Below are 49,836 nucleotides of genomic sequence, written 5' to 3' on the forward strand. Positions count from 1 at the left end.
GGTCTTGGGGTTGACCAGTTGCAGGCTGGCGGCACCGGTGAGGCCCAGGCGTTTTCCGGGCGCATCGGGATGGATCGCATGGGCCGGTGCGGTGAAGATCTGCCAGGCGAGGTAACTCAACCACGCGACGCCCGCCCATTGCATCGCGGTTTGTACTTTCGGCAGGTGTGCCAGGGACTGTCCAAACCCCGAGCCCACCATCAATACAATTGCGGCCGCCCCCGCGCAGGCGCCGAGAATAATTGGCACGGCCGCCTTGAAGCCGTAACGGGCGCTGTTGCTCAGCACCAGGATATTGGTCGGGCCGGGGGTGATGGAGGCTACGAATGCAAACAGCAAAAACGGCAGCAAGGTAGGGAACATGACAGCGCGACTCCAGTGAGCAGATCAATGGCGTCGATCTTCACAAAGGCGTGGTTATCTGTCTGGAAGATTTGAGCAGCGCTTGCGGTAGGCCGCCGGTGTAAGGCCATAGGCCCGCACGAACCAGCGGCCCAGATGGCTTTGGTCGGCAAACCCCAGGGCGGTCGCCACTTCGGCGGGTTGTTCGCCCTTGGCCAGCAGGTTGCGGGCGCGGGCCAGGCGCAGTTGCACCAGGTAAGCGTGGGGCGGCAGGCCGAAGGCACTCTTGAAGGCGCGGGTCAGGCGGAAGCGATCGACACCGGTGGCCAGCGCCAACTCGTCCATGCCGATGTCTTGATGCAGGTGGGCGTGCAGGTATTCCCGGGCCTTGTGGGCTACCAGCGGCAAACGAGGGTCTTCGTGATAGCGCTGGCGCCACTGCAACTGGCCGGTCAGGCGCTCCAGCAGTTGATCGAGGGTGCTTTGGCGTACGATGCGCAGTTCGCCGTGGTGCAGGCTGTGGAAGGCGTGACTGGTGGCCTGTGCCAGGCGCGGATCAGTGGTCAAGGTGCTTGCAAAGCTCAGTTGGCTGTTGGCCGGCGCTTCCTCGAACACGGCCGATACTTCGCGCTCCAGCCAATGCGGGTCGAGGTACAGCATGCGGTAGGTGAAGCCCTCGGCGGTGGGGGCGTTGCCGTCATGGATTTCTCCCGGTTCCAGCAAAAACACTTGCCCCGGGGTGCTGTGATGGCGGGTGCGGCGGCAGTTGAATTGCTGCACCCCTTGTTCGGTAACGCCCACCAGGAAACTGTCGTGCCAGTGGGGGTCATAGGCATGCCCCTCGAAATGCGCACGCAAGGTCTCGATGCCGGTGTCGGCGTCCTGAGCCAGGTCGATCCAGTTGTGGGCGGTCATAAAGCACCGATGACGGGTGGTTGTCGCCAGTTAGCGCCGGGGCGCGGGCTGGCGTCTAGAAGTTTTGTGCAACTTCAACCGAACAGCCCGGCGGCAATGTTGATCGAGAAGCCGAGAATGGCGGTATTGAACAGGAACCCGATCAACGACTGCCCCAGCACCACCTTGCGCAGGCCGCGGGTGGCAACGCCGACGTCCGCGGTTTGTACCGCCACCCCGATGGTGAACGAGAAGTACAGAAAGTCCCAGTAATTGGGCGTGCGTAAATCCTCGGCAAAACGCAACGCCGGCTCGGGGCCGTCCCAGGTGTAATACAGGCGCGCGTAATGCACGCTGAAAATCACCCCGATCAGCAACCACGAACCGATCACCGTCAGGCCGGTAAACCCGTAGTGCAGCAGGCGCTCGGTACTGCTCAGGTCCTTGCTGCCCACCAGTTCAAAGGTAATGGTCGCCAGGCTGGCAATCGCCGCGATGCACACCATGAACAGCACCAGGCTGGCGTTCTCGTCTTCGATCTCGGCGATGCGCTTTACGTCGTCGGCCCGGGAATGGCTGGTCAGCCACAGCATCAGCACCAGGTAGGTCCAGACCCCGGCGTTCCAGCCAATAAGGATTTTGCTGATGATCGTGTCGGCCGGAGCCAGGAGGCCCACCGCCAGGCCCAATACGGCGGCGGAGGACAGGCGAGGGTGGGTGCGGGCGAGGAAGGGCATGGGAGCTCGATGGGCCAGGGTTTGCATTACCTTAGCCCACCTGAGTCCTTTGTTCAGCTGTCTTTGTGGCGCTTCTTCACCAGCTTCATCACCACCACGAAGAACACCGGCACAAACACCACCGCCAGCGTCGCGGTGATCATCCCGCCGATCACCCCGGTACCGATAGCCTGTTGGCTCGCCGAGCTGGCACCCGTGGCAATCGCCAACGGTACCACGCCGAGGATGAACGCCAGGGACGTCATGATGATCGGCCGCAGACGCAGGCGTGCGGCTTTCAACGTGGCATCGATCAGGTCTTCACCCTGGTCATACAGGTCCTTGGCAAACTCGATGATCAGGATCGCGTTCTTCGCCGACAGGCCAATAATCGTAATCAGGCCGACCTTGAAGAACACATCGTTGGGCATCCCGCGCAAGCTCACGGCCAATACCGCGCCGAGTACGCCGAGGGGCACCACCAGCAGCACCGAAGTCGGGATCGACCAGCTTTCATACAGCGCCGCCAGGCACAGGAACACAATCAACAGCGACAAGCCGAGCAGCAGCGGTGCCTGGGAGCCCGACAAGCGCTCCTGCAGCGACAGGCCAGTCCATTCCTGGCCCAGGCCGGCGGGCAGTTGGCTGACCAGCCGCTGGATTTCCTCCATCGCCTCACCGGTACTGTGGCCCGGCGCAGACTCACCGGAAATCGCGATGGCCGGGTAACCGTTGTAACGCGTCAACTGGGCCGGGCCCTGGATCCAGCGCGCTTCGACGAAGGCCGACAGCGGCACCATCTTCCCGGCGTTGTTGCGCACATGGATCTTCATCAGGTCGGCCACCTGGCTGCGCTGATCGCCTTCGGCCTGAACGACCACCCGCTGCATGCGGCCCTGGTTGGGGAAGTCGTTGATATAAGCCGAACCGATGGCCGAGGACAGTACATTGCCGATATCGGCAAAGGAAATGCCCAGGGCATTGGCTTGCTTGCGGTCCACTTCCAGTTGCACCTGAGGCGCCTCGGCCAAAGCGCTCTCCCGCACGTTGGCCAGGATCGGGCTTTTCTCGGCGGCGGCCAGCAGTTCGGTTCGGGCTTCCATCAGCGCGGCATGGCCGACGCCACCACGGTCCTGCAGACGGAACTCGAAGCCACTGGAGGTGCCCAGGCCATCCACCGGCGGCGGCAGGATTGCATAGGCGATCGCATCCTTCAGTTCGCTGAAGGCTGCGTTGGCGCGGTCTGCAATCGCGGCGGCGGAATCCTTGCTGCTGCGTTCCGACCAGTCCTTGAGGGTGGTAAACGCCAGCGCCGCGTTCTGCCCCGAACCGGAGAAGCTGAAGCCCATGATCATCGTGGTATCGCCCACGCCCGGCTCGCCGGCGTTATGCGCCTCGATCTGCTCGGCCACCTGCACCGTGCGGTTCTTGCTCGCACCCGGCGGCAGCTGGATATCGGTGATGGTGTAACCCTGGTCTTCCACCGGCAGGAACGAGGAGGGCAGGCGGCTGAACAACACCCCAAGGCCCACCACCAGCACCAGATAGATCACCAGATAGCGCCCGCTGCGCTTGAGGGCATAGGCCACCCAGCCTTCATAGCGGTCGGTGAACTGCTCGAAGCGCCGGTTGAACCAGCCGAAGAACCCGCCTTTCTCATGGTGCTCGCCCTTGGCAATCGGCTTGAGCAGGGTCGCGCACAGGGCCGGGGTCAAGGTCAGGGCGAGGAACGCCGAGAACAGGATCGAGGTGGCCATCGACAACGAGAACTGCTGGTAGATCACCCCCACCGAACCCGGCATGAACGCCATCGGCAGGAACACCGCCACCAGCACCAGGGTGATGCCGACAATCGCCCCGGTGATCTGGCCCATGGCCTTGCGCGTGGCTTCCTTGGGCGACAGGCCCTCGGTAACCATGATCCGCTCGACGTTCTCCACCACCACAATCGCATCGTCCACCAGAATGCCGATCGCCAGCACCATGCCAAACATGGTCAGCACGTTGATCGAGAAGCCGAGCAACAGCATCGTCGCAAAGGTGCCCATCAACGCAATCGGCACCACCAGCGTCGGGATCAGCGTGTAGCGGATGTTCTGCAGGAACAGGAACATCACCGCAAACACCAGCAACATCGCCTCGCCCAGGGTGTACACCACCTTGGTGATCGAGACCTTCACGAATGGCGAGGTGTCGTAAGGGATCTTGTATTCGACGTTGGCCGGGAAGTAGCGCGCCAGTTCGTCCATCTTCGCCCGCACCAGGGTCGCAGTGCTCAAGGCGTTGGCACCGGGGGACAGCTGCACGCTGACGGCGGTGGACGGCTTGCCGTTCAGGCGGGTGGAAAACTGGTATTCCTGGCTGCCGATTTCCACCCGCGCCACGTCACCGACGCGCACGGTGGAGCCGTCCGGGTTGGCCTTGAGCACGATGTCGGCAAACTCGGCCGGGGTCGACAGTTGGCCTTTCACCAGGATCGATGCAGTGATTTCCTGAGTCTTGGTGCCCGGCAAGTCACCGATGCTGCCCGCTGAAACCTGAGCGTTCTGCGCAGCGATGGCGGCGTTGACGTCGGCCGGGGTCAGGTTGAAACCGATCAGCTTCTGCGGGTCGATCCAGATCCGCATCGCGCGCTCGGCGCCGTACAGCTGGGCCTTGCCCACACCGTCCAGGCGCTTGAGCTCGTTCATTACGTTGCGCGCCAGGTAATCGCTGAGCGCCACATCATCGAGCTTGCCGTCGCTGGAGGTCAGCGTGACCAGCAGCAGGAAGCCGGCGGAGACTTTCTCTACCTGCAAGCCTTGCTGGGTCACCGCTTGCGGCAGGCGCGGCTCCACGGCCTTGAGGCGGTTTTGCACGTCGACCTGAGCCATCTCCGGGTCGGTGCCCGGCTGGAAGGTCGCGGTGATAGTGGCCGAACCCAGGCTGCTCTGGGATTCGAAATACAGCAGGTGATCGGCGCCGTTAAGCTCCTGCTCGATCAGGCTGACCACGCTTTCGTCCAGGGTCTGCGCCGAGGCGCCCGGGTACACCGCGTAGATCTCGACTTTCGGCGGGGCGACGTTGGGGTACTGCGCCACCGGCAACTGCGGGATGGCGAGAGCGCCGGCCAGCAGGATAAAGAGTGCGACCACCCAGGCGAAGATCGGGCGGTCGATAAAGAATTGCGGCATGGAAAACGATCCTTATTGGCCGGATGCCTGGGCGATTGGCGCGGGGCTGTCGTCAACCTGGACTTTCTCGCCAGGGCGGGCGTGTTGCAGGCCTTCGACGACGATGCGGTCACCGGCCTTCAGGCCGCTGGTGACAACCCAGCGGTCATTGACCACCGAACCCAGTTCCACCGGCTGCTGGCTTACGGTTTGCTCGGCGTCCAGCAGCAACACCATCGGGATCCCGGCGCTGTCGCGGGTGATTGCCCGTTGCGGCACGCTGATGCCTTGCTGGTCGACGGCTTGCTCCAGGCGTACGCGGATAAAGCTGCCGGGCAGCAGGTCGAGGTCCGGGTTGGGGAACTCGCTGCGCAGGATGATCTGGCCGGTGCCCGGGTCGACGCTGATCTCGGCGAACAGCAACTTGCCCGGCAACGGATACAGGCTGCCGTCATCCTGGATCAGCGTGGCCTTGGCCTGGTCCTGGCCGACCTGCTTCAAGTGCCCGGCGCGGAAGGCCCGGCGCAGGTCATTCAGCTCGCGGGTGGATTGGGTCAGGTCGGCGTGGATCGGGTCCAGTTGCTGGATCAGCGCCATCGGCGTGGCTTCGTTCTGGCCCACCAGTGCGCCTTCGGTCACCAGCGCGCGACCGATGCGCCCGGAAATCGGCGCGGTGACGGTGGCATAACCCAGGTTCAACTTGGCGCGCTGCACCGCGGCCTGGTTGGCGGCCACATCGGCGGCGGTCTGCCGGGCGGCGGCGCGGGCGTTGTCGTATTCCTGGCCGCTGATGGCGTTGCCTTCCACCAACTGGCTGTAGCGCTGCTCTTGCAGGCGCGCCTGGAAGGCATTGGCCTCGGCCTTGCGCAGGCTGGCCTGGGCGCTGTCGAGGTCGGCCTTGAACGGCGCCGGGTCAATCCGGAACAGCACATCGCCCTGTTTCACGTCGTGACCTTCCTTGAACACCCGCTGCAACACCACGCCGGCGACCCGGGCGCGCACTTCGGCGATGCGCGGCGCAGCAATCCGCCCGCTCAGCTCGCTGGTGATGGACAGGGGCTTGGCTTCAAGGGTTTCGATCCGCACCTTGGCCAGTGGTGCCTCGGCGGTCTCACTTGCGGACTTGCCACACGCGCTCAGCGCCAGTGTCAGGGCCAACAGGCAAGACGGCGCAAACAGATTCTTCGACATGCTCATATCCCAATATTGACTGGCGCATCCTACGGGCGCCCCCGCCACAGTGCTGTGAAGCTCTGTAGGTGGTGTGTGAAGAAATGTAAGGTGCGGCCCACAGGTGCGCGGGGGCGTATATCCTTCATATCCGCCGAACCTTACACGATGTTCCAGGCACCGAAGATCTAATGTGTGGGGCTTGTGTGAGAGCTGGGCTTTTGTGGGAGCTGGCTTGCCTGCGATGCAGACGCCTCGGTTTATTCAGTAAAACCGAGGAGATGCCATCGCAGGCAAGCCCGCTCCCACACAAGCCCGCTCCCACATTGGATCTGCGTACGACTTAGAAATTGTATTATTTGGAAATACCATGCCCAACATTCTCCTGGTGGAAGACGACGCCGCGCTCTCCGAATTGATTGCCAGTTATCTGGAACGCAACGGCTATCACGTCAGTGTGCTCAGCCGGGGCGACCACGTGCGTGAGCGTGCACGGCTCAACCCGCCGGATCTGGTGATCCTCGACCTGATGCTGCCGGGCCTCGACGGCCTGCAAGTCTGCCGCTTGCTGCGGGCCGATTCGGCCACGCTGCCGATCCTGATGCTCACCGCCCGCGACGACAGCCACGACCAGGTACTGGGCCTGGAAATGGGCGCCGACGACTACGTCACCAAACCTTGTGAGCCCCGGGTATTGCTGGCCCGCGTACGGACCTTGCTGCGCCGCAGCAGCCTTACCGAACCCCAGGTGGCCAACGACCAGATCCTGATGGGCAACCTGTGCATCGACCTCTCGGAGCGCACCGTGACCTGGCGCGACCAGGCGGTGGAGCTGTCCAGCGGTGAATACAACCTGCTGGTGGTACTGGCCCGGCATGCCGGCGAAGTGCTCAGCCGCGACCAGATCCTGCAACGCCTGCGGGGCATTGAATTCAACGGCACCGACCGCTCGGTGGATGTGGCGATTTCCAAGCTGCGGCGCAAGTTCGACGACCACGCCGGTGAAGCGCGCAAGATCAAGACGGTGTGGGGCAAGGGCTACCTGTTCAGCCGATCCGAGTGGGAATGCTGAGCCATGTTTCGCGTCCTGATTCGCCTGTACCTGATTACCATCGTCACCTTCGCCGCCGCGATCTACCTGGTGCCGCGGGCGGTGATCCAGCTGTTTGAACACCGTTACATGAGCTACAACATCGAGCAGTCCCGAGGGATGCAGAGCCTGATCGTCAAGGAATACCAGCGGGTGCCGGTTGAGCAGTGGGCCAATGTCACCGTGCGCCTGGCGGCGGATTTTGCGCCGCTGAAGGTGCAACTGCTGCGTATCCAGGACGCCAGCTACACCCCGGAAGAACAGCGCCTGCTGGAAAAGGACCAGATGGTGATTCGCCTGGGCGAGTGGGGCTGGGCGGACGACGTCAGTTCGGCCCTCGACGACCAACTGGTGGTCAAGGTCTCGGTACCGCCGGACCCGCTGGACATGAACCTGCTGTACTGGAGCATGAACGTGCTGATCGGCGCGGCGCTGCTGGCGTGCCTGCTGTTCTGGTTGAGGCCCCACTGGCGCGACCTGGAGCGCCTGAAAAGCACAGCGGCGCAGCTCGGCCAGGGCGACCTTGCGGCACGCACGAAGATTCCCCCCAGTTCCAACATCGGCAGCCTGGCGGCGGTGTTCGACACCATGGCCAACGACATCGAGCAACTGCTCAACCAGCAGCGCGACCTGCTCAACGCGGTCTCCCATGAACTGCGCACGCCACTCACGCGCCTGGATTTCGGCCTGGCCCTGGCGCTGTCCGACGAGCTGCCGGCCGCCAGCCGCGAACGCCTGCAAGGCCTGGTGGCGCACATTCGTGAACTGGACGAACTGGTGCTGGAGCTGCTGTCCTATAGCCGCCTGCAGAACCCGGCACAAACCCCGGAGCGGGTGGAAGTGGTGCTGGATGAGTTTATCGACAGCATCCTGGGCAGCGTCGACGACGAACTGGAAAACCCCGACATCGTGATGGACGTGGTGCTGGACTGCGCGGTGGAGCGCTTCACCCTGGACCCGCGCCTGACTGCCCGAGCCCTGCAGAACCTGCTGCGCAACGCCATGCGTTATTGCGAGCGAAGGATTCAGGTGGGGGTGAAGGTGTGTCCCAAGGGGTGTGAGATCTGGGTGGATGATGACGGCATCGGCATTCCGGCGGATCAGCGCGAGCGGATTTTCGAGCCGTTTTATAGGCTGGATCGCAGTCGTGACCGCGCTACTGGCGGTTTTGGCTTGGGGTTGGCTATCAGTCGGCGGGCGCTGGAGGCCCAAGGCGGAACGTTGACGGCCCAGGCTTCGCCGTTGGGCGGCGCACGCTTCCGCCTCTGGCTACCGAGTTAAAGAACACCACAAAACCATTGTGGGAGCTGGCTTGCCTGCGATAGCGGTGGGTCAGCTTGCATCTTTGTTAACTGATACACCGCCATCGCAGGCAAGCCAGCTCCCACATTTGATCTTCGCTGTTCTTCAGTCCTGTTTTTGGCGCATGCACAGCCTTACCCGCCATCACGCACCCTTGATATAGTTCGGCCCTTACCCCAGCCGCCAGTCAAGGATCACTGCCATGTCCGAATACCAAGCCTTTGTCGTCGAACTCAGCGGCAACGTCGCCCATGTGCAGCTCAACCGCCCGGAAAAGATCAACGCCATGAACGCCGCGTTCTGGACCGAGATCATCGACATCTTCCAATGGATCGAAGACACCGACGCCGTACGGGCCGTGGTCATCAGCGGCGCCGGCAAGCATTTCTCCTCCGGCATCGACCTGATGATGCTGGCCTCGGTAGCCAACGAGTTCGGCAAGGACGTCGGCCGCAATGCGCGGCTGCTGCGGCGCAAGATCTTCGAACTGCAAGCCTCGTTCAACGCCGTCGACAACTGCCGCAAGCCGGTACTCGCGGCGATCCACGGCTACTGCATCGGCGGCGCCATCGACCTGATCAGCGCCTGTGACATGCGCTACGCCGCCGAAGACGCGCAATTCTCCATCAAGGAAATCGACATCGGCATGGCCGCCGACGTCGGCACCCTGCAACGCCTGCCCCGAATCGTCGGCGACGGCATGCTGCGCGAGCTGGCCTACACCGGCCGCCAGTTCGGTGCCATCGAGGCGCGCAGCATCGGCCTGGTGAATCGGGTGTACAGCGATCACGAGAGCCTGCTGGCCGGCGTGATGGAAATCGCCCGGGAAATCGCCGCCAAATCACCTATAGCAGTCACCGGCACCAAGGCGATGATCAGCTACATGCGTGACCACAGCATCAATGATGGTCTGGAATACGTTGCCACCTGGAACTCAGCTATGTTGCAATCCAACGACCTGCGCGTGGCCATCGCGGCCCATATGAGCAAGCAGAAACCCGAATTCGTGGATTGACTGAACATGACCCCAGGCTGGATTACCACAACGCTGCTGGACAACGACGCCCCGGGCGGCTGGGCTGTGGCCCGCAGTCGCGAAGGCTTTTTACACGACCAGAACGGCCCGCTGTTCCCCCGGGAATGGCTCAAGCGCCAGGACCTGTCGGTGTTTGCCGAACATGGCATCGGCCATCTGGACGGCGAACCGGTGTACCTGCTGGAGCTCAACAGCCCCGCCGATGTGCCGGGCTGCGGCTGGCAGGGCCTGCGCGGCTTCATGCTGCAAGGCGACCACACCCTGTACAAAGTCCTGGGCTACGCCGCGCAAATCGGCACCTGGGCGCGTGAGCATCGTTTCTGTGGAAGCTGTGGCCAGGCGATGGTGCAGGTGCCACGGGAGCGGGCGATGTTCTGCCAGGCCTGTGACCTGCGCAGCTACCCGCGTATCTCGCCGAGCATGATCGTGCTGGTGACCCGTGGCGATGAGATCCTGCTGGCCCGTTCGCCGCGCTTTGTCACGGGGGTCTACAGCACCCTGGCAGGTTTTGCCGAGCCGGGTGAGTCGGCCGAAGACTGCCTGATTCGCGAAGTGCGTGAAGAAGTGCAGGTAGAGGTCAAGAATATCCAGTACATGGGCAGCCAGTGCTGGCCGTTCCCGCACTCGATGATGCTGGGCTTTCACGCCGAGTACGCCGGCGGCGATATCGTGCCCCAGGCCGACGAGATCGAAGACGCGCAGTGGTTCAACGTCCATGAGCTGCCGCCGTTGCCGGCGTCCCGCTCGATTGCGCGCTACCTGATCGACCTCTACCTGGCCCGTCGTTTAGGCCACGCTGAACCAGTGCTGCCAGGCTAGGCGCACCGTCAGGCCGAGCACCACGGTGATGAACACCGGGCGAATGAATTTGGCGCCGCCGCTGATGGCGCTGCGTGCGCCAAAGAACGCACCGCACATCACCGACACGCCCATCGCCAGGCCGACAATCCAGTCCACCGAGCCATTGAAAATGAACACCGTCAGCGCCGCCGCGTTGCTGACGAAGTTCATGCTGCGCGCCACACCGCTGGCTTTTACCAGGTCGATGGGGTGCAGCAGCATGGTGCTCACGGTCCAGAACGCCCCGGTGCCCGGGCCGGCCACGCCATCATAGAAGCCCAGGCCAAAGCCCTGGGTGGACTGCCATTTCTTTTTGATCGGCGCGTCGTTGTCCAGCGCCGCCTTGGGTGTGCCGCCGAACAGCAGATACAAACCACAGCCGAACACAATCACCGGGAGCATCTTGTTCAGGGTTTCGGCGGGCAGGTAATGGGCGACGACTGCGCCGGTGAGTGCGCCGATCAGGGTACCGACGATGGCATGCACCCACTGGCGCGGGTGAAACAGCTTGCGGCGGTAGAAGGTAAAACTGGCGGTGGCCGAGCCGAAGGTGGAACTGAGCTTGTTGGTGCCCAGCACCAGGTGGGGCGGCATGCCGGCGGTCAGCAGGGCGGGTGTGGTCAGCAGGCCGCCACCGCCGGCGATGGCGTCGATGAAACCGGCGATGAAGGCAACAACGGCGAGAATCGCCAGGGTAGTGAGGTCGACGCTGAGTTCGAAGGGCATGGGCAAGACTTATTCGGCAAGGCGCAGAAAGGGCTGCGCGAAAGGCCGGTATCTTACCCATAACCCGGGTATGAGGCGATCCAAATGTGGGAGCGGGCCCGCTTGCTTATTTGTGTGTCCCGACCCACTCCAGCGCCGTACGCCAGATGCAGATTCCCAGAAAGTACGCCGACATCAGCGACCACAACCCAAAGGTCCACGGGTTGGTATTCGGGTAATCCACCACCATCAAAAAGCTGCACAGCAGCCAGATGGTGGTGACGGCGATATTGATCGGCATGAAGCGCTTCACCCGGAACGGGTGCAGGAACTTCATCGGCGTCACGGTCAGCAACGCCAGGCCGATCACGGTGAGCAAAGTGACCCAGGCATCCGGCTGGATGATATAGACGCACAGCGCCACCACGTTCCACGCAGCGGGGAAGCCGACGAAGTAGTTGTCCTTGCTCTTCATGTTCACGTTGCAGAAGCAGAACAGCGACGACACCAGGATCACCGACACCGTAAACAGGTGGGTGAACTCCGGCAGATCGATGTAGCGATAGATGAACAGTGCCGGGATAAACACGTAGGTGAGGTAATCGATCACCAGGTCCAGCACCGAACCGTCAAAGCTTGGCAATACCGTGCTGACATTCACCCGTCGCGCCAGTGAGCCGTCGACACCGTCCACCACCAGCGCCAGGCCCAGCCACAGCAGGCAGGCCTTGGGTGAGTTTTCCAGCAGCGCCAGGGTGGCCAGGAAGGCCAGGACCACGCCGGTGGCGGTAAAACCATGGGCGCCCCAGGCCTTGAGACGGGCTACATGCAGGGTCGATATCACAGGGGCGTTCTCCAAAGGGTGAAACAGGGCAGCCGACGGGGTAACACCGTCGAATCTGGCCAGAGTGTGCAAGTATCGACCGGGAAGGGTGGGATAAGGTTCACCACCCGGCGTAGGTTAAGCGTAGCAAGCGTAAGACGTTTCGGCATCAGCCTTGACGGAACACCAGTGCCTTTAATCCGCTTTGCGGGTCGATATCGGGAAATTCCGGCGGGTTTTCCAGCCGCTGGTCAAAGCGCAGGCCAGGCGCTTCGCGGGTTACGCCGTCGATCAGGAAGTCTTCGCCGAAGGCCGGATCATTCATGCACGCCAGCACCGTACCCTGGGCCGTGAGCAAATCCGGCAGACGGCGTAGCACCCGCTGGTAGTCCTTGGTCAGCAGGAAACTGCCTTTCTGGAAGGAGGGCGGGTCGATGATCACCAGGTCGTACGGGCCGCTGTGGGTGACCTTGGCCCATGACTTGAACAGGTCGTGGCCAAGAAAGCTCACCTTGCCCAGGTCATGACCATTGAGGCGGTGATTGTCGCGGCCCCGGCTCAAGGGGCCACGGGCCATATCCAGGTTCACCACATGCTCGGCGCCGCCTTCGATGGCGGCCACGGAGAAGCCGCAGGTGTAGGCAAACAGGTTCAGCACCCGCAGGCCCCGGGACTGTTCGCGTACCCAGTTGCGACCGTAGCGCATGTCGAGGAACAGCCCGCTGTTCTGCTTTTTGCCCAGGTCGATGAGGTAGCGCAGGCCGCCTTCGGTGATGATCAGTTCGTCGACCGCCTCGCCCAGCAGCCATTCGGTGGTGCTTTGCGGCAGGTAGCGGTGTTGCAGCGCCACGGTATGGGCACCATAGGACGACCAATCGAACTGCACCAGCATCTGCTTTAACGCCTCAAGCTGTGCAGCCTCGGGCTCCTTGAACAGCGAGACCAGCACCACGCCTTGCAACCAGTCCACCGTCAGCTGTTCCAGGCCCGGCCAGCAGCGGCCACGCCCGTGAAACAGGCGCCGGGTCTCGGCGGGGACGGTGTGCAGGGCGGTCAGCAAATGGGCGTGCAGGGTGGCGAGTGCGTCTGGGTTCATCGGGCAACGTCGGTCATTGAGCGGGCGGCATTTTAAACACAATTGCGGGCTTTCAGGGAGTTGAAGCACAACGTGCTCTGAATTAGACGATTGGCAGTGATTTGTGCTCAAAAGGATTGGTTGGACGGCTTACAACAGTCAAAAAATCCCTTGGCACCGACATAAACTGGAAAAAAAGCCCGGAGGTGCCCATGAACGGTTTTGCGAGTGCAGTGAGTCACACAGCGATGGACCAGGAAGAACTGGCGGAATGGCGCGATGCCCTGGCCTCCCTGGTGGCCAACGCCGGCGCCGCCCGGGCCCGGGAGATCCTCGACATGCTGGCGGACGCCGGCGGCGCGCCGCACATCGCCTGGAAACCCCGGCACGGCACGCCTTATATCAATAGCATCGCCGTGGACCAGCAACCGCCGTTCCCCGGCGACCTGGCCACCGAAGAGCGCCTGGCCTCGGTGGTGCGCTGGAACGCCCTGGCCATGGTGGTACGCGCTAACCAGGCCTATGGCGAGCTGGGCGGCCATATCGCCAGCTACGCCAGTGCGGCGGATTTATTTGAAGTGGGCTTCAACCACTTCTTTCGCGCCCGCAACGACGGTTTTGGCGGCGACCTGGTGTTCTACCAACCCCATTCCGCCCCTGGCATCTATGCGCGCGCCTTCCTTGAAGGCCGCCTGAGCGAAACCGACCTGGCCCACTATCGCCAGGAAATCGGCGCCGGCAAGGCGGGCGCCCGGGGCCTGTCCAGCTATCCGCACCCGTGGTTGATGCCCGACTTCTGGCAATTTCCTACCGGCTCCATGGGCATTGGCCCCATCAGCTCGATTTTCCAGGCGCGGTTCATGCGCTACCTGCAACACCGTGGTTTGCAGGACACCACCGACCGTCACGTGTGGGGCGTGTTCGGCGACGGCGAGATGGACGAGCCGGAAAGCATGTCGGCCCTGACCCTGGCGGCCCGTGAAGGCCTGGACAACCTGACCTGGGTGGTCAACTGCAACCTGCAACGCCTCGACGGCCCGGTGCGGGGCAACGGTCGGATCATCGACGAGCTGGAAGCCTTGTTTGCCGGGGCCGGCTGGAACGTGATCAAACTGGTCTGGGGTTCGGACTGGGACGCCTTGCTGGCCAAGGACACCGACGGCGAACTGGCGCGCACCCTGTCGCAGACCGTGGACGGACAATTCCAGACCTTCGCCGCCAAGGACGGTGCCTATAACCGTGAACACTTCTTTGGCCAAAGCGAGGCGCTGTCCAAGCTTGTCGAAGGCATGAGCGATGAACAGATCGACCGCCTCAAGCGCGGTGGCCATGACATGGTCAAGATCCACGCCGCCTACCACGCCGCACGTCGGGTCAGCGGCAAGCCCACGGTGATCCTGGCCCAGACCAAAAAGGGCTTCGGCATGGGCGAGGCCGGGCAGGGCAAGATGACCACCCACCAGCAAAAGAAGCTCGACCGCGAAGCCTTGATCGCCTTCCGCAATCGCTTTCAGTTGCCGCTGTCGGATGAGCAGACCGAATCCCTGAGCTTCTACAAACCGGCGCCAGACAGCCTCGAAATGCGTTACCTGCACAAACGCCGCGCCGACCTCGGCGGGTATGTGCCGAGTCGCGGCCAGCAGGCGCCTACCGTGAGCGTGCCGCCGGTGTCGGGCTACGGCGCGTTTGCCACCCAGGCGGACGGCAAGGAAATGTCCACCACCATGGCCTTTGTGCGCATGCTCACCAATCTGCTCAAGGACAAGGCCCTCGGCCCGCGCATCGTGCCCATCGTCGCCGATGAAGCGCGCACCTTCGGCATGGCCAACCTGTTCAAGCAGATCGGTATCTATTCCAGTGTCGGCCAGCGTTACGAGCCGGAAGACATCGGCTCGATCCTCAGCTACCGCGAAGCCACCGACGGGCAGATCCTCGAAGAAGGCATCAGCGAAGCCAGCGCCATCAGCTCCTGGGTGGCGGCGGCCACCAGTTATTCGGTGCATGGCCTGCGGATGCTGCCGTTCTACATCTATTACTCGATGTTCGGTTTCCAGCGCGTCGGCGACCTGATCTGGGCCGCCGCCGACCAGCGTGCCCGTGGCTTCCTGCTGGGCGCCACCGCCGGGCGCACCACCTTGGGTGGCGAAGGCTTGCAGCACCAGGACGGCAGCAGCCACCTGACGGCCGCCACGGTGCCCAATTGCCGCGCGTACGACCCGGCGTTTGCCGGTGAGTTTGCGGTGATCCTCGACCATGGCATGCGCCAGATGCTGGAGCACGATGTGGACGAGTTCTACTACGTGACCCTGATGAACGAAAACTACCCGCAGCCGAGCCTGCCGGAAGGCGTCGAAGTGGCGATTATCAAAGGCATGTACCGGTTGAGCGGGCAGACCGGCGGCAAGGTGCGCCTGCTTGGCTCCGGCACGCTGGTGCGTGAAGCCCAGGCCGCGGCGCAGTTGCTGGCAGATGATTGGCAGGTTGAAGCTGAAGTGTTCAGTGTCACCAGCTTCAGCGAACTGGCGCGAGATGCTCGGGAGGTGGAGCGCTGGAACCGTCTGCATCCGCAACAGCCGGCGCGGTGCAGTCATCTGGCGGAGTGTTTACCCAAGGGCGCGCCGGTGGTGGCGGTGTCTGACTATGTAAGGGCCGTGCCGCAGATGATTGGGTCGTACGTGGAGTCGGCGTATACGGTGCTGGGCACTGACGGCTTTGGTCGCAGCGATACCCGGGCGGCGTTGCGGGATTTCTTTGAGGTGGATCGCTATCACATTGTGCTGGCGGCGCTGACAGCGTTGGTGGAGCAGGGGAGTCTGGGCAGGCAGGTTTGCCAAGAGGCGATAGAGCGTTATGGGTTGCAGACCGATCGCGAGCCGTCCTGGACCTCCTGAGCGACAAAGATCTAAATGTGGGAGCTGGCTTGCCTGCGATAGCGGTGTGTCAGTCACCAACGATACAGGCTTACCCACCGCTATCGCAGGCAAGCCAGCTCCCACATTCGTTTTGTGTTGTCGCCTAAATACTGGCTATCAACGGCGCCCCAAAAGACTCCCGCAGAAACCCCGGCGCGATATACCGCTCGTAATGCGCCTCGGACAGCAGGAAAAACTCCCGGTCAATCGCATCCCGCAGATCCGCCAGATTGCGCTCGCGAAACTCCGGCAACAGCGCCAACCCATACGCATCCAGCTTGGAAATCACCCGCGCGCCCCGGGCAATCAACTGATACGCCCAGCAGTACGGCGACTGGTGGGGCACAAAGCGAATCTTGCGGTCTTCCAGTTGCTGGCGCAGGCGTTGCGGGTCCAGCACCTGCAGCTTGCTGGTCATCACCTGCACCAGCAGCTGTTCCAGGCGCAGCCACACCGCCTGTTTCTCCTCGGCGTTGTAGCCGTTCCACTGAATCACTTCATGGTGATAACGCTTGCAACCCCGGCACACCAGGTCTCCGTAGACGGTGGAGCACAGGCCGACGCAGGGTGTCTTGATGGTTTGATTGGGCATAAAAAAGCATCGACAGTTAAAACAACACGGCCCCCGAAGGGGCCGCTTTAAATCAATCCCAGCTCAGCGCGCCGCCGGTCTGGTACTCGATCACACGGGTCTCAAAGAAATTCTTCTCTTTCTTCAAGTCCATGATCTCGCTCATCCACGGGAACGGGTTGGTGGTGCCTGGGTATTCTTCTTTCAAACCAATTTGCGACAGACGACGGTTCGCGATGAACTTGAGGTAATCCTCCATCATCGCCGCGTTCATGCCGAGTACACCGCGTGGCATGGTGTCGCGAGCGTATTCAATCTCCAGCTGAGTCCCTTGCAGGATCATCTGGGTCGCTTCTTCCTTCATCTCGGCATCCCACAAATGCGGGTTTTCGATTTTGATCTGGTTGATCACATCGATACCGAAGTTCAGGTGCATCGACTCATCCCGCAGGATGTACTGGAACTGTTCCGCCACGCCGGTCATTTTGTTGCGACGGCCCATGGACAGGATCTGGGTGAAGCCGCAATAGAAGAAGATGCCTTCCAGTACGCAGTAGTACGCCACCAGGTTACGCAGCAGCTCTTTGTCAGTCTCGACGGTACCGGTTTCGAACTTCGGATCGGAGATCGAACGGGTGTACTTCAAGCCCCACGCGGCCTTTTTGGCGACCGATGGAATCTCGTGGTACATGTTGAAGATCTCGCCTTCATCCATGGCCAGGGATTCGATGCAGTACTGGTAGGCGTGGGTGTGGATCGCTTCTTCGAAGGCCTGGCGCAGGATGTACTGGCGGCACTCCGGGTTGGTGATCAGGCGGTACACGGCCAGTACCAGGTTGTTCGCGACCAACGAGTCGGCGGTGGAGAAGAAGCCGAGGTTGCGCATCACGATGCGGCGTTCGTCGTCGGTCAGGCCTTCGGGGTTTTTCCACAGGGCGATGTCGGCGGTCATGTTGACCTCTTGCGGCATCCAGTGGTTGGCGCAGCCGTCGAGGTATTTCTGCCAGGCCCAATCGTACTTGAAGGGTACGAGTTGGTTGAGGTCGGCGCGGCAGTTGATCATGCGCTTTTCGTCAACTGCGACGCGGGCGGCGGAGCCTTCGAGCTCGGCGAGGCCTTCGGCGACGTCGAGTTTGTCGAGGGCGGCCTTGGCGCGGATGATCGCGGCCGAGTCGTTGGCGGTCACGTTGCGGGCTTCGAGGGCGGCGGCAGCGCCGGCGCCGTCAAGGCGGTCCATGTTGGCTTCGGTGGCGTGGCCGGCGTTGGCGCCTCGGATGACTACGTCACCGGTGTCTGGTTGATCTGCTTCATCCCAACTCAGCATTGAATTACTCCTTCCTGGTCCGTTTGACGGCGTGACCGCGTTCAAAAATGTGCGTTTTGCAGGCTTCAAGGCATTGAAATACTGCGCATAGTGTGGTCGATATACTGCGTTCCTGCACACTATGTAGTGGTTGTCTGTGTTTGTGGGCACACTATATGGTGTGTGTTAACGATGGTCAACGCGTAGGAAGGGTCTGATGGTCGCAGGGCCATGACCAAAACTCACACCCCCATGACTTTTAATGGTTACGGCTGCCACCCGGGCCAGTGCTAAAAATTCGCCAACCAGCTCCCCATAACAAAAAAGAGCGTTTGCGAAATGAAAGCACTTGATCTGTACATCGGCGAAGGCTTCGAAGGCCCAGGCGTCAATGCTGCCCACATCAACATCCTCATCGGCCCGCGCAACGGCCCGGCCGGCCAGGCGTTCGCCACCAGCCTGGCGTCCCCAAGCCAGGGCCACTGCCCGTTCATGGTGATTGCCCAGCCGAACATCCCGGTCAAACCCATGACCCTCTACGTCAACAAGGCCGCCATCGGCAGCGACCTGCACGGCAATGCCACCTGGGGCGCGTCCCAGGCCGGGATCGCCAAGGCGGTGCTCGAGGCCTTGCTCGACGGCACCCTGCCGCCGGAAGCCTGCGACGAGTGGGCCATCGTCACCGCCAACTGGGTCAACCCGGCCTGCGATGACCTGGATGCGGTCTACCTGAACAACTACAACGCCTGCCGCACCGCGATCCGCGCTGCCCTGACCGGCCTGCCGCACACCGCGCAACTGGCTGATGTGGTTAATCACATCAGCAACCCTTTCTACACGCCAAAAGCCTGAGGACTGTCCCATGCAATATATCCGTTTGGGCAACTCCGGCCTGCAAGTCTCCCGCCTGTGCCTGGGCACCATGAACATGGGCACCCCGGACTGGAAACCGTGGATCTTCGACGAGAAACAAAGCGAACCCATCGTCGCCCACGCCCTGGCCAACGGCGTCAACTTCATCGACCTGGCCGACTTCTACTCTGCCGGCGTCGGCGAGGAAGTGGTGGGGCGCATCCTCAAGCGCGTTGCCCGCCGTGAAGACATCGTGGTCACCACCAAGGTCGGCTACGGCACCCGCAGCGGCGTCAACGCCAGCGGCCATTCGCGCAAACACATCATGGACAGCATTGACGCGTCCCTGAGCCGCCTCGGCATGGATTACGTCGACGTGTTCATGCTGCATTACTTCGACGTGAACACCCCCGTGGAAGAAACCATGGGCGCCCTCAACGACATCGTGCGTTCCGGCAAGGCCCGCTACATCGGCGTGTCCACCATGCTCACCGGGCAACTGGCGAAAATCCTCATGGCCTGCGAGCGCAATGGCTGGGTCAAGCCGATCAACATGCAGCTGCAACTGAACTGCGCCTACCGCGAAGAAGAGCGCGAGATGATCCCGTTCTGCCGCGACCAGGGCCTGGGCGTCTCGGTGTTCAGCCCGCTGGCCCGTGGCTTGCTCACCGGTGAAGTGCAGTCCACCCGCAACCAGACCGACTTTTTCACCCAGCAGATGTACAGCGACCAGGCATCGTTCGACATCGCCCACTCGGTGCAACGTGTGGCCCGTGCCCGTGGCGTGTCGAATGCGCAGATCGCCCAGGCCTGGGTCGCCAATCACCCGGGTGTGGACGTGATGCTGGTGGGCGCCGACACCACCGAACAGTTTGACAGCGCGCTCGCCGCCCTCGACACCCAACTCGACGCCGAAGAACTGCATGAGCTGGAACGCAACTACACACCGTGCGATGTGATCAACGACTACACCGCCGGCAAACGCATCCTGCGCAGCGCCCGTCCGGGCCTGGACCGCTTTAACCTGATAGAGGCCGTGGCATGAACCCGCTGATTCGCACAGGCAATTTCATCGATGGCCAATGGTCCAGTGGTGGGCCGGTTTACCCGGTGCTCAACCCGGCCAATGGCGCGCAGATCGCCGAAGTGCAACGCGCTGGAGCCGAAGAAACCAACCTGGCCATTGCCGCCGCCAACCGTGCCTTGCCGGCCTGGCGCAAACTGACCGCCAAGGAACGCAGCCAGCGCCTCAAGCGCTGGAGCGACTTGATGCTGAGCAACCAGAAGGACCTGGCCAACCTGCTCAGCCTGGAGCAGGGCAAGCCGCTGGCCGAAGCCATGGGCGAGGTGGTCTACGCCGCAAGCTTCCTCGAATGGTTTGCCGAAGAAGCCAAGCGTGCCTATGGCGACGTGATCCCGAGCCACAAGGCCGATGCGCGGATCATCGTGACCAAGGAAGCGATTGGCGTGGTCGCGGCGATCACCCCGTGGAACTTCCCGCTGGCCATGGTCACCCGCAAGGTCGGCCCGGCGCTGGCGGCGGGGTGCACGATGATCCTCAAGCCGTCGGAAGAAACTCCGTTGTCGGCCTTCGCCCTCGCGGTGCTGGCGGAGCAGGCCGGGATTCCGGCCGGTGTGTTCAACATCGTGTCCGGCGATGCCGTGGCCATTGGCGGCGCGCTGCAAGCCTCCAGCATAGTGCGCAAGCTGTCGTTCACCGGCTCCACCCGCACCGGCAAACTGCTGATGCGCCAGGCCGCCGACACCCTGAAGAAGGTCTCCCTGGAACTGGGGGGCAACGCGCCCTTTATCGTGTTCGACGATGCCGACCTGGACGCCGCCGTCAAAGGCGCCATGGCCTCCAAGTTCCGCAACACCGGCCAGACCTGCGTGTGCGTCAACCGCTTCTTTATCCAGGACGGCGTATACGATGCGTTCACCCGCAAACTCGCTGAAGCGGTATCGCAGATGCGTGTCGGCAGCGCCCTGGACGGCGAAACCGAACAAGGCCCGCTGATCAACGTGGCTGCGTTGGCCAAGGTTGAAGCCCACGTCGGCGATGCCCTGGAGAAAGGCGCCAAGCTTTTGTGCGGCGGTCGTCGACACGCCTTGGGCGGCACGTTCTTTGAGCCGACCATCCTCACCGAAGCCCACGGTGAAATGCTGATCGCCCAGGAAGAAACCTTCGGCCCGGTGGCGGCCTGCTTTCGCTTCAAGGACGAAGCTGAAGTGCTGCAACGGGCCAATGACACGCCATTCGGCTTGTCGGCCTACTTCTACAGCCGCGACATCGGGCGGGTATGGCGTATGGCCGAAGGCCTGGAAGCCGGCATGGTGGGGATCAACGAAGGGATCATCTCCACTGAAGTCGCACCGTTTGGCGGGATCAAGGAATCGGGCCTGGGCCGTGAAGGTTCCAAGTACGGCCTGGAGGATTACCTGGAGATCAAATACCTGTTGATGGGCGGTCTCTAACCCCATTCCCCCAAACACCACAAATCCCCTGTGGGAGCTGGCTTGCCTGCGATAGCGGTCTGTCAGCCTCCCATGATCAACCTGACCCACCGCTATCGCAGGCAAGCCAGCTCCCACAAAAAAGCTCACACACCACCACCCTCGGCCTGCCCGCTGTTACTCCGTCAAAAACAAAAATAGGGAGAACACCATGTCCACTCAATCGATCAAAATCGACGACCTGCCAATCGGTCGCTTCCACCTTAAAATCGCCGGCCTGACCTTCGGCGCGCACTTCACCGACGGCTACATCCTGGGCCTGATCGGCATTGCCTTCACCTTGCTCAGTCCACAGATGCAGCTGGACGCCTTCTGGCAAGGCCTGATCGGCGCCTCGGCCCTGATCGGCTTGTTCATGGGCAGCCTGTTTTTCGGCTGGATCTCCGACACCCTCGGCCGGCAGAAGATCTTCCTGGTCAGCTTCATCCTGATCACCGTTGCCTCGGTGATGCAGTTCTATGCCGAAACCGCCATGGGCCTGTTCCTCTGTCGGGTGCTGATCGGCATCGGCCTGGGCGGCGACTTCAGCGTCGGCCACGCCATGCTCGCCGAGTTCTCGCCGAAGAAACATCGCGGGGTGCTGCTGGGCTCTTTCAGCGTGGTGTGGACCGTCGGCTACGTGGCCGCCACCTTCGTCGGCACGGCCATGCTCAGCCTCGGTGATGATGCCTGGCGCTGGATGCTCGCATCGTCGGCAATTCCCGCCGGGCTGATCCTGATCGCCCGCATCGGCACCCCAGAATCGCCGCGCTGGCTGGTCAACCAGGGCCGGATTGCCGAGGCCCGGGCCATCGTCAAAAAGCACCTGGGCGAGCATGTGGTACTCGACGAAGAACCGTCGACGCAAACCCGCTCCGGCTACGGCGTGCTGTTCAGCCGCGAATACCGCAAGCGCACCGCATTCAATTGCCTGTTCTTCGTGTGCATCGTGATGCCGTACTTCGCCATCTACACCTTCCTGCCGTCGATCCTGCAGAAGATGGGCCTGGCCGAAGGTTTTGGCACGGAGTTGATGCTCAACCTGCTGCTGATCATCGGCGCGTTGATTGGCATCTGGTGCACCGTGAAATTCTCCCGGCGGGGCTTTCTGATCAACTCGTTCATCATCCTTGCGGCGGCGCTGTTCCTGCTGGCGGTATTGCCGGGCAGCATGGCGTGGCTGATGGTGCTGACGTTCGGCGTGTTCACCCTGGTGCTGTCGGCGGTGAGCAACCTGGTGGGTGTATTCCCGGCGGAGAGCTTCCCGACTGAAGTGCGGGCCAGCGGCATCGGGCTGGCCACGGCGGTCAGCCGGCTGGGCTCGGCAGTCAGTACCTTCCTGTTGCCGGTGAGCGTGGCCGGGATTGGCCTGAGCCCGACCATGGGCATCCTCGCCGCGATCCTGGTGTTGGGCGCAATCATCTCCTGGGCCTGGGCACCGGAAACCAAGGCGCTGACCTTGAGCCAGGCGTGCAAGGCCGAGCCACCGGTGTCAGGGATTGCTAACCCGGTTCAACCACTGCGTAAACAACCGAACCTTGGATAATCCCTGCTTGTCACTCGCCACATCCAGCCAATAGCCGTACGGGCCGATCACCTCAACCGGGGTGATCGGCAGCAGGCTGCCATTGGCCAACTCGCGTTCGATCATCTGCCGGTCGATCACCGCCAGCCCACCGCCGGCCAATGCGGTGTGGATCACCTGGTCCAAGGTGCTGAATTCCAGGCCCTGTTCTGCATCGATATCGTCCCGGCCCATGGCCGCCAGCCAGTTTTCCCAGACCTTCAAACGCTTGCCGTCGTGCAGGATGTGCAGCAGCGCAAAGCGCCGCAGGTCGGGCGGCTGACCGTCGCTGAACAGTTCCGGGCTGGCGACGGCGATGTGCCGTTCCATCACCAACAGTTCACTGCTGCAATGGGGGGCCGCTTCCAGGCCGAAGCGGATCTGGCAGTCGATTTCCGCCAGGCTCGCGTGACTGTTCTGGTGGGTGACGCTGAGGTTGATGTCGGGGTAGCGCTCGCAAAACCGGCGCAGGTGTGCGGACAGCCAGCGGGTGGCCCAGGTCGGCGGGGCGACGATGCGCAGGCGTTGGCGCAGGTTGGGTACGCGCACGGCTTGCAAGGCGCGTTCGATATGGTCGAAGGCGTCGCTCAGGTGCGGGGAAAGGGCGAAGCCGGCTTCGGTCAGGGACAGGCCTTGGGGCGTGCGGATGAAGAGGGCGACGCCGAGGTAGTCTTCCAGTTGTTTGATCTGGCGGCTGACGGCGCCCTGGGTGACGTTGAGGCCCACGGCCGCCTGGCTGAAGCTGCGGTGGCGGGCGACTTCTTCGAAGACCCGAAGCATGTTGAGGGAGGGCAGTTGGCGCATGAAAGGGATTCCACACTTATTGTTTTTATGGTGTTGGTACTGACGCTATCGCAGGCAAGCCAGCTCCCACATTTTGACCGCGGCGCCGATCGAAATGTGGGAGCTGGCTTGCCTGCGATGAGGCCAGTTGAAGCGCTACAGAGCTTAAGTCAGAAGTAGTACCCAATGTTCATATACAACTGATTCTCCCACTGGTTACTCCCCCCAGCCCCCAGACTCTCGGTATAGCTGCTCCCACCAATATACGGATCGTTCTTGCCGATCAACCACTCCGTGGCCACCCACAATTTGCTGACCGAAAACGAAGTACCCAGAATCACCCGCTGCGAGGTCTTGAACTGGTCCTCGGACTTGTCAAACGCACTGTAGTTGGCATACAGCTTCACGCCGCTGATCTGGTCAAACAGGTACTTGCCGCCCACGTCATAGCTCAGGTCCGCGACATACAAATTACCCCGGCTGGCCACGTTGAAGGTGCCGTCGTAACCGCCCAGCGTCACCACGCTGTCGGTGCCGGGGTTACGCGGTGACATCTGCTGCCGCGCCGCCTGCAATTGCACGCCCCACGGTCCGTTTTTGCCCAGGTAGTGGATCGCCACGGCGTTGCGCCGGCCATCGTTGTTGGTGTCTTTGTTTTCCAGGGTGGAGGTCAGGCCGGACAGCCCGACTTCCGACTTCCAGTTACCCAGGTCCATGGCCTTGGCCACCCGTACCACCACGGTGTTGCGTTCCTGGTTGTTGCTGCCGTCGCCGACGTAGCTGTCGGCCTCGGAGATCACGCTGGAATAGGTCACACCCTTGCTGGTGCCTTTGCCTTGCCACGCCGGGCGCAGGTAGTAACCGGCCTGGATGTTCCAGTCGCCGCTTTGCTGGATGTACTTGGCGCCGACCTGCTGCACATCTTCCAGGCCAATGACGTTGCCCAGGGTTTCGTAGAAGGTGCTGCCGAAGTACGGTTGCAAGCCAAACGGCACGGTGTTCAGACCCACCTGCACCTGCTGGTCGGGGTTGAACTTGTAGCCCACCCAGGCGAACTTGGCGAACTGGATATCGCCGTAGTTCTTGGTGTACTGGTACGGGTACGAGCGCCCGTAGAACCGGTACTGCGCCTCGCCGATCCAGGTGTCGGAGTTGTACTTGGCGCTGAGGAACGCGGTGTCGAGGCCGAACTTCTGGATGCCGCGATCCGGGTCGTAGTCCCAACGGGCGCGCACGGCGCCACCGAGGTCCAGGTTGTCGGTGACTTGAATGGCCATGGCCGGTGCCGCAAGGGCGCCGAGCACAGGGACCAGAGCGATGTATCGAAGGGTTGGTCGCATGGTTTTGCTCTCGTTATTGGTTATTTTTTGGCAACAGCAGCCCCTTGCCGCAACGAACGCTGCGACGCGGGGTAAAGGGTTGACTCACTGGGCCTGGGGGCGAATCAGCCGCAGCGGCGGGCCGGCGGCAGGCAGCTCCGAGGCGCCGGGGGCGGCGGCCAGCAAGGTCTGGGTGTAGGTGTTCTGCGGCCGCAGCAGCACTTGCTCGGCAGTGCCGTACTCGACCACTTCGCCCTGGCGCATCACCGCGATGTAGTCGCTGATCTGCGCCGCCACCCGCAGGTCGTGGGTGATGAACAGGATGCTCAGGTTCAGCCGCTGCTGCAGTTCGGCCAACAGCTCCAGTACCTGCTTTTGCACCGACACATCGAGGGCCGACACGCTCTCATCGGCGATCAACACTTCCGGGCGCATCGCCAGGGCGCGGGCGATGCCGATGCGCTGGCGCTGGCCACCGGAGAACTGCCGGGGCTTGCGCTTGAGGGCGTCACGCTTGAGGCCTACCTGTTCCAGCAGGTCACCGGCTTCAGCCCATGCATCCTTGGCCGACAGCCCGCGCAACTGCGCGGCGCGGGCGATGATGTCGCCCACCCGGTGCCGAGGATTGAGGGAGCCGTACGGGTCCTGGAAAATCATCTGGATGCGCCGCCGGTTCGCCGCCAGTGCAGAGCCGCGCAGGGCCAGGAAGTCGGTGTCGCCGACCCACACGTGGCCGCTGTCGCTGTCCACCAGGCGGATCGCGGCTTTCACCAGGGTGCTTTTGCCCGAGCCCGACTCGCCAACAATCGCCAGGGTCTTGCCCCGTGGCAGTTGCAGCGAGACATTGCGCAGCGCCGCCACCGAGCTGCCGCCGACGGTGTAGGTCTTGGTCAGGTGCTCGATGCGCAAGGCAAGCTCGCCGTCGGCACTCGGCTTGTGCAACTCCGGGTGCAGCGCCGGCACGGCGGCAATCAGCTTGCGGGTGTAGGCGTGGGCCGGGGCATTCAGCACCTGGTCGCGCTCGCCGATTTCCACCAGCCGCCCGCCTTCCATCACCGCGATACGGTCGGCGATCTGCGCGACCACGCCGAAGTCATGGGTGATAAACAGAATGCCGTGCTGCCCGCGACCGCGCAGCTCACGCACCAGTTTCAGCACCTGGGCCTGAGTGGTCACGTCCAGGGCGGTGGTGGGTTCGTCGGCGATCAGCAAATCCGGGTTCATCGCCAGCGCCATGGCAATCACCACCCGCTGGCATTGGCCACCGGATAGCTGGTGGGGAAAGCTGTTGGCGATGCGCGGCGGGTCCGGCAGCTGGGTCGATTCCAGCAACGCCAACATGCGCTCGCGGCGTTCGGCTGCCGGCATCTGCGGCGCGTGAATATCGAAGATTTCCTCAACTTGCTTGCCGATGCGGATCGCCGGGTTCAGCGCGGCCATGGGCTCCTGGAAAATCATCGCGATGCGGTTGCCCCGCAGCTGGCGCAACCGTTCCTCATCGAGGGTGCAAATATCATCGCCAAGAAAGTCGATCACGCCTTCGGTATGCCGCAAACCCTTGGCGTAATCGCCCATGATCGCCGCCGACAGCACCGATTTACCGGAGCCGGACTCACCGATCACGCAGAGGATTTCGCCCTTGCGCACCTCCAGGCTGATGCCTTGCACCGCATGGCTGCGGTCGGCGCCGGCGGGCAGTTCGATGGACAGGTTCTCTACCCGCAGCACTTGTGTGTGGTTCATGCTCAAGTCCTTGCGCCTTTCTGGGCGTGTTCATCCAGGCCGTCCGCCAACAGGCTCAGGCCCAGCATCAGGGTGGAGATGGCGATGCACGGGAAGATCACCAGGTGCGGGAAGGCGATGGCCATGGCGCGGCCGTCGTTGATCATGCCGCCCCAGTCGGGTGTGGGTGGCGGCAGGCCGAGGCCGAGGAAACCCAGGGCGCCGATCATGATCGCGGTGTAGCCGATGCGCAGGCAGAAATCGACAATCAGCGGCCCGCCGCAGTTGGGCAGGATTTCCACCAGCATGATCCGCAGCGAACCTTCGCCCTGGGTGATGGCGCTGAGCACGTAGTCCCGGGAGCGGATGTCGATGGTCAGGGCGCGCATGATCCGGAAGATCGCCGGCGCGCTGGTGAACGTCACCGCAATCAGGATATTCAGCGCCGAAGCGCCGAGGGCGATGATGATCACGATGTACAACACCAGCACCGGGAACGACAGCACGGTGTCCGCCACATACGACAGCACGCTGTCGACCCAACCGTTGAAGTAACCGGCGCACAGGCCCATGGCGATGCCCACGGCAAAGGCGGTGAGGGTGGCGAGGATCGACCAGAACAACACGGTGCGGGTGCCCCAGATCAGCCGCGAGAGAATGTCACGGCCGATCATGTCGGTGCCCAGCAGAAAGCTCTGGCCGTTGTCACCGGTGGTCATCGGGGTCAGCAGCGGGGTGAAGCTTTCCAGCGGGTCATGGGGTGCGATCCACGGCGCGAACAGCGCGATCAACACCCAGCCACCCACCAGCAGCAAACCCAGCAGCGCCAAAGGATGTTTGAAGGAATGCAGCAGGTTCATTGGGCACCTCCGCCGAGACTGCGCAGGGTGATGCGCGGGTTGAGCCAGGTGTAGGCCAGGTCCGAGAAGATCTTGGTGATGCCCACCACCACGGCACTGACCATCGCGCAGGCTTCGATCAGGTACACGTCATGGTTCAGCGAGGCGGTGTACAGCAGCGAGCCGAAGCCCTTGTAGGCGAAGAACACCTCCACCACGATCACGTTTGACAGCAGCCACGGGATGTACAGCATGATCACCGTGACCGGCGCGATCAGCACATTGCGCAGGGCGTGACGCAGCACGATGCGTGAGGTGGACGCACCCTTGAGCCGCGCGGTACGGATGTATGGCGCCTGCATCACTTCCACCATCGAGGCCCGGGTGATCCGCGCCAGGTAGCCGATGCCGAACAGGCACAGCACCATCAACGGCAGCACCAGCTGCACGGCGCTGAAGCCGTCACTCATGCTGCTCACACCGGGCAGCCAGTTGAGCCAGAACACGAAGATCGCCGACACGAACACTGCGCTGGCGAAGTCGGGAATCGAGGTGGTGACGATCGACAGGAACGACACCAGGCGGTCCAGCGCCGAGCCCTGGCGAATCCCGGCGAGCACGCCCAGGGTCAACGCCACCGGCACCATCACCAGCAGCGCCAGGCCGGCCAGGGTCAGGGTTTGCGCGAGGTTGGGCAGCAGCAGCTTGATCACCGATTCGCGAAAGTACACCGAGGTGCCCCAGTCGCCGCTGACAAAATCCCTGAGCCACACCAGATAGCGCCACACAAAGGGTTGGTTGTAGCCGTGTTCCACCAGCCACGCCGCACGCTGGTCGGCGGCGGAGTAGGGGCCGAGGACGTTGATCGCCACGTCTTCGATATTCAGTTCCAGGGCCAGGAACACGATCAATGACACCGACAGCAGGGTTGCCACCAGCGCCAATAACTTGCGCATCAGAAAATGAGCCATGGGTGCATGCTCCGACTGTTCAAGGGATGCCTGCCCGCGTGCGGGCAGGGAGGAGGGCGCGGCTAAATCAAGCGCTCATCCACACGCTGTCCATTGGGTAGAAGTCGGAAGGGTGCACCTGGAAGCCCTGGACCTTTTTGCTCACGGCGGTGAACTTGTCGCCCCAGAACGGCTGCACGATCACGCAGGCGTCCTGCAGGATGCGCTCGACGTCTTCCATCGCCACTGCGCGCTGTTTCGGGTCGATGATGCCCATGGCCTTGTCCAGCGCGGCATCGAACGCCGGGTCGCTGTAATGGCTTTCGTTCCAGGCGCCGCCGCCACGGTAGGCCAGCTCCAGGGACATCACGCCGAGCGGGCGATGGGCCCAGTAGGTGAGGCTGAAGGCGGCCTTGTCCCAGATCGGCCAGTACTGCGCGGCGGGGATCACTTTGAGGTTGATGCGGATCCCGGCCTCCAGGCAGTTCTGTTGCAGGATCTGCGCGCAGTCCTGCTCGTAGCGGCCCTGGGTGTTGCCTACGATCAGGTCGATATCGATGCCGTTCGGGAAACCGGCCTCGGCCAACAGCTTCTTCGCCGCCGCCACATCGCGGTTGCGCTTGGGCAGCGGGAAATATTCGGGGTGGGAGGGCGCCACATGGTGGTCTTCACCGAGGGTACCCATGCCGCGATAGGCGATCTTCAGCATCTGCGCGTTGTCGGCGCACAACACCACGGCCTTGCGAATGCGCAGATCGGTGAACGGCTTCTGGTCGCAGGCCATGCGCATCACCACGGTTTGCGCGGATTTGCAGGTGAGCAGTTGCGCGCCGGGCAGACGCTTGGCCAGGTCCAGCTCGGCCACGGTCACGCGGTACAGCACGTCCACTTGCCCGGCTTGCAGGGCGGCGAGGTGGGTGGATACGTCGGTGCCCATGTCGACATAACGCAGCTCGTCGAGATTCGCCGGCTTGCCCCAGTAATCGGCGCGCTTGGCGAAGGTCGCCTGCTTGTTCACGGCGAACGACGTCAGCTTGAACGGCCCGGTGCCCAGCGGGTTTTTCGCCCAGTCATCGCCGGCCTTGAAGCTGCGGTGCACGATGGCGCAGGTGAAGGCGTTGAGCATTTCCGGGATCGCCAGGATCGGCCGCTTGAGCACCAGGCGGAACTGGAACTCACTGACTTTCTCGAAGGCCTTGATGTCCTGGAACGCGGTGCGGTTCACCGACTTGGAGTCGGCGGCGATCCAGCGTTCGATGTTGTGCTGCACGTCATCCACGTTGAAGGTGTCGCCGTTGCTCCACTTCACGTTCTGGCGCAGGTTGAAGGTCCAGGTGGTGAGGTCTTCCGACGGGCTCCAGCTTTCGGCGAGGTACGGGTGGGTGATGTTGTCGGCGTCGACCCAGGTCAGGTATTCCACCGAGTTGCGCAACAGGTTCGAGGCTTCGATCCAGGTGATCAGCATCGGGTCCTGGATTTCCTGGATCGCACAGGCAAACCGCAGGCTGCCGCCCTGGCGCGGCTCGGCGGCCTGGGCGTTGTTACCCAGCAGTGCGGAGCCGAGAAAGGTGCTGGCGCTGGCGACGGTAATGCCCAGCAGCGCGGCCGTGCGCAGGAACTGGCGGCGGTTGATTTCACCGCTTTGCACCTGGGCACACAGATCATTTACGGCGGGATGCGGCGCGGCGCCGTCCAGGGTAGTCAAGTCTTTCATAAGCCTCTCCGGTACTTGCGAATGTGCGTTTTTTTGTTGAACCGCAAGGGTCAGTGGCAAGCGCCGCGAAGGCGCAGCCGGGACCTCTGTGAAGCCGGCAGAAGAACAAGGCGCAACGAAGTCGGGAGGGTGGCAATGGGATAGGACATAGGGCAGCTCTCATGTTGTTTTTATTAGAGATGCCCGCAGTTTTGTCATTTGCGCAAAGATCGACAAACGACAAATTCTGCGTTGGAACGTTCTATAAACGCATGTTACTCACCGATCCCAAGCCCACCCATCGATCTAAAGCCATTCATGCGCATGGCCCAAACTTACTCATGCGTAGCAGCTGTCGAGCCTTGGCGAGGCTGCGTTTGCGGTTTGCCTGATACACCGCTACGCAGCCTCGCCAAGGCTCGACAGCTGCTACGGGGGTGTTTGTATCCTGGGGGTCAGCGCAACAAGCGCGGGTCGAACGGGTAATCGGAGAGCAGCTCGATGCCGTGTTCGTGGATGTAGATCTGCTCCTCAAGCTTGACCCCTTCGCCGCCGTCATCGTGGCCGATGTAGCTTTCCACGCAGATGGTCATGCCGGCTTCGAACACGCCGTCGTAGCCCAGGGCATCGATGTCTTCGCGGTGCACCACGTAGGGGTATTCACCGGTCATGCCCACCCCGTGCACCAGGGCGAAGTAACGGTTGTTTTTGTAATGCTCGGGAATCTTCCAGGCCAGTTCCGCGTACTCCTTGAAACTGCGCCCGGCCTTGAGCATTTCCATGTTGGTTTGCACTTGCTCGTAGGCCAGCTTGTACAGCTCCTGCTGCTTGGCGGTGGCGGCCTGTTCGCCGCAGAGAAAGGTGCGCGAGAAGTCGGCGTAGTAGCCGAAACGCCCGACCACGTCGGTGTCCAGCGCCACCAGGTCGCCGGCTTCGATGGGCCGGGTGCTGCATTCCTGGAACCACGGGTTGGTGCGCGGGCCGGAGGACAGCAGGCGGGTCTCGACGTAATCGCCGTCGGTGGCAATCACATGCTGGTGCAGGTGCGACCACAGTTCGTTTTCGCTGATGCCGGGGGTGAGTTTGCTTTCCATCAGCCGCACCCCGGCTTCGGTGGCGCGCAGGCTGGCGCGGATCATCTTCAGCTCGTTCGGCACCTTGATGCAGCGCGCACGTTCCAGCGGTTCCTGGGCATCAAAAATCTGATAGCCGAGCTTTTGCAGTTCGAAGGCCGCGGCCGAGGTCGCGCTTTCAATGGCGATGCGTTTGCCGCCGCCACATTTGCGCACCAGCTCATCGATTTCGGCAGCCCAGTCGGCGGTGACGTTGCCCAGGAAACTTTCGCAGAAGTAATAGGAGATGGCTTTGGCCGGGCGTACTTCGTCGACGGTGTTGAGGGTTTCGGCCAGGTGCAGGCAGCCGCCGAATTCGAACACCACCACCGGGCCTTCAGCCGGGATAAACGCATAGCGGGCCGGGTTGCGCGCCGAGTACACCTGCATGTTGCGCGAGCCGGTGGCGTAGCGCATGTGGGTGGGATCGAACAGCACGCAGGCGGCGTAGTCGCGTTTTTTCAGTTCGTTGCGTACCCGTTGCAGGCGGTCCAGTTGGATCTGCTGGATCTCGTCATAGGTAGGTTCGCAATCGGCGGGGTTGCGGTTGGGGCCGGACAGACTCATGGGGTGTTCCTCGCAGGGCAAATACGGTTTTTTAGTTTTTTGAGGGGGTGAATCAGTCGAGCAACTGGTCGCTGCGCACCAGGTTGCGTTCGGCTTGCAGATGGGCTTCGGACAGGCGTCCGTAAAGCTGCTTGGTGCGTTGGGCGCGGCCAATGATTCCGGGCTTTTCGGAGTAGGCGAAGATCGCCGTGTTGCGCTCGGTGGCGCCTTCCACGCGGGTGACGCGGTGCACCGAGAAACGGCCCTTGAATATCTGCAAATCGCCCGGGTTGAGCTCCAGTTCCTGCACCCGCGAACGGTCTTCGCCGCGCACCACCTTGCCCACTGCGCCGAGGTTCTCCTGGGTGCGGGAGCGAATCATCGGCGCGTACTCGAACAGGCCGCCGGCCTCGGGCTTCTGGGTCATCATGCTGACGATGAATTCGTTGGTATCGAAGTGCCAGGGCTGCTCGGTGCCGTCGGGCATCACGTTGATCACCAGCCCCGCGAACGGGTCGGCGTACTCGAAGATTTCCGGCTCATTGAGGCAGGCGCCGATAAAGCGTTTCATCATCGGCGACACGTATAGCCGGTGAATGATTGCGTCCGGGGCGATCATGTCGCGGGTCACAAACCCGCTGGTGCGCTCCATGAACGTGCGGCGCGGGTCATCCTGGGGCAGGGTGGTGTCGTCTTCGGTGAAGTAGGCATTGACCTTGCGCACCGAATAAAACGTCTTGCCCGACAGCGCCAGGCCTTCCAGGCGCGCCTGCTCAAGCGCTGCGGGGCGCAGGAAGTTCTTCAGCAGGCAGCAACCGTCTTCGGCCAGTTCCGCCCGGGCGTGTTCGATCAGGGCCTGTAATTGAACATGGCCCGAATCATGTATGGGATACAGCTCGGTATTAATAATGTCGCTGATATCGCCCACTTCAGCGTCAGCAAGTTGAAGGCTCATGCAAGACTCCCGGAACTATCAGTTGGTGTTTTCTGGCTGGACCGATAGTTGCTGAACGAGGTGCAAAGTGGAAATTACAAGTTGTGATCGAATCCATCGGGGAGGGCGATAGTTATGTCGGGCGAACTGGATGGCACCCTGCTTAAAGTGTTTGTGGCAATTATCGAGTGCCAGGGTTTCTCGGCCGCCGCCGAGCGCCTGCACAAGACCCAATCCACCGTCAGCCAGAGCCTGCAACGCCTGGAAGACATCGTCGGCACGCCGCTGATCCGCCGCACCAGCCGCTCGGTGGGCCTGACCCCCAGTGGCGAAACCTTTTTGATCTACGCCCGGCAGATCCTCAAGCTGCACAGCGAGGCCATCAGTGCCGCGCAATTGCCCAATGAACAAGTGTGTATTCACCTGGGCATGCCCGAGGACTACGCCGAATATTGCCTGGGCGGGATGCTCAAGGACTTCCAGGCGCAATTCGCCCAGGTACGGCCGGACGTGTGCTGCGAGATGTCCACGGCCCTGGTGGGGCGTTTGCAACGGGGTGAACTGGACCTGGTGCTGGGGGTGGAACACGCCGGTTTGCAGGCCGGGGAATACCTGTGCGACGAGCCGCTGGTGTGGGTGGCGGCGCCCAGTTGGAGCTGCGTGGGGCGTCAGTCAGTGCCCTTGGCGGTGTACGCCGAGGGCTGTGCATTTCGTGCGAATGCGGTGCAGGCACTGGCCCAGTCCGGACGCTCGTGGCAAGTGGTCTACACCAGCCAGAGCCCGCGTGGCATTGCGATCGCGATTGAGCAGGGGCTGTCGGTGGGCGTGATGGCACGGCGCCTGGTGCCGTCCGATTGGCAGATCCTGGACGAGCGCCAGGGCTTCCCGCCGATCGCCCCGGCGCGCCTGATGTTCTGGCGCTCAGCCGGTTGCCAGGTGCCGGAGGTGGATGCGCTGGTGGAGATTCTGCGCCGGCAATTGGGCCACTCAGGGCATCTGGGCAGCCAGCGCCTCGGCAGTTTGTCGATGGGCCATGCGCTTCAGCAATAACAGGCTGGCCAGCACCCAGGCCACGATCCAGCCGTGGACCACGGCAAACTCGCCGGTCACTTGCAGCAACCAGCCGCACAAGGCATTGCCGGTGGCACTGGCCAGGCCGTAGCTGACCATGCTCAGGCTCACCACTTGCAGGCTCTGCACCGGGCTGAGCCGGGCGCCGACGTAAGCGGCCATCAAGCCCCAGCACGGGAAATAAAACAGCGCGAACAGCCCGGCCGCCAGCCAGCTCAGGAGCAGGCTGGGGTGCCCGAGCACGCCGAGCATGCTGAGACCAAACGCGCCGATACTCAGGGCCATCACCCGCAACGCGCCCCAACGGTCTGCCAGCGTGCCCAGCAGCAAGCCGCCGATGACCCCGCCGACGCCGATCAGCGTCCACATCGACCCGGTGACCGAGGCGCTGGCCTGCAACTGCTCGCTGACAAACGCCGACAGGAAATTCAGAAAGGGCCCGCTGATGGCGCCGATAAACGCGCTGAGCAAAACGATCTGCATCGCCACCGGTTGCGCCACACACAGCTTCAGCCATTGGCGCAGCACCTGATTCAGCGCGGGCGCCTTGGCCTCACGCGGTGCGGGTTCCTTGATCGGGGCCAGTGCCCATAGGGTCAGCAGCGTGACCAGCAGCGTCAACCCGGCGCAGATCAGCCAGAACTGACGCAAGGACAAACCCTGCAACAGCGCGATCAACAGCCCGTTCAAGCACAGCGCAAACGCGGACCCCGATGAAGCTAATCCCAACACCCGGCTGCGGTGCGTGGCCGGAATCACGTCCTGGGCCAGGGCCGAAATCGCATTCCAGTTCGACACCGCACAGGCCGACACCAGCGCCAGGCACAGGGCAAACGGCAGCACCCACGGCGTGGCCACGGCCAAGGCCAGCAGGGCGGGGCTGAGGACGATGGTCAGGCGCACCATATTGCGCGGGCTGATCCACGCCGCCGCCAGGCCGCTGGCAATCGAGGCGCCCATGTAGAACAGCTGCAACAGCGCGGCAATCAACGCGGCCTGGCTGTAACTGAGGTCAAACCCCAGGCGGATCTGCGGCAGCAACGCCGAATACAGGAACACACTGAAACCGTGGGTAGTGGCGTTGCACGCGGTAAATACCAGTGCGAGCAAGGCAATACTTCGCCGAGATGAAGCGGGGGCTTTCGACATGGCGATGACTCGATAAGTTAATCGCGAAAGAGCGGGGCGAAGTAATAAGAAATACATCGGCAGACTAGCGTTTATAGTCCGGCGGCGACCAATGCTTATTTGTCTTAGTGTGCATGCGTTATACGCAGGCTATTTATGCGTGAGCGACGGTCTGCGTCGATAAACGACACTTTCGGTGCCTGGAGGGATTGTTTCCCCGTCAACGCAGCGCGCTACCGCTGACCCAATACAAAAAGGTATGTTGTGCAGGTTATTTCCCATGTGCCCCCGAGTGTCGTCCATGAATCGCAAAATGCCCGGTCTCAACGCCCTTAAAGCTTTCGAAGTCGCCGGCAGTACCGGCAGTTTTACCCGGGCTGCCGAGCTGTTGAACGTGACGCAGAGTGCGGTCAGCCGCCAGGTGCGCCAGCTGGAAGAACAGTTGGGCGAGGCGCTGTTGGAGCGTCGTCACCACCATCTGGAATTGACCAGTGCCGGGCGGGTGTTGCTGCGGGCGTTGCATCAGTCGTTCGACAAGATCGAGCTGACGGTGCGCAGTATCCAGCAGAAGTCCCATGCCAATCGGTTGCACATCAACGCGCCGCCGACCTTTACCAGTCGCTGGTTGATGCCACGGTTGGGGCGCTTGCGCGAGCAGCATCCGGAGTTGGAGTTGAGCATCACCACGCGCTTGCAGGACAGCCTGGCGGAGACCAGCACGCTGGATTGTGCGATTCGGTTTGGCGATGGGGAATGGGATGGGTTGGACAGTTCGTTGTTGATTCAGGAGCGGCATATTGCGGTGTGTGCGCCGTCGTTGTATGCCCGGGAGTGGAGTGACGGGATTGATCTGAATCGCATGACGTTGCTGCATGTGTTGGCGCGGGAGGATCAGCGGTATCTGACGTGGAAGCACTGGCTGGATGCGGCGCGGATCAGTGGGGTTGATATCGAGGGTGGGTATGAGTTTGACCTGCTGGACCTGGCGATTCGGGCGGCGATTGATGGGTTGGGGATTACCATTGCGGATTGGCACATGGTGGCTTCGGAGTTGGCCAGTGGGCAGTTGACGCAGGTGTTGAATGTGCATGTGGAGGGGCATCAGTCTTATTGGTTGGTGACGCGGCCGGAGCAGACTGACTCGCCGCAGTTGCAGGTGTTTGCGCGGTGGTTGCAGGAGGAGATTTGGTTGGCTCAGCGGCAGTTGGAGCCTTCTTTGGCTGCGGGGTGAATCAGTGTGCATATCCGTTATTTAGGTAACGGCCGCTTATGGTTCCGCTCTTACAGCGGGTCACTTTTGGCAAACGCCCGGAATGCCGGCCCAGCCAAAAGTAACCAAAAGGTCTTTGCCCCACCACTCGGTGCCTCGCTTAGGCTCGGCATGCCCGCACTCCGGCCATCGTGGTTGACGGGGCCCGCAGATCAAGATCAAAAGCAGATCAAGAGCACGACGGCCTGAAAGCCGACCTGAGTGTGGTGAAGCAAAGGCAAAAGCTGCTTTTCTGTAGGAGCTGGCTTGCCGGCGATGCAGGCGACTCGGTGCATCAGGTACACCCAGTTGATGCCATCGCCGGCAAGCCAGCTCCTACAGGGATCGTGCCCGCTTTAGATTTTGATTTTGCTTCACCACACTCAAGCCGGCCTGTAGGCCGCTGTGCTGTTGATCTGCTTTTGATCTTGATCTTAGGCGCCCCGTTAAACCACGCTGGCCGAACGCAGGTATTACGGAGCGGGTAAACCGGCAGGACGCCGGTTTAGCCGCGACGGGGCAGGGACGCCCCGTCGCGGCGGCCCGCGGAGTAATGCCGGAGTGCGGGCACACCGAGCCTAAGCGAGGTGCCGAGTGGTGGGGCAAGAGCGTTTTGCTTACTTTTGCGCTTTTCAAAAGTGAGCCGCTGTAAGAGCGGAACCAATAGTAGCCATCACCCAAATAACGGATATTCACTCAATCAATCAATCAATCAATCAATCAACCCAGCCCCAACCGCTCATGCCACTCGGCAATCGACTCCTCAGGATACTCATCAAACTGCAAATCCCCCGCCCGAACACTCACCTCAACCCAGGGCGCCTTCGACCCCAGCATCAAATGCGTATGCTCCGGCGCCACCGGCAATGGCGTATCAATCGCCGAAGCAAACGGATGAATCAACGCCGGCCACTGCGGACTGAACAACCACAACCCCGACCCACACTGCGAACAAAAATGCCGCTCAGCCGTACTCGCATGCGCCCGGCTATCAGCAGGCCCCTTCATCCGCGCATGATAAATCGAAATCAACTTGCGCCCCCGCACCTTCAGGCTTTCAGCGTCGCCCCCAAGGTTGATCGCATACCCGCCACCCCCCTGAGTCTTGCGGCAAATCGAGCAATAACACCGCTGATAGGGATACGGATGCGCACTCTCAAGACTGAACGTAACCGCGCCGCAATGGCAGGAACCTTCAAGCTGCATGACCAGATCTCCTTCGCAAAAGATGAACCTTAGCTTAGGCGCCCGGCAGCCGAGGCGGTTCCATCTCCGGCATCAAGGTCGCGATCAACGCACGAATGGTCCCCGGCAACGCCTCCAACTCCCGCACCAGGATACTGCGCTCGCGCACCGCCCAGACCTCATCCAGCCTGACCGTCACCAACTGCATGGTCCGGCTGTGCCGCACCGCCGCCGACTCGGGAATGATCCCGATCCCGACGCCAGCCTCGACCATCCGGCAGATCGCCTCGAAGCTCGACATCTGGATGCGCAACGACAAATGCTTGCCCAACCGCTCCACGTGCTCGCGCAGGAAACTCAGCAATGTGCTGCCGTCATGCAGGCCGATATGTTGATAGGCCAGGGTTTGCTCCAGGGTCACCGAAGGCAGGCCTGCCAGGGGATGCCCCACCGGCACCGTCAGCACCAGGTGGTCGGTGCTGAAGTGCAGCACCTGCAAACCCGAGGCTTCCACCGGGCCGGCGATGATGCCCATGTCACTGGTGCCGTCCAGCACACCCCGCACGATGTCACGGGACAACCGCTCCTGCAGGTCCACGGTCACGCCAGGCCGCTGGGACAGGAAGCCGGCCAGCACTTCGGGGAGAAACTCGGTCACCGCCGTGGTGTTGGCAAAGATGCGGATGTGCCCGGCCGAATCGATGCCGTATTGGGTGAACTCGCTTTTCAGGTAATCCACCTGGCGCATGATCAGCCGCGCGTGGTGCAACAGCCGTTCGCCCGCCGGGGTGATTTCCACGCCACGGCTGTCGCGGTACAGCAGGCGGGTGTCGAGTTGGCCTTCCAGGGCCTTTATCCGCGCGCTGGCGGCGGCCGGCGAGAGGAACGCGCGCTTGGCGCCCTGGGTCAGGCTGGGGGATTCGGCGATATGGATAAACAGGCGTAAGTCCGCCAGATCAAAGTGCATGGAAGGCTCCGGGGCAGCGACGAAAAACCCATGTGGGAGCTGGCTTGCCTGCGATAGCGGTGGGCCAACCAAAGCAGCGTTGACTGACAGGGCGCTATCGCAGGCAAGCCAGCTCCCACATTGATCATCCGGGTTCTTGAGATCTTTTTATGGGCGATGGCGTTCAGCATAGCCGAACGCTGCTTTATTGAAATGCAAATTCTCAGAACGGCTACGCCCTTGCATGATCCGGCTCAGATTCCCTGCCCGAGGACATGCACCTGATGAGCGCCACAGACTGGATCGGCCGTAGCGAAACAGCCCACGACCACTTGAGCCACAACCTGCTCAAACGCATCGCCGCCACCTTTGGCGAAGCCGTACCGGCGGACGGCGAAGCAGTTCCGCCCCTGTGGCAATGGTGCTTTTTCCAGGACCCGCTGCCGGAATCCGCCCTGGGCGGTGATGGTCATCCGGCCCGTGGCGGCTTCCTGCCGCCGGCCGATAACCGCAACCGCATGTGGGCCGGCGGGCGCATCGAGTTCTTCCATGCGTTGCGGGCCGGTGAGGCCGCCACCCGCGTCTCGACCATCACCCAGGTGGAAGAAAAAACCGGTCGCACCGGTTCGTTGCTGTTCGTCACCGTGCGCCACGACTATTCCCAGGACGGCCGCCTGGCCCTGCGCGAAGAACAGGACATCGTCTACCGCGAACCCACGCCGCCCAAGCAGGGCAGTGGTGATGTGCTTCCCGATGGTGCCTGGCGCGAAGCGGTGGACCCGACGCCGACCCTGCTGTTCCGCTACAGCGCCGTGACCTTCAACGGCCACCGCATCCATTACGACTACCCCTACGTCACCGGCACCGAAGGTTATTCGGGGCTGGTGGTGCACGGGCCGCTGATCGCCACCCTGAGCCTGCGGGCCTTTTGCCGGGCGAACCCGGCGGCCACGTTGCGCCGTTTCTCCTATCGCGGCGTGCGCCCATTGATTGCCCCGCAACCCTTTGAACTCGGCGGGCGCATCACCGCGCCGGGCGTGGCTGAACTCTGGGCAGGCAACGCGGACGGCCTGGCCCAGCGCGCCGAACTGCATTTCGAATAAACCTCCAAGAACAACAGGCGGAGAGCCGTTAATGAACCCCAATGACAACGAAGAACTGAATGCCATCCGCGAAGGCGTGCGCGCCCTGTGCGCCGAATTCGACGCGGCTTACTGGCGCAGGATTGACGAAGAAAAAGGCTTCCCCGAAGCCTTCGTCAAGGCCCTGACCGACGCCGGCTGGCTGTCGGCAATGATCCCGGAAGAATACGGCGGCTCGGGCCTGGGGTTGGCAGAAGCCTCGGTAATTCTGGAAGAAGTGAACCGCTGCGGCGGCAATTCCGGCACCGTCCACGGCCAGATGTACAACATGTTCACTCTGCTGCGCCACGGCAGCGAAGCGCAGAAAAGCTTCTACCTGCCCAAGCTCGCCAGCGGCGAACTGCGCCTGCAATCGATGGCCGTGACCGAGCCCACCACCGGCACCGACACCACCAAGATCAAGACCACCGCCATCAAGCGTGGCGACAAGTACGTGATCAACGGCCAGAAAGTGTGGATCTCGCGAGTACAGCATTCCGACCTGATGATCCTGCTGGCCCGCACCACGCCGCTGGCCGAGGTGAAGAAAAAGTCCGAAGGCATGTCGATCTTCCTGGTGGACCTGCGGGACGCGATCGGCAACGGCCTCACCGTGCAGCCCATCGCCAACATGGTCAACCACGAGACCAATGAGCTGTTCTTCGACAACCTGGAGTTGCCCCTCGACAGCCTGATTGGCGAGGAGGGCAAGGGCTTTCGCTACATCCTCGACGGTCTCAACGCCGAGCGCACCCTGATTGCCGCCGAGTGCATCGGCGACGGTCGCTGGTTTATCGAGAAAGCCAGCGCCTATGCCCGTGACCGCGTGGTGTTTGGCCGGCCTATCGGGCAGAACCAGGGCGTGCAGTTCCCGATTGCCGAAGCGCATATCGAGATCGAAGCGGCCGACCTGATGCGCTGGCGTGCCTGTGAGGAATACGACAGCGGCGCCAACGCCGGGGCCAGTGCGAACATGGCCAAGTACCTGGCAGCCAAGGCGTCCTGGGAAGCGGCCAATGCCTGCCTGCAAACCCATGGCGGCTTCGGCTTTGCCTGTGAATACGACGTGGAGCGCAAGTTCCGCGAGACCCGCCTGTATCAGGTCGCGCCGATCTCCACCAACCTGATCCTGTCCTATGTGGCCGAGCATCTGCTCGAACTGCCACGCAGCTTCTGAGGAACCGACCATGAGCCATACCCAAGCGCTGTGCCGGTTCCTCGCCGAGTTGAAGTACGAACAATTGCCGGACGAGGTACTCGCCCGCACCGAGGACCTGTTCCTCGACTGGCTCGCCTCGGCGCTGGCCAGCAAGGGCGCGCATCCTATCCCGCTGTTCGAACGTTATGCCCACACGATGGGCCCGGCCAATGGTCCCGCGCAGGTGATCGTCAGCGGGGGCAGCAGCAGTGCGTATTTTGCCGCGCTGGTGAACGGCGCGTCGTCGCACCTGGTGGAGCAGGATGACCTGCACAACAGCTCGGTATTGCACCCGGCGACCGTGGTGTTTCCGGCGGCCTTCGCCGCGGCGCAAGACCTCGACAAGTCCGGTCGCGAGTTGCTGCTGGCCTCGGTGGCCGGTTACGAAGCCGGGATTCGCATCGGCGAATTCATGGGCCGTTCCCACTACCGCATCTTCCATACCACGGCCACCGTCGGCACCCTCGCGGCGGCTGTCGCGGTGGGCAAGTTACTCGACTTCAACCAAGAGCAATTCATCAACCTGCTGGGCAGTGCCGGTACTCAGGCGGCCGGTCTGTGGGAGTTCCTGCGGGATGCCGCCGACTCCAAGCAACTGCACACCGCCAAGGCGGCGGCCGATGGTCTGTTGGCCGCTTATTTGACGGCCGACGGGCTGACCGGTGCGCGCAATATTCTGGAAGGTGATCAGGGCATGGCCGCCGGCATGTCCACCGACGCGGCCCCGGGCAAGCTGTCGGATCGCCTCGGCAGCCGCTGGGCGCTGCTGGAAACCTCGTTCAAGTTCCACGCCTCATGCCGCCACACCCACCCGGCCGCCGATGCGCTGCTGGACCTGATGCAACGTGAAGGCCTCAGCCATGACCAGATCACCCATGTGGAAACCCGCGTTCACCAGGGCGCCATCGACGTATTGGGCCGGGTGACGCTGCCGCAGACGGTGCATCAGGCCAAGTTTTCCATGGGCACCGTGCTGGGTTTGATTGCCGTGCATGGCAAGGCCGGGCTGACGGAATTTCATGAGCTGGCACTCAACGACGGGGCCGTGGCGGCGTTTCGCGACAAGGTCAGCATGACCCTCGATCCCGAGGTCGACGGTGCCTATCCCCAGCGCTGGCTGGGTCGGGTGATCGTGACCACGACTGATGGCCGCACCGTTCACGGCGCCATCGACGAACCCAAGGGCGATCCCGGCAACACCCTGAACCGTGCCGAACTGGCCGACAAGTTCCAGCGCCTGACCCAGTTCAGCGGCGCCCGCACACCCGCGCAAACCGCCGGGCTGATCGACAAGGTCTGGGATCTGCGCAACGTCGCCTCCCTGGCTCACTGGCTTTAAGGAGCTGCCATGACTGCTAATCAACGACCGCTGGACGGCATCACTGTCGTCAGCCTGGAACACGCGATTGCCGCGCCGTTCTGCACCCGCCAGCTGGCCGACCTGGGCGCGCGCGTGATCAAGATCGAACGCCCGGGCGCCGGCGACTTTGCCCGTGGCTACGATGAGCGCGTGCGCGGCCTGGCCTCGCATTTCGTGTGGACCAACCGCTCCAAGGAAAGCCTGACCCTGGACCTCAAGCACGCTGATGCCGGGGACATCCTGGAAGCCCTGCTGGGCGACGCCGACGTGCTGGTGCAGAACCTGGCGCCGGGCGCCGCCGCACGCATGGGCCTGTCATTCGAGGCGCTGCATGAGCGCTTCCCGCGGCTGATCGTCTGCGACATCTCCGGCTACGGCGAGGGTGGCCCGTATGAGAAGAAAAAGGCCTATGACCTGCTGATCCAGAGCGAGGGCGGCTTTCTCTCGGTCACCGGTGGCCCGGGTGAAGACCAGATGGCCAAGGCCGGCTGCTCCATCGCCGACATCTCCGCCGGGATGTACGCCTACAGCGGCATCCTCTCGGCGCTGTTGCTGCGGGGCAAGACCGGGCTGGGCAGCCGCATTGACGTCAGCATGCTGGAAAGCCTGGTGGAGTGGATGGGCTACCCGATGTACTACGCCTTCGACGGCGCACCCCAGCCACCGCGCGCAGGTGCCGCGCATTCGACGATTTACCCCTACGGGCCGTTTCCCACCGGCGACGGCGGCACGGTGATGCTCGGTTTGCAGAACGAGCGCGAATGGGCGGCGTTCTGCGACAAAGTGCTGCTCACCCCGGAGCTGGCCACTGACGAGCGTTTCTCGGCCAACTTCAAGCGTTCGGAAAACCGCGAGGTACTGCGTCAGATCATCGTCGACAGCTTTGCGCAGATGAGCGCCGAGGGCGTGATCCAGCGCCTGGAAGACGCGCAGATCGCCAGCGCCCGAGTCAACGATATGCAAGGCGTGTGGGACCACCCGCAGCTCAAGGCTCGCGACAGCTGGCGCGAAGTCGACAGCCCGGCGGGCAAGTTGCCCTCGTTGCTGCCACCGGCCCGCAATGCCGCGTTCACCCCGCGGATGGACGCGGTGCCGGGGCTGGGACAGCACAGCCAGGGGATTCTCGACCAGCTGGGTTACTCCGCTGAAGCCATCGACAGCCTGCGTGCACGCGGCGTTATCTGATAAGGAATTGAACGATGCCAACCTCTCTTGTGCGCTCTGCGCTGTTTGTACCGGGTAGCCGACCGGAGCGGTTTGCCAAGGCCTTGGCCAGTGGCGCCGATGCGGTGATTGTGGACTTTGAAGACGCGGTGGAAGAGCCGCTCAAGCGCCAGGCCCGGGACAACCTCGGGGTGTTTTTGCAGGCAACGCCGGCGGCGCGGGTGTGGGTACGGATCAACGCGCCGGAGCATCCCGAGCATTTTTCCGATGTGGCGTTCTGTCAGGCCCACGCCGGGGTCGCGGGGGTGTTGCTGCCCAAGGTTGAAAGCGCGGCCCAGGTGGCCGTGGTTGCGGCAACGGGCAAGGCCATCTGGCCGATCATCGAGAGTGCGCGGGGCTTGCTGGCGGTGGCGGAAATCGCTCATGCGCCGGCGGTGGAGCGCCTGTCATTCGGCGGCCTGGACCTGGCGCTGGACCTGAACCTGAGCAGCAATTCCCCGGCCGCCCAGTTTGCCCTGGACCAGGCCCGCCTGGCCTTGATCGTGCATTCCCGCGCCGCCGGGCTGGTGGCGCCGCTGGACGGCGTGCACCCGGCCATCGACGACCCCGAAGGCCTGCGCCGCTCGATTCGGCATGCCTATGAAATGGGTTTTGCCGGCGCGCTGTGCATCCATCCCAAGCAAGTGGCGGTGATTCATCAGGCGTTGGCCCCCAGCGCCGAGGATCTGGCGTGGGCCAAGCGGGTGGTGGAGGCCGGTGCCCATGGGGCAGGGGCGTACCAGTTGGACGGGCAGATGGTCGATGCGCCGGTGTTGCTGCGGGCTCAAAGATTATTGGCTGCGCAACCGTAAACATGTGGGAACGGGCTTGTGTGGGAGCCGGGCTTGCCCGCGATGGGATCAATGGGGTTGTCTGAAGCACCGAGGTGCCTGCATCGCAGGCAAGCCAGCTCCCACACAAGCCAGCTCCTACAGTTGATCTCGGTTGTCAGCCAGGTCGGCGTTCGTCCACGCCGAACGCAGGTATCTAAAATTCGAAATTCTCTATACGCGTGACATCAGGCACCTTGCCCCTATAACACAACAATAAGAAGGTGATTTCCATGCTCAAGCTTTCTCGGGCGCTGTTCTGCGCCGCCACCTTGTTTGCCGCGGGCCTGGCCCAGGCGGCCGACCCCATCGTGATCAAGTTCGCCCACGTCGTCGCAGAAAACACCCCGAAGGGCCAGGGCGCGTTGCTGTTCAAGAAGCTCGCTGAAGAGCGCCTGCCGGGCCGGGTGAAAGTCGAGGTGTACCCCAACTCCTCGCTGTTCGGCGACGGCAAGGAGATGGAAGCGCTGTTGCTGGGAGACGTGCAGATGCTGGCGCCGTCCCTGGCCAAGTTTGAGCAATACACCAAGCAAGTTCAGATCTACGACCTGCCGTTCCTGTTCAACGACCTGGCGGCGGTCGACCGCTTCCAGGCCGCCCAGGGCAAGGCGCTGCTGACCTCGATGCAAGACAAGAACATCCTCGGCCTGGCCTATTGGCACAACGGTCTCAAGCAATTGTCGTCGAACAAGGCACTGCGTGAGCCCAAGGATGCCCGTGGCCTGAAGTTCCGCGTGCAGGCCTCAAGCGTGCTGGAAGAGCAGTTCAAGGCGATCCGCGCCAACCCGCGCAAGATGAGCTTTGCCGAGGTGTACCAGGGCTTGCAGACCGGCACCGTCAACGGCACCGAGAACACCTGGTCGAACTATGAAAGCCAGAAGGTCAACGAAGTGCAGAAGTACTTCACCGAATCCAACCATGGCCTGATCGACTACATGGTGATCACCAACGCCAAGTTCTGGAACGGCCTGCCGCCGGACGTGCGCACCACCCTGGACCAGATCATGGTCGAAGTCACCGTCGAGGTGAACAAACAGGCCGAAGCGCTGAACCAGTCGGCCAAGCAGAAGATCATCGACGCCAAGACCAGCGAAATCATCGAACTGACCCCCGAGCAGCGCCAGCTGTGGCGCGAAGCCATGCGCCCGGTGTGGCAGAAGTTTGAAGGTGAAATCGGGGCGGACCTGATCAAGGCCGCCGACGCGTCGAACCAGTAACCGATCGCTGACACAGCCCGACTCCTGTGGGAGCGGGCTTGCCCGCGATGGCATCACCTCGGTGTTCCTGAAAGACCGAGTCGCCCGCATCGCAGGCAAGCCAGCTCCCACATTGATCCGGTTTCGTCAGTGACTTGTCGTGAATATCCCCGTCCAGTTTCGCGAGGTTTTGCCATGCAAACGCTAAGGCGCATCTGGGAGCACCTGGAGGAAGGCTTTATCGCCATCCTGCTGGCCGCCATGACCCTGGTGACTTTTGTCTACGTCATGCTCAACAACATCTATACCCTGTTCTTTGCCCTCGCTGATAAGTGGGCGTGGAGCAGCGGCTTCTTCAACGCCCTGGGTGACCACACCATGGGCTGGGCCCAGGATATGACCTGGAGCGTGGCGCTGACCAAGGCCATGTTCGGCTGGCTGATTTTCTTCGGTATTTCCTACGGCGTGCGCACCGCCGGCCACCTTGGCGTGGACGCCCTGGTCAAGCTGACGCCGCGCCGGGTCCAGCGCCTGCTGGGCATGCTGGCCTGCCTGTGCTGCCTCGCGTACGCCGGGCTGTTCATGGTCGCCAGCTACAAGTGGCTGAGTGCGGTGATGACCGCCAGTATCGGCGCCGAAGACCTCGACAAGTTCGGCATCGATGTCAGCGACATCGTGGTGATCGTGCCCATCGGCTTCGCCCTGGTGTTCATCCGCTACCTGGAAATTTTCTATCGCATCTTCACCCACCGCCAAACCGGGCTGGGCCTAGCCGACGAAGCCGGTGAAGCCAGCAAGTTGGCCGGCAGCCATGAGGAGCGTCACTGATGGCCGTTCTGTGTCTGTTTTTGCTGCTGTTCGTGTTCATGTTCCTCGGCGTGCCCATCGCGATTTCCCTGGGCTTGTCGGGCGCGGTGTCGATCCTGATGTTCAGCCCGGACTCGGTGAGTTCCCTGGCGATCAAGCTGTTTGAAACCTCGGACGCCTATACCTTCCTGGCGATTCCGTTCTTCCTGTTGTCGGGTGCGTTCATGACCACCGGCGGCGTGGCGCAACGGTTGATCGACTTTGCCAACGCCTGCGTCGGGCACATCCGCGGCGGCCTGGCGATTGCGGCGGTGTTGGCGTGCATGCTGTTTGCCGCGCTGTCGGGTTCATCGCCGGCGACGGTGGCCGCGGTGGGTTCGATTGCCGTGGCGGGCATGGTGCGCTCGGGCTATCCGAAGGAATTCGGCGCCGGGATCATCTGCAACGCCGGTACCCTGGGCATCCTGATTCCGCCGTCGATTGTGATGGTGGTGTATTCGGCGGCCACCGAAACCTCGGTGGGCAAGCTGTTCATGGCCGGGGTGATCCCGGGCCTGTTGCTGGGCCTGATGCTGATGGTCGCGATCTACATCGTCGCGCGCATCAAGAAGCTGCCGGCCCAGCCACGGGCGACCTTCCGCGAGTGGCTGACCTGTGCCCGCCGGGCGTTCTGGGGCTTGCTGCTGCTGGTGATCATCCTGGGCGGTATCTACAGCGGCATGTTCACCCCGACGGAAGCGGCGGCGGTGGCGGCGGTGTATTCGGCGTTTGTCGCGCTGTTCGTCTACAAGGACATGAAGATCAAGGACTGCCCCAAAGTCCTGCTGGAGTCCGGGCGCCTGGCGATCATGCTGATGTTTATCATCGCCAACGCCATGCTCTTCGCCCACGTGCTGACCACTGAGCAGATCCCCCAGGAAATCACCGCGTGGGTGATCTCCGAAGGCCTGACGCCGATTGGTTTCCTGATCATGGTCAACGTGGTGCTGCTGGTGGCGGGCAGCTTTATGGAGCCGTCGGCCATCGTGTTGATCCTGGCGCCGATCTTCTTCCCGATCGCGATGAAGCTGGGGATCGACCCGATTCACCTGGGGATCGTGATGGTGGTCAACATGGAGATTGGCCTGGTGCACCCGCCGGTGGGGCTGAACCTGTTTGTGACCTCGGCGGTGACCGGGCTGACACTGGGCCAGACCATCCGCGCGGCGTTGCCGTGGCTGATGATCCTGCTGGTGTTCCTGATCATGGTGACCTACCTGCCGTTCATCTCGCTGGCCTTGCCGCACTGGCTGGGGATGTAAACCCAACTTAAAGCACACCACAAAACAATGTGGGAGCCGGGCTTGCCCGCGATGAGGGAGTGTCAGCCAGCACATGTGCCAACTGATACACCGCCATCGCGGGCAAGCCCGCTCCCACATTTGATGTGTGCAGGGTTTTATTTATCCATCGCACTCAGGATCGCATGGGCCGCTTTCACCCGTTCGGCGTTCGGGTAGTTCTTGTTCGCCAGGATCACCACCCCCAGGCCTTTGCTCGGCACGTACGCCACGTAGGCGCCAAAGCCACCAGTGGCGCCAGTCTTGTTCACCAGCGTGTCGGCATGGGGCGCTTGTGGTGGTGTCAGCCAGTTGACCTTGTGGGGCTGGAAGGCCATTTGGGCCGAGTTGCCTGCAGTCAGGGCGTCCAGGGTGATCGGGTAGGGGTACATCTCCCAGCCGAGGCCCTGGGTCATGCCATCCACCGTGTAATAACCGGTGTGCGTCGCGGCAATCGCCTGTTGCAGCGGCTCTTCCAGTTTGGCCGGGTGCATGTTGACTTCAACGTAGTGAATCAGGTCCGAGGTGCTGGTCTTGATGCCGTAGGCCTCGGCGTCCAGGGCGCCCGGGCCGACACGCACCGGTTTGCCGGCCTTGTCGTAACCCTGGGCGTACAGGTTCATCTGCGCCTTCGGCACGGTGATGAAGGTGTGCTTGAGGCCGAGTTTGGGCAGCAGCGTTTGCTCCATCAGCCGGTCAAACGGCTGGCCCAGGCTTTGGGCGGCGAGGTGGCCGAACAGGCCGATGCTCGGGTTGGAGTACAGGCGTTGGGTGCCGGGGGCGAAATCCGGTTTCCAGTGCTGGTAATAGCTGATCATCTTGCTGGCGTTATCGGACTCATCCGGGAATTGCAGTGGCAGGCCACCGGCGGTATAGGTGCCGAGATTGAGCAGGCTGATGTGGTCAAATTTGTCGCCACGCAACGCCGGCAGGTACTGGCTGGCCGGGTCCGAGAGTTTCAGCTTGCCGTTCGCCAGGGCAACGCCTGCGAGGGTGGCGGTGAAGGTCTTGCTCACCGAGCCGATTTCAAACAGGGTGTTTTCGGTGACCGGTTGCTGGCTGTCCTTGTTTGCGACGCCGTAGTTAAAGTATTGCGCCTTGCCGTTCTGGATCACCGCTACCGACAGGCCGGCAATGTCTTGCTGCTGCATCAGCGGTTCGATGGTTCCGTCCACGACCTGGCGCAGGTCTGCGGCCGCCATGCAGTTGCCCGCGCCGAGCAATAAGGCGAGTATGGCGACTCTTGGTGCTTTTGAAGAACGTTCGTACATGATGATCCGGCTTCCATAAGGTGATGTGTTGATGACCAATACCTGCGCGGGCGCCGCAAATTTAGGCAGATTGTGCGGCTACGACAAACGATGATATCTCGCAGCAGTCATTAGAAAATTTAGGGTCAGGTTATGCTCCGTTCCCATTTGCCCCTCAACGCGCTGCGGGCTTTCGAAGCTTCTGCGCGGCATTTGAGTTTTACCCGGGCCGCGATTGAGCTGTGCGTCACCCAGGCGGCGGTCAGTCACCAGGTGAAAAGCCTGGAGGCGCAGCTCAATGTCACGCTGTTCAAACGCTTGCCCCGGGGCCTGATGCTTACCAGCGAAGGCGAAACCTTGCTGCCGGTGCTGCGTGAATCCTTTGACCGGATTGCGCAAACCTTAGGCCAGTTTGAAGCCGGGCATTACCGCGAAGTGTTGACGGTAGGCGCGGTGGGCACCTTTGCGGTGGGCTGGTTGTTGCCCAGGCTGGCGGACTTCCAGGCGCGCTACCCGTTTATCGACTTGCGTCTGTCCACCAACAACAACCGGGTCGATGTGGCCGCCGAGGGGCTGGATTACGCGATCCGTTTTGGCGCTGGAGCGTGGCATGGCACCGAGGCGTGCCAGTTGCTCGAAGCGCCGCTGACAGTGCTGTGCGTGCCGCAGATTGCCCGCCAGTTGCAGGCCCCGGCGGACCTGTTGAAGCACACCTTGCTGCGCTCTTACCGCGCGGATGAATGGACGCAATGGTTCCTGGCCGCTGGGCTGCCGGCTGACACGCTGGTGCCCCGCAGCATTGTGTTTGATTCATCCCTGGCAATGATGGAAGCCGCGCTGCAAGGTGCAGGTGTGGCGTTGGCCCCGGCGATGATGTTCAGCCGGCAGCTGGCGACGGATGTGATTCGCCAGCCGTTCGAGGTGGGCATTACCACCGGCAGTTACTGGTTGACGCGCTTGCAGTCGCGGGCCGAGACACCGGCGATGGCGGCGTTCAAGGCATGGTTGCGCGAAATGGCTGTGAATTAGGTCCTGCGACCTGTGGTGAGGGAGTTCGCTGTGGTGAGGGAGCTTGCTGTGGTGAGGGAGTTTGCTGTGGTGAGGGAGTTTGCTGTGGTGAGGGGGCTTGCTGTGGTGAGGGGGCTTGCTGTGGTGAGGGAGCTTGCTGTGGTGAGGGAGCTTGCTGTGGTGAGGGGGCTTGCTGTGGCGAGGGAGCTTGCTCCCGCTGGAGTGCG

General features: G+C 62.5%; 42 protein-coding genes and 1 pseudogene (1 of these 43 cut by a window edge). 21 read left to right on the forward strand and 22 right to left on the reverse strand.

What is annotated here, in order from left to right; translation table 11 throughout:
• The 5 genes from V3W39_RS26750 to V3W39_RS26770 all read right to left on the reverse strand — a co-directional run.
• Positions 1-363: the 5' portion of a LysE family translocator gene (locus V3W39_RS26750; protein ID WP_177047779.1), read on the reverse strand. 237 nt of this gene lie to the left of the window's left edge; only the first 363 of its 600 coding nucleotides appear in the window; it begins with the start codon at positions 361-363; its stop codon lies beyond the left edge, outside the window.
• A gap of 54 nt (positions 364-417) precedes the next feature.
• Complete coding sequence (locus tag V3W39_RS26755) at positions 418-1,257, reverse strand: AraC family transcriptional regulator (RefSeq protein WP_177115893.1); 840 nt, start codon at positions 1,255-1,257, stop codon at positions 418-420.
• A gap of 74 nt (positions 1,258-1,331) precedes the next feature.
• A complete protein-coding gene (locus tag V3W39_RS26760; RefSeq protein ID WP_177047783.1) occupies positions 1,332-1,973 on the reverse strand; it encodes a DUF1345 domain-containing protein in 642 nt (213 codons plus the stop codon).
• 53 nt (positions 1,974-2,026) lie between these two features.
• Positions 2,027-5,125 (reverse strand): efflux RND transporter permease subunit, encoded by a 3,099-nt coding sequence (locus tag V3W39_RS26765; protein WP_177047785.1) that lies wholly within the window; start codon positions 5,123-5,125, stop codon positions 2,027-2,029.
• A 12-nt stretch (positions 5,126-5,137) separates the two neighbouring features.
• Positions 5,138-6,295 (reverse strand): efflux RND transporter periplasmic adaptor subunit, encoded by a 1,158-nt coding sequence (locus tag V3W39_RS26770; RefSeq protein WP_177047786.1) that lies wholly within the window; start codon positions 6,293-6,295, stop codon positions 5,138-5,140.
• Positions 6,296-6,644: 349 nt separating this feature from the next.
• Between V3W39_RS26770 and V3W39_RS26775 the strand changes: the two genes are divergently transcribed.
• From V3W39_RS26775 to nudC, 4 genes are all read left to right on the forward strand, one after another.
• A complete protein-coding gene (locus V3W39_RS26775; RefSeq protein WP_010165572.1) occupies positions 6,645-7,346 on the forward strand; it encodes a response regulator transcription factor in 702 nt (233 codons plus the stop codon).
• A gap of 3 nt (positions 7,347-7,349) precedes the next feature.
• A complete protein-coding gene (locus V3W39_RS26780; protein WP_177131511.1) occupies positions 7,350-8,645 on the forward strand; it encodes an ATP-binding protein in 1,296 nt (431 codons plus the stop codon).
• A 223-nt stretch (positions 8,646-8,868) separates the two neighbouring features.
• Positions 8,869-9,681, forward strand: coding sequence for a crotonase/enoyl-CoA hydratase family protein (locus V3W39_RS26785; protein WP_177047790.1), 813 nt, complete (start codon positions 8,869-8,871; stop codon positions 9,679-9,681).
• 6 nt (positions 9,682-9,687) lie between these two features.
• A complete protein-coding gene (gene nudC, locus V3W39_RS26790; protein ID WP_177047792.1) occupies positions 9,688-10,521 on the forward strand; it encodes an NAD(+) diphosphatase in 834 nt (277 codons plus the stop codon).
• Here the strand turns inward: nudC and V3W39_RS26795 are convergent.
• The 3 genes from V3W39_RS26795 to V3W39_RS26805 form a co-directional block, all read right to left on the reverse strand.
• Entirely contained in the window at positions 10,489-11,268 is a 780-nt protein-coding gene (locus V3W39_RS26795) for a TSUP family transporter (RefSeq protein ID WP_177047794.1), read from the reverse strand. The two genes, nudC and V3W39_RS26795, sit on opposite strands and share 33 nt — an antisense overlap.
• A gap of 106 nt (positions 11,269-11,374) precedes the next feature.
• Positions 11,375-12,091 carry a phosphatidylcholine synthase gene (pcsA, locus tag V3W39_RS26800; RefSeq protein WP_177047796.1) on the reverse strand — a complete coding sequence of 239 codons (717 nt, stop codon included), beginning with the start codon at positions 12,089-12,091 and terminating at the stop codon, positions 11,375-11,377.
• A gap of 148 nt (positions 12,092-12,239) precedes the next feature.
• Complete coding sequence (locus V3W39_RS26805; protein ID WP_259198387.1) at positions 12,240-13,166, reverse strand: class I SAM-dependent methyltransferase; 927 nt, start codon at positions 13,164-13,166, stop codon at positions 12,240-12,242.
• Positions 13,167-13,357: 191 nt separating this feature from the next.
• Between V3W39_RS26805 and mdeB the strand changes: the two genes are divergently transcribed.
• Positions 13,358-16,036, forward strand: a complete 2,679-nt coding sequence (gene mdeB, locus V3W39_RS26810) for an alpha-ketoglutarate dehydrogenase (protein ID WP_330213682.1) — start codon at positions 13,358-13,360, stop codon at positions 16,034-16,036.
• A gap of 124 nt (positions 16,037-16,160) precedes the next feature.
• Here mdeB and V3W39_RS26815 read toward each other — a convergent pair whose 3' ends face one another.
• Together V3W39_RS26815 and V3W39_RS26820 are read right to left on the reverse strand one after the other, a co-directional pair.
• On the reverse strand, positions 16,161-16,649 hold the full coding sequence (locus V3W39_RS26815) for a DUF1289 domain-containing protein (RefSeq protein ID WP_003208512.1): 489 nt from the start codon (positions 16,647-16,649) through the stop codon (positions 16,161-16,163).
• A 52-nt stretch (positions 16,650-16,701) separates the two neighbouring features.
• Positions 16,702-17,952 carry a ribonucleotide-diphosphate reductase subunit beta gene (locus V3W39_RS26820; protein ID WP_177047802.1) on the reverse strand — a complete coding sequence of 417 codons (1,251 nt, stop codon included), beginning with the start codon at positions 17,950-17,952 and terminating at the stop codon, positions 16,702-16,704.
• Between the two features lie 318 nt (positions 17,953-18,270).
• Here V3W39_RS26820 and fae point away from each other — a divergent pair, with 318 nt between their 5' ends.
• The 4 genes from fae to V3W39_RS26840 all read left to right on the forward strand — a co-directional run bounded on the left by fae (position 18,271) and on the right by V3W39_RS26840 (position 22,822).
• Positions 18,271-18,783: a formaldehyde-activating enzyme gene (fae, locus tag V3W39_RS26825; RefSeq protein WP_177047804.1), complete on the forward strand. Its 513-nt coding sequence runs from the start codon at positions 18,271-18,273 to the stop codon at positions 18,781-18,783.
• 10 nt (positions 18,784-18,793) lie between these two features.
• On the forward strand, positions 18,794-19,828 hold the full coding sequence (locus tag V3W39_RS26830; RefSeq protein WP_177047806.1) for an aldo/keto reductase: 1,035 nt from the start codon (positions 18,794-18,796) through the stop codon (positions 19,826-19,828).
• A complete protein-coding gene (locus V3W39_RS26835) occupies positions 19,825-21,258 on the forward strand; it encodes an NAD-dependent succinate-semialdehyde dehydrogenase (protein ID WP_330213683.1) in 1,434 nt (477 codons plus the stop codon). Before V3W39_RS26830 ends, V3W39_RS26835 begins: the two co-directional genes overlap by 4 nt.
• 190 nt (positions 21,259-21,448) lie before the next feature.
• Entirely contained in the window at positions 21,449-22,822 is a 1,374-nt protein-coding gene (locus V3W39_RS26840) for an MFS transporter (protein WP_330213684.1), read from the forward strand.
• Here the strand turns inward: V3W39_RS26840 and V3W39_RS26845 are convergent.
• The 8 genes from V3W39_RS26845 to V3W39_RS26880 all read right to left on the reverse strand — a co-directional run bounded on the left by V3W39_RS26845 (position 22,769) and on the right by V3W39_RS26880 (position 32,759).
• Positions 22,769-23,644, reverse strand: coding sequence for a LysR substrate-binding domain-containing protein (locus V3W39_RS26845; RefSeq protein WP_259198405.1), 876 nt, complete (start codon positions 23,642-23,644; stop codon positions 22,769-22,771). The genes V3W39_RS26840 and V3W39_RS26845 overlap by 54 nt on opposite strands.
• A gap of 149 nt (positions 23,645-23,793) precedes the next feature.
• Entirely contained in the window at positions 23,794-24,963 is a 1,170-nt protein-coding gene (locus V3W39_RS26850) for a hypothetical protein (protein WP_029615849.1), read from the reverse strand.
• Between the two features lie 84 nt (positions 24,964-25,047).
• Positions 25,048-26,685, reverse strand: a complete 1,638-nt coding sequence (locus tag V3W39_RS26855; RefSeq protein ID WP_330213685.1) for an ABC transporter ATP-binding protein — start codon at positions 26,683-26,685, stop codon at positions 25,048-25,050.
• A gap of 2 nt (positions 26,686-26,687) precedes the next feature.
• On the reverse strand, positions 26,688-27,524 hold the full coding sequence (locus V3W39_RS26860; RefSeq protein WP_330213686.1) for an ABC transporter permease: 837 nt from the start codon (positions 27,522-27,524) through the stop codon (positions 26,688-26,690).
• Positions 27,521-28,474, reverse strand: coding sequence for an ABC transporter permease (locus V3W39_RS26865; protein ID WP_330213687.1), 954 nt, complete (start codon positions 28,472-28,474; stop codon positions 27,521-27,523). The genes V3W39_RS26860 and V3W39_RS26865 overlap by 4 nt, the downstream gene beginning before the upstream one ends.
• A 67-nt stretch (positions 28,475-28,541) precedes the next feature.
• Complete coding sequence (locus V3W39_RS26870) at positions 28,542-30,167, reverse strand: ABC transporter substrate-binding protein (RefSeq protein ID WP_177047820.1); 1,626 nt, start codon at positions 30,165-30,167, stop codon at positions 28,542-28,544.
• A 434-nt stretch (positions 30,168-30,601) separates the two neighbouring features.
• Positions 30,602-31,825 (reverse strand): M24 family metallopeptidase, encoded by a 1,224-nt coding sequence (locus V3W39_RS26875; protein ID WP_177070687.1) that lies wholly within the window; start codon positions 31,823-31,825, stop codon positions 30,602-30,604.
• A gap of 52 nt (positions 31,826-31,877) precedes the next feature.
• Entirely contained in the window at positions 31,878-32,759 is an 882-nt protein-coding gene (locus V3W39_RS26880; RefSeq protein ID WP_177047825.1) for a HalD/BesD family halogenase, read from the reverse strand.
• Positions 32,760-32,873: 114 nt separating this feature from the next.
• Here V3W39_RS26880 and V3W39_RS26885 point away from each other — a divergent pair, with 114 nt between their 5' ends.
• A complete protein-coding gene (locus V3W39_RS26885) occupies positions 32,874-33,788 on the forward strand; it encodes a LysR family transcriptional regulator (protein ID WP_330213688.1) in 915 nt (304 codons plus the stop codon).
• Here the strand turns inward: V3W39_RS26885 and V3W39_RS26890 are convergent.
• Positions 33,726-34,958, reverse strand: coding sequence for an MFS transporter (locus V3W39_RS26890; protein WP_294739317.1), 1,233 nt, complete (start codon positions 34,956-34,958; stop codon positions 33,726-33,728). The two genes, V3W39_RS26885 and V3W39_RS26890, sit on opposite strands and share 63 nt — an antisense overlap.
• Before the next feature lie 280 nt (positions 34,959-35,238).
• Between V3W39_RS26890 and V3W39_RS26895 the strand changes: the two genes are divergently transcribed.
• Positions 35,239-36,168, forward strand: coding sequence for a LysR substrate-binding domain-containing protein (locus tag V3W39_RS26895; protein WP_330213689.1), 930 nt, complete (start codon positions 35,239-35,241; stop codon positions 36,166-36,168).
• A gap of 738 nt (positions 36,169-36,906) precedes the next feature.
• Here the strand turns inward: V3W39_RS26895 and V3W39_RS26900 are convergent.
• Both V3W39_RS26900 and V3W39_RS26905 read right to left on the reverse strand, forming a co-directional pair.
• Positions 36,907-37,392, reverse strand: coding sequence for a GFA family protein (locus V3W39_RS26900; RefSeq protein ID WP_330213690.1), 486 nt, complete (start codon positions 37,390-37,392; stop codon positions 36,907-36,909).
• A 34-nt stretch (positions 37,393-37,426) separates the two neighbouring features.
• Positions 37,427-38,338 (reverse strand): LysR family transcriptional regulator, encoded by a 912-nt coding sequence (locus V3W39_RS26905; protein WP_177046744.1) that lies wholly within the window; start codon positions 38,336-38,338, stop codon positions 37,427-37,429.
• Positions 38,339-38,601: 263 nt separating this feature from the next.
• Here V3W39_RS26905 and V3W39_RS26910 point away from each other — a divergent pair, with 263 nt between their 5' ends.
• The 8 genes from V3W39_RS26910 to dctM all read left to right on the forward strand — a co-directional run bounded on the left by V3W39_RS26910 (position 38,602) and on the right by dctM (position 47,333).
• Positions 38,602-39,420, forward strand: a complete 819-nt coding sequence (locus tag V3W39_RS26910; protein ID WP_330213691.1) for an FAS1-like dehydratase domain-containing protein — start codon at positions 38,602-38,604, stop codon at positions 39,418-39,420.
• A 31-nt stretch (positions 39,421-39,451) separates the two neighbouring features.
• The gene (locus V3W39_RS26915; protein ID WP_177046740.1) at positions 39,452-40,615 is read left to right on the forward strand and encodes an acyl-CoA dehydrogenase family protein; all 1,164 of its coding nucleotides are present in this window, start codon (positions 39,452-39,454) and stop codon (positions 40,613-40,615) included.
• 10 nt (positions 40,616-40,625) lie between these two features.
• On the forward strand, positions 40,626-41,975 hold the full coding sequence (locus V3W39_RS26920) for an MmgE/PrpD family protein (protein WP_330213692.1): 1,350 nt from the start codon (positions 40,626-40,628) through the stop codon (positions 41,973-41,975).
• A gap of 9 nt (positions 41,976-41,984) precedes the next feature.
• Entirely contained in the window at positions 41,985-43,181 is a 1,197-nt protein-coding gene (locus V3W39_RS26925) for a CaiB/BaiF CoA transferase family protein (RefSeq protein WP_259201242.1), read from the forward strand.
• Between the two features lie 14 nt (positions 43,182-43,195).
• On the forward strand, positions 43,196-44,011 hold the full coding sequence (locus tag V3W39_RS26930) for an HpcH/HpaI aldolase/citrate lyase family protein (protein WP_330213693.1): 816 nt from the start codon (positions 43,196-43,198) through the stop codon (positions 44,009-44,011).
• 251 nt (positions 44,012-44,262) lie between these two features.
• On the forward strand, positions 44,263-45,246 hold the full coding sequence (locus tag V3W39_RS26935) for a TRAP transporter substrate-binding protein (protein WP_167664734.1): 984 nt from the start codon (positions 44,263-44,265) through the stop codon (positions 45,244-45,246).
• A 174-nt stretch (positions 45,247-45,420) separates the two neighbouring features.
• A complete protein-coding gene (locus V3W39_RS26940; protein ID WP_177046732.1) occupies positions 45,421-46,053 on the forward strand; it encodes a TRAP transporter small permease in 633 nt (210 codons plus the stop codon).
• Positions 46,053-47,333 carry a C4-dicarboxylate TRAP transporter large permease protein DctM gene (dctM, locus tag V3W39_RS26945; RefSeq protein WP_010169752.1) on the forward strand — a complete coding sequence of 427 codons (1,281 nt, stop codon included), beginning with the start codon at positions 46,053-46,055 and terminating at the stop codon, positions 47,331-47,333. Before V3W39_RS26940 ends, dctM begins: the two co-directional genes overlap by 1 nt.
• A gap of 137 nt (positions 47,334-47,470) precedes the next feature.
• On the opposite strand, the gene ampC is transcribed toward dctM, so the two are convergent.
• Positions 47,471-48,622 carry a class C beta-lactamase gene (ampC, locus tag V3W39_RS26950; RefSeq protein WP_330213694.1) on the reverse strand — a complete coding sequence of 384 codons (1,152 nt, stop codon included), beginning with the start codon at positions 48,620-48,622 and terminating at the stop codon, positions 47,471-47,473.
• Between the two features lie 132 nt (positions 48,623-48,754).
• On the opposite strand from ampC, the gene V3W39_RS26955 reads away from it, so the two are divergent.
• Together V3W39_RS26955 and V3W39_RS26960 are read left to right on the forward strand one after the other, a co-directional pair.
• A complete protein-coding gene (locus V3W39_RS26955; protein WP_177121013.1) occupies positions 48,755-49,630 on the forward strand; it encodes a LysR family transcriptional regulator in 876 nt (291 codons plus the stop codon).
• Between the two features lie 15 nt (positions 49,631-49,645).
• Positions 49,646-49,836 (forward strand): annotated as a pseudogene (locus V3W39_RS26960) (hypothetical protein); the annotation flags it as partial.

Origin of the sequence: Pseudomonas sp. Z18(2022) (assembly GCF_036346535.1) — a bacterium.
Classification (GTDB): Bacteria; Pseudomonadota; Gammaproteobacteria; order Pseudomonadales; family Pseudomonadaceae; genus Aquipseudomonas; species Aquipseudomonas yamanorum_A.

What these genes read in the sequence shown, in the direction of transcription:
- V3W39_RS26755 (WP_177115893.1), bottom strand. Translation starts at nt 1,257, where the DNA reads ATGACCGCCCACAACTGGATCGACCTGGCTCAGGACGCCGACACCGGC.
- V3W39_RS26760 (WP_177047783.1), bottom strand. Translation starts at nt 1,973, where the DNA reads ATGCCCTTCCTCGCCCGCACCCACCCTCGCCTGTCCTCCGCCGCCGTA.
- V3W39_RS26765 (WP_177047785.1), bottom strand. Translation starts at nt 5,125, where the DNA reads ATGCCGCAATTCTTTATCGACCGCCCGATCTTCGCCTGGGTGGTCGCA.
- V3W39_RS26770 (WP_177047786.1), bottom strand. Translation starts at nt 6,295, where the DNA reads ATGTCGAAGAATCTGTTTGCGCCGTCTTGCCTGTTGGCCCTGACACTG.
- V3W39_RS26775 (WP_010165572.1), top strand. Translation starts at nt 6,645, where the DNA reads ATGCCCAACATTCTCCTGGTGGAAGACGACGCCGCGCTCTCCGAATTG.
- V3W39_RS26780 (WP_177131511.1), top strand. Translation starts at nt 7,350, where the DNA reads ATGTTTCGCGTCCTGATTCGCCTGTACCTGATTACCATCGTCACCTTC.
- V3W39_RS26785 (WP_177047790.1), top strand. Translation starts at nt 8,869, where the DNA reads ATGTCCGAATACCAAGCCTTTGTCGTCGAACTCAGCGGCAACGTCGCC.
- nudC (WP_177047792.1), top strand. Translation starts at nt 9,688, where the DNA reads ATGACCCCAGGCTGGATTACCACAACGCTGCTGGACAACGACGCCCCG.
- V3W39_RS26795 (WP_177047794.1), bottom strand. Translation starts at nt 11,268, where the DNA reads ATGCCCTTCGAACTCAGCGTCGACCTCACTACCCTGGCGATTCTCGCC.
- V3W39_RS26805 (WP_259198387.1), bottom strand. Translation starts at nt 13,166, where the DNA reads ATGAACCCAGACGCACTCGCCACCCTGCACGCCCATTTGCTGACCGCC.
- mdeB (WP_330213682.1), top strand. Translation starts at nt 13,358, where the DNA reads ATGAACGGTTTTGCGAGTGCAGTGAGTCACACAGCGATGGACCAGGAA.
- V3W39_RS26815 (WP_003208512.1), bottom strand. Translation starts at nt 16,649, where the DNA reads ATGCCCAATCAAACCATCAAGACACCCTGCGTCGGCCTGTGCTCCACC.
- V3W39_RS26820 (WP_177047802.1), bottom strand. Translation starts at nt 17,952, where the DNA reads ATGCTGAGTTGGGATGAAGCAGATCAACCAGACACCGGTGACGTAGTC.
- fae (WP_177047804.1), top strand. Translation starts at nt 18,271, where the DNA reads ATGAAAGCACTTGATCTGTACATCGGCGAAGGCTTCGAAGGCCCAGGC.
- V3W39_RS26830 (WP_177047806.1), top strand. Translation starts at nt 18,794, where the DNA reads ATGCAATATATCCGTTTGGGCAACTCCGGCCTGCAAGTCTCCCGCCTG.
- V3W39_RS26835 (WP_330213683.1), top strand. Translation starts at nt 19,825, where the DNA reads ATGAACCCGCTGATTCGCACAGGCAATTTCATCGATGGCCAATGGTCC.
- V3W39_RS26840 (WP_330213684.1), top strand. Translation starts at nt 21,449, where the DNA reads ATGTCCACTCAATCGATCAAAATCGACGACCTGCCAATCGGTCGCTTC.
- V3W39_RS26845 (WP_259198405.1), bottom strand. Translation starts at nt 23,644, where the DNA reads ATGCGCCAACTGCCCTCCCTCAACATGCTTCGGGTCTTCGAAGAAGTC.
- V3W39_RS26850 (WP_029615849.1), bottom strand. Translation starts at nt 24,963, where the DNA reads ATGCGACCAACCCTTCGATACATCGCTCTGGTCCCTGTGCTCGGCGCC.
- V3W39_RS26855 (WP_330213685.1), bottom strand. Translation starts at nt 26,685, where the DNA reads ATGAACCACACACAAGTGCTGCGGGTAGAGAACCTGTCCATCGAACTG.
- V3W39_RS26860 (WP_330213686.1), bottom strand. Translation starts at nt 27,524, where the DNA reads ATGAACCTGCTGCATTCCTTCAAACATCCTTTGGCGCTGCTGGGTTTG.
- V3W39_RS26865 (WP_330213687.1), bottom strand. Translation starts at nt 28,474, where the DNA reads ATGGCTCATTTTCTGATGCGCAAGTTATTGGCGCTGGTGGCAACCCTG.
- V3W39_RS26870 (WP_177047820.1), bottom strand. Translation starts at nt 30,167, where the DNA reads ATGAAAGACTTGACTACCCTGGACGGCGCCGCGCCGCATCCCGCCGTA.
- V3W39_RS26875 (WP_177070687.1), bottom strand. Translation starts at nt 31,825, where the DNA reads ATGAGTCTGTCCGGCCCCAACCGCAACCCCGCCGATTGCGAACCTACC.
- V3W39_RS26880 (WP_177047825.1), bottom strand. Translation starts at nt 32,759, where the DNA reads ATGAGCCTTCAACTTGCTGACGCTGAAGTGGGCGATATCAGCGACATT.
- V3W39_RS26885 (WP_330213688.1), top strand. Translation starts at nt 32,874, where the DNA reads ATGTCGGGCGAACTGGATGGCACCCTGCTTAAAGTGTTTGTGGCAATT.
- V3W39_RS26890 (WP_294739317.1), bottom strand. Translation starts at nt 34,958, where the DNA reads ATGTCGAAAGCCCCCGCTTCATCTCGGCGAAGTATTGCCTTGCTCGCA.
- V3W39_RS26895 (WP_330213689.1), top strand. Translation starts at nt 35,239, where the DNA reads ATGAATCGCAAAATGCCCGGTCTCAACGCCCTTAAAGCTTTCGAAGTC.
- V3W39_RS26900 (WP_330213690.1), bottom strand. Translation starts at nt 37,392, where the DNA reads ATGCAGCTTGAAGGTTCCTGCCATTGCGGCGCGGTTACGTTCAGTCTT.
- V3W39_RS26905 (WP_177046744.1), bottom strand. Translation starts at nt 38,338, where the DNA reads ATGCACTTTGATCTGGCGGACTTACGCCTGTTTATCCATATCGCCGAA.
- V3W39_RS26910 (WP_330213691.1), top strand. Translation starts at nt 38,602, where the DNA reads ATGAGCGCCACAGACTGGATCGGCCGTAGCGAAACAGCCCACGACCAC.
- V3W39_RS26915 (WP_177046740.1), top strand. Translation starts at nt 39,452, where the DNA reads ATGAACCCCAATGACAACGAAGAACTGAATGCCATCCGCGAAGGCGTG.
- V3W39_RS26920 (WP_330213692.1), top strand. Translation starts at nt 40,626, where the DNA reads ATGAGCCATACCCAAGCGCTGTGCCGGTTCCTCGCCGAGTTGAAGTAC.
- V3W39_RS26925 (WP_259201242.1), top strand. Translation starts at nt 41,985, where the DNA reads ATGACTGCTAATCAACGACCGCTGGACGGCATCACTGTCGTCAGCCTG.
- V3W39_RS26930 (WP_330213693.1), top strand. Translation starts at nt 43,196, where the DNA reads ATGCCAACCTCTCTTGTGCGCTCTGCGCTGTTTGTACCGGGTAGCCGA.
- V3W39_RS26935 (WP_167664734.1), top strand. Translation starts at nt 44,263, where the DNA reads ATGCTCAAGCTTTCTCGGGCGCTGTTCTGCGCCGCCACCTTGTTTGCC.
- V3W39_RS26940 (WP_177046732.1), top strand. Translation starts at nt 45,421, where the DNA reads ATGCAAACGCTAAGGCGCATCTGGGAGCACCTGGAGGAAGGCTTTATC.
- dctM (WP_010169752.1), top strand. Translation starts at nt 46,053, where the DNA reads ATGGCCGTTCTGTGTCTGTTTTTGCTGCTGTTCGTGTTCATGTTCCTC.
- ampC (WP_330213694.1), bottom strand. Translation starts at nt 48,622, where the DNA reads ATGTACGAACGTTCTTCAAAAGCACCAAGAGTCGCCATACTCGCCTTA.
- V3W39_RS26955 (WP_177121013.1), top strand. Translation starts at nt 48,755, where the DNA reads ATGCTCCGTTCCCATTTGCCCCTCAACGCGCTGCGGGCTTTCGAAGCT.